36 protein-coding genes (1 of these 36 running past the window's edge) are annotated in these 51,709 nt (G+C 48.6%); 32 read left to right on the forward strand and 4 right to left on the reverse strand.

What is annotated here, in order from left to right; genetic code table 11:
• On the forward strand, nt 1-436 hold the 3' end of the coding sequence (locus EYB31_RS33915) for a Gfo/Idh/MocA family protein (protein WP_131018021.1). 602 nt of this gene lie to the left of the window's left edge; only the last 436 of its 1,038 coding nucleotides appear in the window; its start codon lies beyond the left edge, outside the window; it ends in the stop codon at nt 434-436.
• A 38-nt stretch (nt 437-474) separates the two neighbouring features.
• On the forward strand, nt 475-1,506 hold the full coding sequence (locus tag EYB31_RS33920; protein ID WP_131018022.1) for a zinc-binding alcohol dehydrogenase family protein: 1,032 nt from the start codon (nt 475-477) through the stop codon (nt 1,504-1,506).
• A 75-nt stretch (nt 1,507-1,581) separates the two neighbouring features.
• Here the strand turns inward: EYB31_RS33920 and EYB31_RS33925 are convergent, their stop codons facing one another.
• The gene (locus EYB31_RS33925) at nt 1,582-3,786 is read right to left on the reverse strand and encodes a helix-turn-helix domain-containing protein (protein WP_131018023.1); all 2,205 of its coding nucleotides are present in this window, start codon (nt 3,784-3,786) and stop codon (nt 1,582-1,584) included.
• A 246-nt stretch (nt 3,787-4,032) separates the two neighbouring features.
• Here EYB31_RS33925 and EYB31_RS33930 point away from each other — a divergent pair, with 246 nt between their 5' ends.
• The 6 genes from EYB31_RS33930 (at nt 4,033) to EYB31_RS33955 (ending at nt 12,141) form a co-directional block, all read left to right on the forward strand.
• Nucleotides 4,033-4,935 (forward strand): ABC transporter permease, encoded by a 903-nt coding sequence (locus EYB31_RS33930; RefSeq protein WP_240763150.1) that lies wholly within the window; start codon nt 4,033-4,035, stop codon nt 4,933-4,935.
• Between the two features lie 11 nt (nt 4,936-4,946).
• Nucleotides 4,947-5,819, forward strand: coding sequence for a carbohydrate ABC transporter permease (locus tag EYB31_RS33935; RefSeq protein ID WP_131018024.1), 873 nt, complete (start codon nt 4,947-4,949; stop codon nt 5,817-5,819).
• Nucleotides 5,820-5,882: 63 nt separating this feature from the next.
• The gene (locus tag EYB31_RS33940) at nt 5,883-7,433 is read left to right on the forward strand and encodes an extracellular solute-binding protein (RefSeq protein WP_131018025.1); all 1,551 of its coding nucleotides are present in this window, start codon (nt 5,883-5,885) and stop codon (nt 7,431-7,433) included.
• Between the two features lie 72 nt (nt 7,434-7,505).
• Nucleotides 7,506-9,161 (forward strand): apiosidase-like domain-containing protein, encoded by a 1,656-nt coding sequence (locus EYB31_RS33945; protein WP_131018026.1) that lies wholly within the window; start codon nt 7,506-7,508, stop codon nt 9,159-9,161.
• Nucleotides 9,162-9,176: 15 nt separating this feature from the next.
• A complete protein-coding gene (locus EYB31_RS33950) occupies nt 9,177-10,184 on the forward strand; it encodes a serine hydrolase domain-containing protein (protein WP_131018027.1) in 1,008 nt (335 codons plus the stop codon).
• Nucleotides 10,185-10,221: 37 nt separating this feature from the next.
• Nucleotides 10,222-12,141 carry a D-apionate lactonase family protein gene (locus EYB31_RS33955; protein ID WP_131018028.1) on the forward strand — a complete coding sequence of 640 codons (1,920 nt, stop codon included), beginning with the start codon at nt 10,222-10,224 and terminating at the stop codon, nt 12,139-12,141.
• Nucleotides 12,142-12,191: 50 nt separating this feature from the next.
• Here EYB31_RS33955 and EYB31_RS33960 read toward each other — a convergent pair whose 3' ends face one another.
• Nucleotides 12,192-13,052: a helix-turn-helix domain-containing protein gene (locus tag EYB31_RS33960; protein WP_131018029.1), complete on the reverse strand. Its 861-nt coding sequence runs from the start codon at nt 13,050-13,052 to the stop codon at nt 12,192-12,194.
• 154 nt (nt 13,053-13,206) lie between these two features.
• Here EYB31_RS33960 and EYB31_RS33965 point away from each other — a divergent pair, with 154 nt between their 5' ends.
• Both EYB31_RS33965 and EYB31_RS33970 read left to right on the forward strand, forming a co-directional pair.
• Entirely contained in the window at nt 13,207-13,944 is a 738-nt protein-coding gene (locus tag EYB31_RS33965; RefSeq protein WP_131018030.1) for a phytanoyl-CoA dioxygenase family protein, read from the forward strand.
• A gap of 33 nt (nt 13,945-13,977) precedes the next feature.
• Entirely contained in the window at nt 13,978-14,991 is a 1,014-nt protein-coding gene (locus EYB31_RS33970) for a glycoside hydrolase family 130 protein (protein ID WP_131018031.1), read from the forward strand.
• Between the two features lie 147 nt (nt 14,992-15,138).
• Here EYB31_RS33970 and EYB31_RS33975 read toward each other — a convergent pair whose 3' ends face one another.
• Nucleotides 15,139-15,714 carry a beta-class carbonic anhydrase gene (locus EYB31_RS33975; RefSeq protein ID WP_131018032.1) on the reverse strand — a complete coding sequence of 192 codons (576 nt, stop codon included), beginning with the start codon at nt 15,712-15,714 and terminating at the stop codon, nt 15,139-15,141.
• A gap of 346 nt (nt 15,715-16,060) precedes the next feature.
• On the opposite strand from EYB31_RS33975, the gene EYB31_RS33980 reads away from it, so the two are divergent.
• The 16 genes from EYB31_RS33980 (at nt 16,061) to EYB31_RS34055 (ending at nt 39,604) form a co-directional block, all read left to right on the forward strand.
• A complete protein-coding gene (locus EYB31_RS33980) occupies nt 16,061-17,062 on the forward strand; it encodes an NAD-dependent epimerase/dehydratase family protein (protein ID WP_165452760.1) in 1,002 nt (333 codons plus the stop codon).
• A gap of 36 nt (nt 17,063-17,098) precedes the next feature.
• Nucleotides 17,099-18,862, forward strand: a complete 1,764-nt coding sequence (locus EYB31_RS33985) for a cache domain-containing sensor histidine kinase (protein WP_131018034.1) — start codon at nt 17,099-17,101, stop codon at nt 18,860-18,862.
• Nucleotides 18,863-18,894: 32 nt separating this feature from the next.
• Nucleotides 18,895-20,151 (forward strand): response regulator, encoded by a 1,257-nt coding sequence (locus EYB31_RS33990; protein ID WP_131018035.1) that lies wholly within the window; start codon nt 18,895-18,897, stop codon nt 20,149-20,151.
• A gap of 134 nt (nt 20,152-20,285) precedes the next feature.
• On the forward strand, nt 20,286-21,563 hold the full coding sequence (locus EYB31_RS33995; RefSeq protein ID WP_165452761.1) for an ABC transporter substrate-binding protein: 1,278 nt from the start codon (nt 20,286-20,288) through the stop codon (nt 21,561-21,563).
• A 70-nt stretch (nt 21,564-21,633) separates the two neighbouring features.
• The gene (locus EYB31_RS34000; protein WP_131018037.1) at nt 21,634-22,503 is read left to right on the forward strand and encodes a carbohydrate ABC transporter permease; all 870 of its coding nucleotides are present in this window, start codon (nt 21,634-21,636) and stop codon (nt 22,501-22,503) included.
• Between the two features lie 28 nt (nt 22,504-22,531).
• Nucleotides 22,532-23,368 (forward strand): carbohydrate ABC transporter permease, encoded by an 837-nt coding sequence (locus EYB31_RS34005; RefSeq protein WP_240763151.1) that lies wholly within the window; start codon nt 22,532-22,534, stop codon nt 23,366-23,368.
• A gap of 18 nt (nt 23,369-23,386) precedes the next feature.
• Nucleotides 23,387-25,030: a glycoside hydrolase family 140 protein gene (locus tag EYB31_RS34010; protein ID WP_131018039.1), complete on the forward strand. Its 1,644-nt coding sequence runs from the start codon at nt 23,387-23,389 to the stop codon at nt 25,028-25,030.
• The gene (locus EYB31_RS34015) at nt 25,027-26,310 is read left to right on the forward strand and encodes a glycoside hydrolase family 140 protein (RefSeq protein WP_131018040.1); all 1,284 of its coding nucleotides are present in this window, start codon (nt 25,027-25,029) and stop codon (nt 26,308-26,310) included. The genes EYB31_RS34010 and EYB31_RS34015 overlap by 4 nt, the downstream gene beginning before the upstream one ends.
• Nucleotides 26,311-26,617: 307 nt before the next feature.
• Nucleotides 26,618-27,472: an SDR family oxidoreductase gene (locus tag EYB31_RS34020; RefSeq protein ID WP_131018060.1), complete on the forward strand. Its 855-nt coding sequence runs from the start codon at nt 26,618-26,620 to the stop codon at nt 27,470-27,472.
• A gap of 125 nt (nt 27,473-27,597) precedes the next feature.
• On the forward strand, nt 27,598-29,139 hold the full coding sequence (locus tag EYB31_RS34025; RefSeq protein WP_165452762.1) for a response regulator transcription factor: 1,542 nt from the start codon (nt 27,598-27,600) through the stop codon (nt 29,137-29,139).
• 136 nt (nt 29,140-29,275) lie between these two features.
• Nucleotides 29,276-30,940, forward strand: a complete 1,665-nt coding sequence (locus tag EYB31_RS34030; RefSeq protein ID WP_420819495.1) for a cache domain-containing sensor histidine kinase — start codon at nt 29,276-29,278, stop codon at nt 30,938-30,940.
• 191 nt (nt 30,941-31,131) lie between these two features.
• A complete protein-coding gene (locus tag EYB31_RS34035; protein ID WP_131018043.1) occupies nt 31,132-32,439 on the forward strand; it encodes an ABC transporter substrate-binding protein in 1,308 nt (435 codons plus the stop codon).
• A 109-nt stretch (nt 32,440-32,548) separates the two neighbouring features.
• Nucleotides 32,549-33,415 carry a carbohydrate ABC transporter permease gene (locus EYB31_RS34040; RefSeq protein WP_131018044.1) on the forward strand — a complete coding sequence of 289 codons (867 nt, stop codon included), beginning with the start codon at nt 32,549-32,551 and terminating at the stop codon, nt 33,413-33,415.
• Complete coding sequence (locus EYB31_RS34045; RefSeq protein ID WP_131018045.1) at nt 33,415-34,239, forward strand: carbohydrate ABC transporter permease; 825 nt, start codon at nt 33,415-33,417, stop codon at nt 34,237-34,239. Before EYB31_RS34040 ends, EYB31_RS34045 begins: the two co-directional genes overlap by 1 nt.
• Nucleotides 34,240-34,278: 39 nt before the next feature.
• On the forward strand, nt 34,279-37,329 hold the full coding sequence (gene lacZ, locus EYB31_RS34050) for a beta-galactosidase, LacZ type (RefSeq protein ID WP_131018046.1): 3,051 nt from the start codon (nt 34,279-34,281) through the stop codon (nt 37,327-37,329).
• An 82-nt stretch (nt 37,330-37,411) separates the two neighbouring features.
• Nucleotides 37,412-39,604, forward strand: coding sequence for an alpha-galactosidase (locus EYB31_RS34055; protein WP_131018047.1), 2,193 nt, complete (start codon nt 37,412-37,414; stop codon nt 39,602-39,604).
• 383 nt (nt 39,605-39,987) lie between these two features.
• Here EYB31_RS34055 and EYB31_RS34060 read toward each other — a convergent pair whose 3' ends face one another.
• Complete coding sequence (locus tag EYB31_RS34060) at nt 39,988-40,866, reverse strand: AraC family transcriptional regulator (protein WP_165452763.1); 879 nt, start codon at nt 40,864-40,866, stop codon at nt 39,988-39,990.
• A gap of 126 nt (nt 40,867-40,992) precedes the next feature.
• On the opposite strand from EYB31_RS34060, the gene yicI reads away from it, so the two are divergent.
• The 6 genes from yicI to EYB31_RS34090 all read left to right on the forward strand — a co-directional run bounded on the left by yicI (nt 40,993) and on the right by EYB31_RS34090 (nt 51,499).
• Nucleotides 40,993-43,326, forward strand: coding sequence for an alpha-xylosidase (gene yicI / locus EYB31_RS34065; RefSeq protein ID WP_131018049.1), 2,334 nt, complete (start codon nt 40,993-40,995; stop codon nt 43,324-43,326).
• Between the two features lie 418 nt (nt 43,327-43,744).
• On the forward strand, nt 43,745-44,719 hold the full coding sequence (locus tag EYB31_RS34070) for an ABC transporter permease (RefSeq protein ID WP_240763152.1): 975 nt from the start codon (nt 43,745-43,747) through the stop codon (nt 44,717-44,719).
• Between the two features lie 37 nt (nt 44,720-44,756).
• On the forward strand, nt 44,757-45,605 hold the full coding sequence (locus EYB31_RS34075) for a carbohydrate ABC transporter permease (protein ID WP_240763153.1): 849 nt from the start codon (nt 44,757-44,759) through the stop codon (nt 45,603-45,605).
• A gap of 41 nt (nt 45,606-45,646) precedes the next feature.
• The gene (locus tag EYB31_RS34080; protein ID WP_165452764.1) at nt 45,647-47,203 is read left to right on the forward strand and encodes an extracellular solute-binding protein; all 1,557 of its coding nucleotides are present in this window, start codon (nt 45,647-45,649) and stop codon (nt 47,201-47,203) included.
• Between the two features lie 239 nt (nt 47,204-47,442).
• A complete protein-coding gene (locus EYB31_RS34085) occupies nt 47,443-49,776 on the forward strand; it encodes an AraC family transcriptional regulator (RefSeq protein ID WP_131018053.1) in 2,334 nt (777 codons plus the stop codon).
• Nucleotides 49,777-49,789: 13 nt separating this feature from the next.
• Nucleotides 49,790-51,499: a glycoside hydrolase family 2 protein gene (locus EYB31_RS34090; protein ID WP_131018054.1), complete on the forward strand. Its 1,710-nt coding sequence runs from the start codon at nt 49,790-49,792 to the stop codon at nt 51,497-51,499.
• The last annotated feature ends 210 nt before the right edge of the window (nt 51,500-51,709 follow it).

Genomic DNA, 51,709 nt, shown 5'->3' on the forward strand with positions numbered 1-51,709 from the left:
TTATGCAGAACTAAAAACAAGCAGTCCTTATATCGTAGGGGAAGACACAGGGATTGTTACCCTGGGGTACGACGATTTTTTTGGATTTTTGGATATGAGTTGGGCCACGCGCAGGGAGCTTACGGGGCCATTGGAGCAAGACACTGTGCTGGCTCACCATAAAGAGTCGTTTGTGATCGATGGAACGTTAGCCACGTTAAAATGGACCGCCGACGGGCAAATTATCGTGATTGATAATCAAGGCCAGCACAAAATGATTGCCGAGACGACAGAACTGGACCATGAGGAAAGTCATTATCGTCTGCAAAGCCATTTTATCGAGTGTCTTCATACAGGCAAGCCATTCCAGACAAGCGGGGCAGATAACTTGAAGACGCTGCGCCTGGCATTTGCAACTTATCAAAGTTCGAAAGAGCAAAGAGCGATACAATTTTAATACATACCGGTACTAAGATGGAAAGCGGGGAGTGTTTAATGAAGGCAGCTGTGATGACGGCACCATACAAAATCGGTATTCAGGAAGTGGAAAAGCCTGTTCCTAAGGGAAACGAGGTTTTGGTTCGAATGAAAGCCGCCGGCATATGCGGAGGCGATATTCATTTCTACGACGGAAGTCATCCTTATGCGCAGTATCCGCAAATTTTCGGTCATGAGTTATGCGGCATTATTGAAGCTGTCGGTGCTGAGGTGACACGATGGGCTGTTGGGGACCGGGTTGTTATTGAGCCGGCGATACCATGTGGAACCTGTTATTCATGCCGCATTGGCAAATATAATTGTTGTCCCCGCATCGATATGATCGGCGGCTGGCGTCCGGGCGGCTTCGCGGAATATGTGACAGCGCCTGAAGCCTACGTGCACGGGATCCCGAATGATATGCCCTTTGAAATTGGCGCATTATGCGAGCCGTTCAGTATCGGCGCTCAAGTTGTAAGCCGCGCGGAAGTTCAGGATGGCGCAACCGTTGCTATTCTCGGGATGGGACCGATCGGATTAACCATCTTACTCTTATTGAAGAAAATGTACAATGTCAAAGTATTTGTCGTAGATGTCATTGCCGATCGACTGGAGCAAGCACGTCTGTTTGGAGCCGATGTGCTGATCAATCCTAAGGAAACGGATACCATCAAGTCAATTGAAGAGCTCACGGATGGCGAGGGAGCTAACATTGTCATCGAAAGCGCAGGCTTAAGATTAACGATGGAGCAAACCATCGAATTGGTTAGTCCAGGCGGCCGCATTGTCATTGTTGGACTTACGGGGGACCAAGTGACATTTCCAGGTGTCCTTTTTACGAAAAAAGAGGTGGAAATTTACGGCAGCCGCAACAATGTAAACAAGTTCCCGGACGTCATTCGTTTTCTGCATGAACATCAAGATATCGCAAGGCAATATATAACCCGCACTATGCCTTTCTCTGATATTGCCGAGGCGCTGCATCTTGCTAAAAGCAACCCGCATGAAATCAACAAAATTGTTTTGAATTATGATGAAGAGAAACGCTGAGTAAACCAAAAAGAGCTGCCGGTTCGATCGATACATGATCTGGCAGCTCTTTTATATATGGTAAACAAACTATTTTTACCGCAAGTCGGCCCTTTTTTGCTCACGGTATTGGGCTGGAGAAATGCCGTAACGCTTTTTGAATAAGGTATAAAAATAATTCGTGTTGAGCATGCCGATGCTTTCGCTGATTACAGCCATCGACTCATCGGTTTCTATGAGCAGAGCACACGCTTTGTCCAGACGCAAATTTTTAAGCATGTCGTGAAACGATACGGCATAGTAGGTTTTGAACTGCTTACGCAAATAGCCAGGCGAAATATGGATTGCTTCAGCTGCAAGCTCAAGCGATAAGTTAGGATCATGATAATGTTCCTCCAGGTAATCCTTTACCTTCTCGAGGTTGTCCGACATACGCAGGTTTTGCTTCTGTTCCAGTAAATCGCAAATTCTATCGCAATAATCAAGCAGCTCTTTCTCAATGGCATCCAGAGTTTCCAGCTTGGACAAATAAGCAAGCCTTTCATAATAATACGACGAGTCCGAACTTACATGAATCACGGTGCCTTCAAATTCCTTCAATATCGATAAGAGCAGCTGATGGGAGTAGGTTAGCGCATGGAAATATTCCGTTGACTCGATCGATTTCATAAACTTTCGAATTTGCCCGTGTACGGAAGAGCGATCTTCCAGTTTGATGAATTCAATTAAATTCTTCTCAATGATCGCCGGATATTTAAAAGAATGCTGCGTAGCACGTTGGGTAATCATCTTACCATCAATAATGCTGTTATGCCCATAAAAAAAGCGGTATTCACTTCTCTTCAGAGCCGAATGATAAGATGAAGCAATGTGATCCGCCTTCTGCACCGAATCACCGATGGCTACGGTAATTGTAATTTTGAAATATTGCTGAATGACTTCCTGGATTTCCTTCAGCGTCAGGATCACTGTGTCCGGCATGGCTGCGGAAGCGGTTCCCGCCAGGATACCCACCTCGTCATTTTCAATGACTACAGGGTTAGGAGCCGCATAATGACGCTCTAACAATTCGGCGGCAATGTTGCAGATCGCAAAGCGGATCAGAGCTTGATCTTTCGGCGGATGCACCTGTTCGAACCGCTGAACATCATCGATATGAAGCAAAAAAATGAGATAATACGGGCTGTCCAGTTGTAAAGAGTTATCGCTTAGCATGTTGTCCGACAGCTGCATGTCGTTCCATGGCTCCTTCATGAGCTGCCTCAGCACGTTATGCTTTAAGAAAGGCTGGGTGCTTTGCATCTGGTGTCTTAATTTCCACATCAGACTGCGGATCGGAGTGTAGATGTTGGACGTAATCCAGAACGAAAGCGCAAAGCCAAGCATAATCATCGTTGCCGCAATGACAAGGGTTACATTTTTAAGCGTATTGGTTTGAGGAATAACTTCAATGTAAGGACGGATGCTGACAAAATACCATCCCAGCTGGGCCGATTTGACATAAGCAACCAGCTGTTTCTCACGATGAACCGTTTGCGTAAAATACCCGCTATTGTCTGAGGATTGCAAAATATGCTGCACATAAGGTTCGTTCGCCAGGCTTTGGTTGAACAAATCAGGATTCGAATGAGAAATGACACTCCCTTGCGAATTCATTACGAATATTTGACCTTTAGGCGAGTTCATATATTGCTGCAGCACATTGCGGAAATATTGCTCATCCAAATTAATAATCAGCGCGCTTGTCGTAGATTTGGCAAACGTTGCATTCGGATAAAACACAAAGGTAAGAACCCGGTACAATTCATTGCCGTTTTTTACTTCCCGGGAGAACATTTGGAATTTCCTATCGACCTGTCCGTTTTTTAAAGCTTGAAGTATGTCTTTATCACTATCGTAAGGAAGGCCTAATGTATTGATGTAGTGGTCGATCTTACCATTATAAACACCAATATATTTCAGAAACGGATAAACGGAATTTATATTTTTTAACGTCAAATAGGCTTTGTAATCTCGAATCGGATCGTCTTGCTCCGTGGATAACAGCATATTGTTAACGTTGTTATCATTCAAAAGCTGATTGCTTACATAATACACCTGGTTGTTCGTATTGTCCGCTGTCGTACTGGTCTGCGTCAGCATGGACTGCATCATTTCGCTGATCTCTTTGGTGGTGCTGGACGAGAAATAGAAATAAAGTACGCTGCCGATCAGGAACACCATGATGGAAACGAGCAGCAAATACGAAATTAGCAATCTGCGGTATACGGGATAGTTTTTAATATCTTTTACGATGCTCATGACAGCGGGTATCCCCTTTCTTCTATTACATTAAAGCAAAAAACAGTGCCACTCTACAATAGAAAAGCACAAAAATAAAGCTTTTGACACATTTTAAACAAAACGAAGCCCTTACTTTAATGGATGGGAGAGGATCAACATATTCGATTTTCTCTCAATAGCTGAGAGATATCCCGTTTTTAAACTTTTCAAAAAAAGCCTTCCGTGGTCCAATAAGCTTATCGACACGAAAGGGGCTGCACAAATGTGTGGAAAGACATCAGGCTTAATCCATTATCTTATCTTTTGATTTTGCCGGCAGCGTTGTATACGTTCATTTATGGTTACATGACGTTGCCGTATATGCTCATCGCTTTTCAAAAATTTAATTATTCCAAAGGATTGTTCAGCAGCGATTGGATCGGATTTAAAAACTTTGATTTCTTCTTTCAATCCTCAAGAGCGGGTATGGTCACTTGGAATACAATCAAGCTGAACTTTTTGTTCGTCTTGTTTGGCACGTTAATGGCGATCGTCATGGCCATTCTGCTGAATGAAGCCCGTAAAATGATTTTCAAGCGGTTGGCTCAATCGGTGTTTTTGTTCCCGCATTTTTTATCGTGGGTTATTGTCAGCTATATGTTATACGGCATGTTCTCGGCAGACTATGGAATAGTTAACAAAATCATCGCCGCATTCGGCGGAGATCCGGTGAATTGGTATTCCAGTCCAGGGCCTTGGACATGGATTCTCGTTATGATGAGCGTATGGAAGGAAACGGGCATGACAACGGTCATTTATTTAGCGGCGATCTCCGCTATGGACGAGAGTTTATACGAAGCGGCAAGAATGGATGGAGCCAATCGGTGGCAGCAAATACGCAGCATTACGATTCCACTGTTGATCCCGACGGTTTCCATTCTGACACTGCTGGCGATAGGTAAAATATTTTATGCGGATTTTGGAATGATTTACGCCATTATCGGTGATAACGGACTTCTATATCCAACGACGGACGTAATTGACACGTTTGTATTCCGCACGATGCGCAACATTGACCCGTCTCAAGCCATGGCCGTCGGTTTATACCAATCCGTTGTAGGTTTTGTCTTGGTTTTAGCTTTTAACTGGATCGCCAAGAAAATCAATCCCGAAAATGCTGTTTTCTAGGAGACATGATCATGAAGAGTAAAATAAAGTGGTTTGACGTTGCCAACTATACGTTTCTTACATTATTCAGTCTGTTCTGCTTCTTGCCTATACTGTTGGTGCTCATCGTATCGATCACGGATGAAGGCTCGATCGCAAAGCACGGCTACAGCCTTTTTCCGGAGAAGTTTTCTCTCGAAGCTTACAGATTAGCTTTCGACGGCAATGGCCAACTGCTGAACAGCTATTTTATTTCCATTCTTGTTACAGTCGTAGGCACGGTGCTCGCTGTCATCATTACAGGGATGGCCGCGTTTACGCTTGCCAACCGACAGGTGAAGTACCGCAACCAATTATCGCTCTTCTTCTTTATTACGATGGTGTTCAACACGGGGCTTGTCCCATGGTACTTGGTCAGTCATTCGCTGGGTTTGACGAATAATCTGTTTGCTCTCATTATTCCGTCGCTTATTTTTAATCCGTTTAACCTGTTCCTGGTGCGTAATTTCATGAACGGTATTCCGGAAGCATTAATGGAGTCTGCCAAAATCGACGGTGCCGGCGAGTTTCTTATCGCTTTCCGGATTTATTTTCCATTATCCGTGCCGGTGCTTGCTACGGTTGCGCTGTTCTACGGGCTGGCTTATTGGAACAACTGGTTTAATGCCATCATGCTGGTGGATAAAGAGAATTTATACCCGCTTCAATATTTGTTGTTTAAGCTCAACTCGGAGCTTAACATGCTGAACCAAATGACGGGGATGTACGGCGGGACAACCAAACCGCCAACGGAATCGTTTAAGATGGCTATAGCTATCATTACGATCGGACCTATCGTATTTTTGTATCCGTTCCTGCAGCGTTTTTTTATCAAAGGATTAATCGTAGGATCAGTTAAAGGTTAATTATTTTCCTTTGTAATTTGAAGGATTTTAATAAATAATAAAAGGGTAACAGGAGGGGTTCACATGAAGCAATTAAAAATGAAAGGCGCCGTTGTATTAACGGCAGCCATGATAGCCAGCACAGCTTTGACGGCATGTACAAGCCAGGATAAAGCTGCGCCTTCCGGCAGCGGTAAGGCGGCAAGCGCTCAAGAGGGTGCCGGTGCGGCGGAGGCCGTTCCCGTTCGTTACGTCATCCCCGGTAATTTAACTCCGGACCACCAGAAGGTGCAGGATGCAGTGAATGCCAAGCTGAAGGCAGATGGCGTTAATGTTCGACTCGATGTGAAGGCTATCCCATGGGATGCTTGGAACCAGAAGACGAATATTATGCTTTCGACAGGCGAGGAGTTCGAGCTGCTTGCCGCCATGGAAGATATGAAATCGGTTACGCAGTTGGCGGGAAGCGGGGCTTTAGCGCCGTTAAACGAGTTAATAGATAAATACGGGCCGAATCTGAAGAAGGCGATTCCCGATTATTTGTGGGATGCCGCTACTGTCAAAGGGAAAATCTATGCAATTCCGAACAAATGGATTGATTTCGCCAATGGCTGGTATTGGGTAACGGGCCGGGAAGACTTGATGAAGAAATACAATTTGAAAACGCCAACCACCAGAGCCGAGCTAATTGATGCAGCGGAGCAATTGCAGAAGAAAGTAGAGCAGGATACAGGCGAGAAATATTACATCCAGCTAAGAGCCAAAGATAATTTGCATGCGATCTATAGGGACATGGAAGGGTTTCCTTTCACAACCGACTTAAAGCAGCTGTTCTTGGTTGATAAAGACGGCAATGCGGAGTCTTATGTGGAAAGCAAATTATTCAAAGAAGAAAGCGCATTTATGCGTACGCTTTATCAGAAGGGGCTTATCAGTAAAGATGTGCTGAGTATTCCGCAAGATCAGATGCTGAAAGGGCTTGAGCAGGGCAAATTCTTGTTCTACCTGGAGCGGGGAAGCAATCTCGATCCGCTGATGCAAGCGAATAATCCGAATGCCAAGGTGTCTTTGTTCCGGTTACAGCCAGATAAACCGACGTTCCGTCCATTAGCCTTCGGGAACTCCAATGTCGTACCGGTGAATACGAAACATCCGGAAGCGGGAATTCAATTCCTCAACTGGCTGTATGCCAACCAAGACAATTATGACTTGTTCATGTATGGTATTCAGGGCGAACAATGGACGAAGACGGATAACAACCGTTATGATTCCAAAAAAACAGACAAGAATCAGCCGAAGTACTTGTTCCAGAACTGGCAGATCGGCAATTTGGATTTCGCCCGTTTCAGTAAAGAAGCTTCCGATCTGCAGGTGAAGGTTGAAGGTACGATGGATGATAAGGCCGTCAACTCACCGGTAATGGGTTTTGTATTTGATTCCAATCAAGTCAGTACCGAATATGCGAACGTTTTGGCGGAAATTCAAGCCAGCATCGTGCCGATTAAGAATGGTGTCGTAGAGTATGATAAGTATTACCCTGAAGCTTTGAAAAAGTTAAAAGCCGCGGGTCTGGATAAAGTAATGGAAGAATACAAAAAGCAGCTTGCCGAATGGAAGGCGCAGCACAAAAAATAAGTTCACATCAAGGAAGAAGGCAGAGGATGAAACTAATGCCTTCTTTCTTATAAACGGAGGAGTCAGCTCAAGATGCAAATTACTTTTGTACCCGTTGCCCATCAAGCAGTAGCTACGTATGAAATGTTTGAAGTTGCCATACATGTAGATCAGCCGAACTTCCGGAATCCGTTCACAGAAGTAGAAATTATCGGCCAATTCGGTGAAGACAAGGAGCCGTTTACCTTTACACACGGCTTGCCGGATAATCAGTTGGGAACGGCCGTTAACAGCGACTACTTGATTCCAGTGGACGGGTTCTGCGATTCGGCGGACGGGAGTCTCTTCCGGATCCGCTTTATGCCAAGAACGGCAGGCCGCTATCAATATACAATCGCTTTTCAACACGATGGAGTAACCACTACTTATGCAGGCCAATTTGAGGCCGAATCCTCAACAAACCGTGGATTGCTTCGCGTCGATGAAGCGCATCCGTTTCATTTTGTATGGGAAGGCACCGGTGAGCATTACTTCTATAACACCATGACGGCTTATCATATGCCGGGTATTCGGAGCGACAGGGAAATCGAGCGGGTGATTGACCGGTTTCACCGGCACAAAGTGAATCGGCTGCGGGTAGCTCTCAGCTCCAGCCGTGTCCGTAATGCGACAGCTTGGTTTGAGCCGGTATATGAATCGGAGGAATTTACTTTTAATTACGGTCCATGGGCAGCCGAGCGACCGGATGATGCGGAGAATCCAGGCTGGGATGCCACAAGGTTCGATACTGCATATTGGCAGAAATTGGAGCGTCTTGTTGATTACGCGCGCCGCAAGGATGTCGTAATCTCCATCATTATGTATGTAGATGCGTATCGTGCGGGGGCAGATCCATATGGCAAGCTGCTGATGGGTGGACTGGACGAGCAGCGTTACTATCGCTACACAGCTGCGCGTCTGGCTGCGTTCCCTAATATTATGTGGGATATAACCAATGAATACCGGTTGATACGTCCCCATGAATGGGTGGAACGGATGGGTTACTTTTTAAAATCATGTGATCCTTATCATCATTTAATGACGTGTCATGGTCACGGCACGTTTGAATTTCGTACATCCGGCTGGGCTGATTTCGCCGTGTATCAATGCTGGGATGAGAATGGCGGAAACTCCTATATGCTAAACAACAGGAAGCAGCAGCTCAAGACAGGCCGCGTCATTCCCCAGGTGAATGAAGAGTTTGGTTATGAGGATCATTACCCGACGGCTTGGGGGGAGGGAAAGGTGTATCCGATGCGCAGTGCGGATACGCTTCGCCGCAGAGCTTGGGAAATTTATATGGCGGGCTGCTATCAAGCCAGTGGAGAATACGCAGGCAACGGGCTGGGAGGCTGGCTGAACGGTCGTGCCGATGATTCCATGAAGCTTTGCGAAGGCTTCTCCCATATCGTGACGTTTTTTGAATCGTGCGAGTGGTGGACGGCGAACCCGGACAACTCACTGTTGAGCAACGAGACGGGATATTGTCTGGCCAATCCGGGACATCTCTATATTGTATACACGCCGGCTCCCCATGACGTTCATCTGAGACTGGAGACAGGCAAATATCATGCGGTATGGTTTGATCCACGCAGCGGCCGTTTCGACAAACCATTTATTATTGAAGCAAGCGAACCATGGACAACGGTTCAAGCTCCTGCCGGAATGAATGCAGCGGACGATTTTGCGCTTCAAATTACACAGGCTTAATATGAGGTGGCAAGTATGAATGCCGATACTTATTTTGACCGGTTACTAGAGCGGAAGATCACACCTTGCCTTGCCGTCCGGGTGCTTAAGAAGGGCGAATGTATTTATGAATATACGCAAGGTTCTTCCAGTCTTGATTCCGTGAACCGGACGCCTGTAACAAAACAGACTCAGTTTAATGTAGGTTCCATCACCAAAGTAATTACCGGGGCATTGCTGATGAAATTGGTGGAATACGGAGAAGTGACCTTGGATGATACCGTACAGCATTTCTTGCCCGATTATCCCGATGAGCGAGTTAGATTAAAGCACCTTCTGACACATACCGCCGGTTACGAAGAGTTTCCTGCCATTCCATGGCCGGTAGAAAACACCAAGCATGATTACTTGCAGCAAGTGTTATCCTGGAAGCCCAAGCATGCACCAGGCGTACGGATGAATTATTTTACGTACGGATACTCCATCTTAATGAACATCATGGAGCTTGTAGCCGATCAGCCGCTGGAGTTGTGGGCTCAAGAGCAGTTGTTTGTTCAACTGGGCATGAACAAGACGACCTTTGATACAACGATCTTGCGCTCAGGAGATTACATATTGCCTTGCAGCAAAGACAATCTGACAGCCGACCAGCAGTATGACAGACTAGCCGTGACCGCAGATAGCGGTCTCTATACTACGGCAGACGATCTTATGTTATTTTGCCGGATGATGCAACATGGTGGTGAAGCCAACGGCAGGGTGATTTTCTCCGAAGCGGCCGTTCAGCGGATGCTTACGGAATCAACCCATGGCGCGTTCGCCAAAACTCCTGTTTTTTGGATGAAAACAGCGGAGGATCCGTATGGCTGCTTCGGCGACCTGAATTCGCCGGCTGCTGTAGGTCATCCGGGCTTTAGCGGCTGCATGCTGTTTCTTGATCCCATATTGGACATGGCGGGGGTTATATTGACGAACAGTACGATGCTCCACGCCAACTGGGTTCATTATCGCAAAATGGCGAATGTCATGATGAGTATGAGATAATGCAGATATCAATCAAATTTTTGGAAGGAGTTAGTGCATGCAGCCCATTCCGGCATCTTTACATCGTATCCGTTATGGCAGCGATGAACCCTTGGCGGAGCAAAAGTTACTACGTGCGGGTCAACTGACAGCTCTATTTGAGGAAGGGGGATTAAAAAATATCCGTTTCGGCCAGTCAGAATTGGTCCTCGGGTTATATTCCGCTGTCAGAGATCATAATTGGGGTACAATCGCCCCTCAATTTACCGAAATGTCGTTCACTGAACAGCCGGATGTATTCGAGGTTGCTTTTACCGCGGTGCATCAGAATGCTGATGTTCATTTTGAATGGAAAGGGTATATAAGAGGCGAGGCTTCCGGCAGGCTTGAATTTACAATGGACGGAATCGTCCGGCGGCAGTTCGCTAAAAATCGGATTGGATTCTGTATTCTGCACCCCATGGCGTTAGCCGGAACGCCTCTCCAAGTAAAGACACCGGAAGGGGTAATCTCAGGCAAATTCCCGGAGGCGATCTCGCCGCACCAGCCATTTTTCCAAATGGAAGGAATGCAGTATACAACGCAAGGCGAGGTATCGGTCGAGCTGGATTTTGAGGGCGACGTATTCGAGATGGAGGATCAACGCAACTGGACGGACGCTTCCTATAAGACGTATTGCACACCGCTCTCCCAGCCCTATCCGGTGGAAGTTCAGCCGGGTGATCAAATACGCCAAAAAATTACGCTGCAAGCAACAGCTCATCATTCACCGGATGCGGCGGAGTCTTCAAGTTCCATCCCATCGGCCTCTATTGTTGTGCAGGCCGGCCAGCTTCATCCCGTCCCATCTATAGGGACTTTATTACCGAAGCATGCACTTACAACCGAGGAAATCGAATGTATTCGTAAACTGCAATTAGGTCATGTGCGGGTAGAGTTGAATTTGACCTCCGGTCTGGAATGGAAGCACAGGTTACGCGAGGCGTTGAGTACAGCGGATGGGTTAAAAATTGAACTGGAGATCGATGTGGTTTCCAGCGAGCACGGAGAAGGGTTGTCTGAGTTCGTTCATGCTTTGGATTTGGATTCCGTGAACGCAAGCGGCATAACAACAATTACACGGCTGTTTGTATACAACAACAGAACACATACCAGCTCTGAACGACTGCTTAACAGTCTCAGAAACCTTCTGAGCGACGTCGGATTATCGCTTGCTGTCGGCGGTGGAAGCCGTGCTTATTTTGCTCAGTTCAATCGCGCATCTTTACCTCTGGATTCCATGGAGTGGGCAACATACAGCATCAATCCGCAAGTACATGCCTTTGACCAAACTTCTCTAGTTGAGACATTAACGGCCCAAGCTGCAACCGTTGATTCGGCAAATCGAATGACCGGAAATATGCCACTCTCCATAGGGCCGGTGACATTAAAGAAAAGATACAACCCTGATGCGACAAGCATCTCAGAGATGGAAAATGAAGATGACAGTTCAGATCCGCGCCAAACATCGTTATTTTGCGCAGGCTGGACGCTCGGGAGCTTGAGGAACTTGCTCCAGTCCGCTTCTGTGAAGGCTGTTACCTATTATGAAACATTAGGTGATAAAGGTTTTGCAGAACACGCAGAGCATGTTTATCCGGTATACCATATCATGGCGGATATTGGGGAGCTCAAGGGGGGCTATGTATGTCCGCTTCATGTATCCCATCCGCTTAAGGTTGAGGCGCTAGCAATATGTAACAATGGCAGGAGCCGTTTATGGATTGCGAATATGACCAATGAATGCCAGGTTGTTTCCGTAGAGCTTGCTGGCAGCACCAAGAATAAAGTAAGAAAACTCGATGAGAACACGTTTATAGAAGCAGTTTATGATGCCAAGAGCTACAGAAGTGCCGTACATGACATCATGGAAGGAACGACAGACCAGCTCGTATTACAACCTTATGGTGTAATACGGATAGACTCCGAGATCACTTGATGTTCAGCGCCTGCTGATGCGGAGCTGCGTAAGGTGTCGCTTTAAAGTTGTCATTGATACTCAGGAATAACCGGTTTTTTCATTAATTTCCGGTACTTAGCCGGGGCGCACTGAAACTGATTCTTGAACAAATGGTAGAAATGGCTGAGGTTCTCGAAACCGCAATCTAAGGCGATTTGGGTTATTTCCTCATCAGTGAACTGGATCAAATTCGAGGCATATTCGAGTTTGATCCGATTGAGCCATTGGGTTGGGGTTAAGCCGAAATGTTTGCGGAAGCTGCGTGATACGTATTCACGGTTTTTGCCGCTTAATTCAAACAATCTTTCGATACCGGCAGAGAAATGCTCCTTGTGCTGAAGTGTCTCTTCCAGAGCTTTGAGCCACTGGGGCAGCGGTGATTTGACTTGTAGTCGATGCCGTTGATATTTGGTCCATATTTCCAGCAAAATGAGTTTAAATTGCAGCATGGATTCACCGTCTATCGTTACAGGTGATAAGGCTAACTTCTCTAACCTGAGCTTCAGGTGTTGTCTGTCTAGTTCATGCATATGAACAACCTGGGGCAGATCGTTAGAATGAAATTGCTGTATCGTTTCCCGGGTACTGGCATATAAAGTGAGTGCTTCAAACATTTCGCTGGAAAAGGCGACATTGAGGATTTGGCACTCTGTATGGATTCTTTCGTAGTAATGCGCGTCATGCGGTCGAATCCATACAAAAGAGCCTTCCTCGAGCCGTTGGCTCTGCCCATTCACATAATGAATTACAGCTCCGCCAAAGGTGATGAAAAATTCATAAAAATCGTGGGTGTGCAGCTCCGAAGTCAGTTTTGTGGAACGAATAAATGCATAATGAAATCCGATGGACGGATCAATGATTTGATCGGCATAAAGCTTCTTGGTATCCATAGTCCACTCCTTTCGTGAAGTCAGTTCAGCACAATAAATAAAATTTTCTCATCCGAATTATAACAAGAAATCATCCGAATTTATACGTTAAGATATAAATGTAAGATTTCTTGTATGTGCATTACAGCACAATGAATATGTGGAGGGGAACAATATGGCTTCAAGCAAACTGACGCAAGCTGAAGTGGACTTTTATCACGAGAACGGATACCTGCTTCATAACAAACAGCTCTTTAGTCCGGAGAAACTTTCGGAGTTAAAGGAAATCTTTGAGGAGCAGTGGAGAAAGGTCGGCAAGAAGCTGAACAGCGAGCTGGATACACCTCATTTCCGGGACGAACGTTTGCTTACATTTTTGCTCGCAGATGAAGTGCTTGATCTTGTCGAACCTCTAATCGGTCCTCATATCGGTTTGTGGTCGAGCCACTTTATTTGTAAAGAACCTTTAGTAGGAAAAGCTACTCCATGGCATGAAGATTCTGCTTATTGGAACGGCCGGTTAACCCGTTTTGATAAAATAGTAACGATCTGGCTTGCCATCGACCACAGCTGGAAGGAAAACGGCTGTATGCGTGTTATACCGGGAACGCACCGCAACGGATTTTCGGAATATGAACGTGTTGATACGGCCGATCATATTTTTGAATCGCAAATCAAGCGTGTTGATGATGCCGAAGCGGTATACTTTGAGCTGCAACCGGGAGAATGCTCTCTGCATGACTCTCGAATTATTCATGGAGCGGCTCCAAATAAAAGTGAATACCGCCGTTGCGGATACACGATGCGTTATTTTGCGACGGATGCGCTTGTCACTGCGGAGAGGAACAAAAATCATAAGGTTTGGCTTGCCCGTGGCAGAGACCTGGCAGGCAGCGCTTTTGTGAATGCATAATAGTCATTGAATAGAAAAAAAGGGAGATTCAGCATGAATATCGTCAGACATCCCTCCAATCCCATCGTCTTTCCAGGGGAGCAGGAATGGAGAAAAATTACTGTGTTTAACCCGGCAGTTATTATCGATAACGGCAAATTTTATATGCTGGAGCGAACCGCCGGCACTTTGCGTCCTTTTCAGTGTTATCTGGGACTTCTGGAGAGCGAAGATGGTGTGCATTTCCGGCATGTGTCCGATAAACCGGTGCTTACTCCAGAGCAATTAGGTTTTCCATACGGAAGCGTTCAAGATCCCCGTGTAGTGAAAATAGACGGCACTTATTATTTGAATTATGCGCTTCGCCCTTGCTCTATGAGTTATTATCCGACAGGCCTAGGGGTGCCGGACAGCTCCAAACCCGATTACCCGGACGGATGGGGAGACGAGGCTGTTCATTGGATGACTCGCTCCAGCATTGCTACCTCCAAAGATTTAGTTAACTGGGAATTTTTGTGCGATACAACTCCTTTGGACATCAACGATCGCGACAACATTCTTTTTCCTGAAAAAATTAACGGGAAATATGCGCTGCTGCGCAGACCTGAAGAATATATCGGGGAAACGTATGGAACGGAAAAAGCTGCGATGTGGATTACTTTCTCCGATGACCTGATCCATTGGGAGGAGCCTAGTCTTCTGGCCAAACCGGAGTTTGACTGGGAATTTAAGAAAATTGGCGGGGCAACGCCGCCTGTGCGGACGGACTACGGATGGCTGACGCTTTACCATGGCGTAGATAAAGACAACATATACCGAGTCGGTGCCATGATGCTTGATTTGGAGCACCCCGAACGTGTGATAGCGAGAATGAAGACACCCGTTATGGAGCCGGAAGCTTATTATGAAAAATTCGGGTTGTTCATCCCTAACGTCGTGTTTCCGACAGCTAATGTTGTAAAAGACGGAGTGTTGTATATTTATTACGGATGTGCAGATACGTCAATTGGACTTGCGACAGTTTCTTTGCAAGAATTGGCGGAATGTGTGATGCAGCACAAGGTTTGACAGTTATTAATCAGCCACCGTGGAATGGGCAATTGAAAAGCGGAAAACCTGAATAACTGACCGATGCAGCTTGTTTTAAGGCTCCATCGGTCAGTTTTTTCTTTCTACGATTGTCTACTGCCGAAGGCAAGAATACCATCTGTGGAATTAGCTCGTTATTGAACCTGTATAGCCATTTTCAATAACGTCTAACTCTCCGGTTTCCGGATCGATCACCAGGCCATGTACAGGAATTTCCTGGGGAATTAACGGATGGCGCCGGATCACCCCGACACTTTGCCGAACGTTTTCCGCAACAGAATCAAATCCGCGCAGCCAATCGTTTAGATTTATTCCGGCATAATCTAAAGTCGAAATCGTCTGTTCGGAAATCCCCCTACTGATCATCTTACGAGTGGTTTCATCCGGATTGATATGAACCATGCCGCAATCGTGATGACCCACAACGCAAACTTCATGGGCATTGAGTTCATAAATGGCAACAATAATGCTTCTCATAATACTTCCGAAAGGATGGGAAACTACGGCACCCGCCGTTTTAAGAATTTTTGCATCCCCATTCCGTAAATTCATCGCTTTAGGCAGTAATTCCGTTAATCTTGTATCCATGCAGGACACAACGACTAATTTTTTGTTTGGAAGCTTTGATGTGCGATATTTCTCATATTCCTTGTTTTCAACAAACTTTTTGTTGTATTCAATCATTTCATCTAACAGCAGCATTTTAGCCACTCCCTTCTATTAATTTGAGGCTCTGAAGCAATAACGAGGTTTCTCTATAGATTACCATATTATATAGAGTCCCGATAAGGGGCTTTTTTAGTCGTTCCGGGAGAAAGAATTTGCGCGCATGTCGATCCAGTGTGAATTTAAAAGTATATGAATTGTATACAAAGTGTGTTTGTGATATGCTCAACTGTGTGGCGTGTGCCATGATCCATTTGCCGCGGCCGCGCACATTCATTTGTTTCACAATGAATGAGGGGCAAAGATGGCGGAGCATTTCTATCGGTTGCAGTCTCGCCGCCTGCCCATCTGGTCATCGTTTATTAAAAGAGAGAGGTGTTCCATGAGCAAAGTGTTTCTGATCGGGGGACCGGGTAATATCTCGCGTGGCACAATCGATTATTTGCTGGAACGCAATAGTGATATCGCCGTATTTACGAGAAATACGGCCGAGAAGCATGTCCGGCAGCCCAACATTCATTACTATGAAGGTTCGAGAAACGATGCTGATTCGCTTGGCAGGGCGCTGCGCGATTTCGGCGCACAGCTCGTAATCGATACGATCTGCTTCACGCTTCGCGAGGCGGAACAGCTGTACGAGATCACAAGGGGGCGTATTGCCCATCTGTTGTTCATCAGCACTGTGGATATTTACGGTTATCCGCTCTCCCGATTGCCTTATCGCGAATCCGATGACCGCCGGCCTCCGCATGGAGAATATGCAAATAACAAATGGCAGGTCGAACAATTTTACATGGATAAGTATACGACAGAAGTGTTCCCGGTCACGATCGGCAGGCCGTCATTGTCCATCGGCCCCCATTTCTGCCCGATGCTGTTTCGCGATTGGGGGAAGTTTGCCGTGCCGCGCATGAAAGCGAACCGTCCCATCCTCGTACCCGGCGATGGCAATGGATTGATGCATGTAGGCTGGGGCTACGATGTCGGCCGCATGGCCGGCAGAATCATCGGAGACCGGGCAGCCATCGGCAAGGATTATACGTTAAGCACGCCGCAATGTATAGCGAGGGACGATTACATTTCCTTGTTCACCCGTGAGCTGAAGGTAGACCCGGAGCGGGTTTATATCCCTTCGCATTATATCGAGACGTTCGCCGGGGTGAACGCTTTGTCCCCGATTCCTCATTTATACCGGCATCATATGGCGTTCTCGCTGGATAAATTTAAGCACGATTTCCCGGATTACGAGTGGCTGCCGCTACTTCATGGCGTAAAGGAATTTATTGTGGAAAATGAAGCAAGAAGCGCATTCCCTGATTTGCAAATCGAAATTATAGAGGACCGCATCATTGCCGAATGGAAGAAACGTCTCGCCGGATGGTGAAGGGGGACAAATCGGGATCACTTCGGAGGAGTTAACTTGAGTAAAAGATCATCAATCCTTGCGCAAATGATTGCAGGTTTCGGTATGATTCTAGTGGTTGTTGTTACCGCGATCAGTTATTTTTCCTATCGCTACTCTTCGAATGTGCTCTTGGACAAGTCGACCAAGTATATATTGGAGTCGGTCATCCAGATGAGCGGCAAGCTTGATGGCATGCTGGGGGAATACGACCGGTTGGCGCTGCGAATTGCCTATAATCCGATTACCCAAATGAATTTGAAAAATATGAGCGAAGGAGCCCCGCTTACCGTTTTCAGTGTTTCCGAAATGCAGAAAGCGATTACTCACGAACAAGGCTATCTCCCTAACGATCTGGTGGTTATGGTGTTGGACAACGGAGCCGACTCACAAACCAACCGCCTTCAAGCCGATGAAAAAAACTGGCTGTCGCAGCTTGAAACGGAAGGAGGCAGTATGATGTGGACCTCGAACGACCGTATCCCGTTAACGAATCAGACGGTCCAAACGCAGATGGAGCATGGTGTGGTGGGCATAAGGCCGGTATGGGATTATTATTCGACCAAAACCATAGGATATATCGCGCTTGTCATTCCTGTAGCGGCCACCGAACGAATCATCGGCAGCTCTTCGGTCAAACCCTCCAATAAAATTCAAGTGATCGATCAGTTTGGGTATGTGGCTTATTCCACGGATCGCAAAGAATTCGGGAACAAAATAGAAAGCGCTTTCCTCCCGGACATTCGTCAGCGCGACAGCAGCGGCGGCAATATCATCCAGCGTCAAATTGACGGGAAATCGGTATACATATCTTCTTATACATCGCCTTATAGTCAATGGACCGTCGTCACTTACATGAATATTGCGGAAGTCGTCGAAGATCTGAATAAGATGCAAAGCAGCATCTTGTTCATTGGTGCTCTAGGTATCGCAGCTTCGTTTTGCCTGATTTACTTTTTTTCATGGTCGCTTTGCTTGCCGATCCGTAACTTGGCTTTCCGGTTGACCGGAATCAAGAGGGGGAAGCTGACCCCTTATGTGGGCCGGATGAACAACAGGGAGGTTGCCGTGCTTTACGAAAGCTTCAACGAAATGATTCGCGATCTGGAGGAGACCATCACCAAGCTTTCTTACAAGCAGGTGCGTGAAAATCAAGCCCGGCTCATTGCTTTGAAGGCGCAGTTTCGCCCCCATTTTTTGTACAATTCGTTGAATATTATTTACTTCTACGCGATGAACGAGAAGCAGCACAATGTGGCCAAAATGATTATTACACTAAGCGAGCTGCTTCGTTACAGCATTCAGCCCGGCAACGAGTTTGTAGCGCTGAAGGAGGATCTTGCCCAGCTTGACAGGTTCGTCGAGCTGCAGCGTTACCGGTACGAGGAAAAGCTGCATATGGAGATGAAGGTGCAGGATGAGGTATTAAACGTGCCGGTCATGAAGCTGCTGCTTCAGCCTATTGTGGAAAATGCGTTCACGCATGGGCTGGAATCGGTGAAAGGAAGACCTTGGATCATTCAGATCCATATTGCCCGGGAAGGCAGCATGCTTCATTTCGTGATCGAAGACAACGGCAGCGGCATGAGCAAGGAACAAATGGAGCAAGCTTTAGAATTTCGAGTGCCTTTGGAGGTGGACAATACGATGCATTCGGGAGTCGGCCTTCCGAACCTTCAGCACCGTATAAAACTGATTTATGGCGAAACCTACGGCCTTCAATTATGCCGAAGTCATCTCGGCGGGCTAAAGGTTGAGCTGCTTATTCCTGTTTTCGCATAATATCGCAACATGGAAGGGAGACCGCGGTTCTGATGAACATTTTGCTTGTCGACGACGAACCTTATATTTTGCGAAGTCTTCGTGAAATGATTGAAGGAGCCAGGGCGGATTGGCATATCGTTGGCGCTGTAGAGGACGGAGAGGAGGCCATAAGCGTATTGAAGCGGGAGGAGGTCGATTTAGTCATTTCGGATATCAAGATGCCGGCGCTGGATGGGATACAGCTCATACAGTTCATGCAAAAGCATTTTCCAACAACGAAAGTGATTTTATTGTCCGGTTACCAGGATTTCGAGTATGCCCAACAGGCCATCCGGCATGGGGTGACAGAATATATTCTAAAACCGAGCTCCCTCGAAACGATCGTCCAATCGATAGAGCGCATAGATCTTTTCATCAAAGGGCAGCAAAACAAGCTCAAGCTTCAACGAAGCAGGGAGAAAGAGATATTGGAGAAAAGATTGGACGATTTGCTGTTTGATCTCCCTTCCCCTTATTACGACCGGGATTTGTATCCTGCATACGAAAACATCTCCGTATTCACATGCAGTTTGAGAAATTCGGTTCTTCCTCACGGGTGGCAGGAACCTACGGCTTATTCCGCAATTAAGAACGTCGCCGAAGAATGGTTAGCTTCGTTCGGACAGTGCTTTGCCATTATTCAAGATCAGCACATCTGCGTCATCGTGTTTCTAAACAAGGCCGAGCCGTTAGGGGAAGAACCCGCCTTGGCTATGATCGCGGAATTCCGGCAGACGGTTTCTAAGCTGCTGAAGATCGAGCTTACCGTCGGAGTCGGGCTGGTATGCACCAAGCTGGAAACCCTGAGCAAACATTATAAAGAAAGCATCCGCGCCCTGGAAGAGGCGAGGCTGAATGGAGCTCATATCGCAAATTCTGGCGAGCTCCAAGAGGAAATGCTGGTGCCGGGCCATCTGGAGCAAACGTATGAGGTCAAAAAAAACCGCCGGGTTATCGAAATTGTGCTGGCTCAAATGGAAAACAGGCTGAAAGAAGATTTATCGCTAAAAACGCTGGCGGAGATTGTGTATTTAAATCCGACGTACCTCGGCAGAATTTTTAAGGAAGAGACCGGCGAGAACTTTTCCAATTACTTGATCCAGCTCCGTATGAATAAAGCGAAGCAACTGCTGGGCAACCCTTGCCTGAAAGTGTATGAGGTGTGCGAAGAGATCGGGTACAGCGATCCGGCCCATTTCACGCACGTATTCAAAAGAACCGTAGGCGTGACCCCGCATGAGTATAAAACAAGAGCACAGATCAATTAGTTACAAATGCACAAGATTTATCATTTCTACCCCCTACATTTCATTTGCACGAAATTGGATAATAAATTCGAAGAACATAATCCAAGGGGTGAATTATTTTGAAAAAATGGAACGTTTCTTTAATGTCCATGCTCATGTTAACAAGTATTGTTTCCGGATGCAGCGGCGGTTCGCCGAATGCCGGGGCGAATGATGCCGGCAAACCGCAGGAGAGTGCGCCCAAACCGTCAGGCGCCAGCAAGGTGACCATTGACTTTTGGGTGGCGACAGGAAATCAGGAGACGGCGGTCAAGAACGCGGCCGAAGACTTTAAAAAACTGAATCCGAATATCGAAGTGAAAATCACAAGCCATGCAACGGATCCGCATAAGGAGGCGCTTAAGGTTGCCGCCGCTTCCGGAACGCTTCCGGACGGTTGGTTTAACTGGGGCGGCTCTCTGGGTTCGTATTTCCCTGAGAACGGTTTCAGCCTGGATTTGACGGAATACGCCAAGCAAAACAACTGGAGCCAGAAATATGTGAAATCGGCCATGGATTTGGCTACGTTTAAAAACCAATTATCGGGTGTCCCTTTTCACATTTACGGAATGGGCGTATTTTACCGCAAAGACGTATTCGAAAAACTCGGCCTGAAGCCGCCGGCGACGTTCCAGGAATTTGAGGATCTTATGGCCAAATTAAAGGCGGGAGGAATTACGCCCATTTCCTCAGGAGGCAAGGGCGGATGGATGCCGATGCGGTTTATGGAAGGGGTCATTGAGCATTTTGCGGGCCCTGACTTGCACGATAAGCTTGGCAAAATGGAAGCGTCATGGAATGATCCGGCGGTCGTCAAAGCGTATCAAAAATGGAAAGAATGGTCGGACAAAGGGTATTTCCCAAAAGGTTTCTTAACACTGGAACCGTCGGAGGCCAAAATCGCGCTGTACAAAGGAACGGCGGCCATGATGCTGGAGGGACCGTGGTTTGACGGCAACGTAATCGCCGACCAGCAGAACCCGGAATCGTTCGGATATTTTAGTTTGCCGACGGATCAAAACCCGAACCGAGTTTCCAGTTTTGTCGAGATGTTTCAAATCAACAAAAAATCGCCGAAGGAAAAGCAGGAGGCAGCGATCAAATTCGCGGAATATATCACCTCCATAGACAATGTGAAGAAGAACGGGGAAGTGCTTGGAGCCCCTATGGCGACCATCGACGCTCCGTTATCCGATAAGCTGATCCATGTGCCGCAAATCGTCGAAGGCCTTAAAAAAGGCGTCTATCTTGTAACAGACCAGGCGCTGCCGCAGGAAATTGTGCAGAAATTTTTCCAGGCTCAGGACTCTATCGTAACCGGTGAGATGACGCCGGAGGCGGCCGCCAAATTTATGCAGGATGAAGTGGTTAAATACCAAGCCAAAGCGAAGTAAAACCGGCGGTTGACGGACGGAGCGGCATGTTTAGAATAGCCGCTCCGTCCCGCGGGAAAGGAGGCACCGTTTGAAGTCAAAGCATGCGCAGCCTGTATTGTTTTTATTGCCCGCTTTGCTCATTTATTTGACCGTTATCGTATCCACGTCGATCTATTCTTTGTATTTAAGCGTATTTCGCTGGAACGGGGTCAATTCGCAGAAAGCATTTGTCGGCATTCAGAATTATGCAGATCTCTTTACGAAAGACGCCATTTTTATATCGGCCTTAAAAAATAATTTTTTGTGGGTGGCCGGCTCCTTGTTATTTACGATGACTTTCAGCTTATTAATTGCCGTCGTGTTGAACCGCCAATTTCGCGGCAGAGTGTTTTTTCGCAGCGTATTTTATTTTCCGTACATTTTATCCGGCATCGTCGTTTCGTTAATGTGGTCTTGGCTGTACCATCCGACAATGGGATTTTTTAACGATCTGCTGACCCGTCTCGGGTTTGAAACGTTGGATTGGCTGGCCGATCCCAAGCTGGCATTAGGCTCCGTATTTGTCGCTTCCCTCTGGCATTCCCTGGGAGCGCCGATGGTGCTGTTTATGGCGGGGCTGCAAAGCATCCCGCAGGATCCTTATGAATGCGCCAAAGTGGAAGGAGCTAACGCGCTCCAATCGTTTTTTTACATTACGATCCCGCTGCTGAAGGAAACGTTCGTGATTGTGTTTGCGACAACGTTGATCGGTGCGATGAAGGTGTTTGATACGATCTATGCGATGACAGGAGGAGGGCCTGCGCAGAAAACGCAAGTTCTGGCTTCATGGATGTATTTTCAAACGTTCCAGTTCAATAACCTGGGGATGGGGACGGCGATCTCGTGGGTGCTTGTCATCATCGTTATGCTCATTACGATCCCGTATGTGCTTCACATGTCGAAAAACTCGCACGTATAAGAAAGAAGGTTGGAAAGGATTCATGCCTATGATTCTCGCTAAACGAAAGCTGTCCAGGCTGCTGCTTTACGCTCTATTGATTGCCTTGGGCTGCGTATGGATTCTCCCTGTTGTGTTCATGCTGTTTACGGCCATGAAAAGTCCTGCGGATTTGTTCGGCAGCAGCTCTTTATTTTCCATCCCGAAAAAAATCGAATGGGCTAATTTCGTCAATGCTTGGAGCCAGGGCAAAATGAGCCTATATATGGGAAACAGTTTGATTATATCGGCAGTCAAGGTGCCGCTCGGGATATTTATTGCTTCTCTGGCCGCGTTTGCGTTAACGAAGATGAATTTTAAGTGGAGCAATTCGGCGTTTATTTTCTTTTTGCTTGGGATGATGATTCCGGTACAAGTGACTTTGGTGCCGCTCAACATCATGCTGACGAAATCGGGTCTGATCAATACCCGGACCGGACTGATTATCGTCTACATCGGATTTGGCTTATCATTTGCAATCCTGATCTTGCGTGGTTTCTTCAGAACGATACCCAAAGAACTGGACGATGCGGCCAAAATAGACGGATGCAGCAACTGGGGGTTGTTTTGGCGAATTATTATGCCGATCGCCATGCCGGCGGTGGCCACATTGGTCATTCTCGATTTTTTATCGACGTGGAACGAATTTTTGCTGGCGCAAATCTTTATCACCTCGGATCAGCTTCGGACTGTGCCGACCGGCCTGATGAGCTTTAAAGGCCAGTTCAGCACGAATTACGGACTGATGAACGCGGGAGTGCTGATTTCCGTTATTCCTATTTTTGCGGTTTATCTGCTGTTTCAGAAATATTTTGTTCAGGGTTTAGCCGGATCGGTTAAAGGGTAATAAGGAGGAGTAGCGAAGATGCACGCAGCCAAATGGAAGATGGTCGAGTTCACACTTACGACGAAGGATAATTTCGATAACCCGTTCTGGGATGTGCAGCTGCAAGCGCAATTTGTACATCAAAGCTCGGGTACGGCGCAGACGGTTCACGGGTATTACGACGGTTTAAGCGAAGACGGAGCACATGTATGGAAGGTGCGGTGGACGCCTGTGCAGGAAGGAGAGTGGTCCTGCGCAACAAGCGTATATCCGTCCGTGCCTGATTTAACGCGGTCGTACGAGATTCAGGTTGGAGCGGCGCCGGAACAAAGCAGAGGTTATCTGCGTGCCAACCCTGATCTGAATTATGGATTTCAATTCGATAACGGGGAACCGTTCTTCTTGTTCGGGGATACGCAATATAACTTGTTTGCCGCCCATTATTGTGGGGTGGACGTTGAAAGCATCCTGCATCAGCGCAGAAAGCAAGGAATCAATTATATCCGGGCCCGTCTGCAGGTGAGTCCTTATCATCCGGATACTCCGAATCAGTGGCAAACGAAGGATTGTTGGCCATGGGGCGGGAGCGCGCAAATGCCGAACTTTATGAAGGTGAACCTGGCTTATTTTCGCGCTGTGGATGAAGTAGTCGCTCAATGTGAAGAGCTGGGCATCGGTCTGGAGATGATTTTGCAGGCGTGGCTATTCGAATTTCCGTTTAACGACCGCGGTAAATTTGTGGCGGAATACGAGCTGTTTTGGAACAGGTACGTGATCGCGCGTTATGCGGCCAGCACCGCCGTATATATTTGGTGTCCGGCTAATGAATACGAATTTTATCCTACGGGCACCCCGGGAAAATACCATAAGGAATCCAATCGCTGGATGAAACGGCTTTCCGACCAAATCAGGCAGGATGATGCTTTCGCTCATCCGATCGGCGCGCACAACTGGGAGAAAACGATCCCCATGCCGCAAAGGCTGGGAGATTGCGGCAATATCGAGGTTTATTTGGTGCAAACAAGTTGGGGAGTTGAAACGAAGGGATTTACCCGCGACGCCTCGTTATGCAAGGGTTTGGAGAAAGATATGAGAGTCCATTCCGGAAACAAAAACGTTGTTTCCGTATGCGCCGAGTTCGGTTACGAAAGGGCGAGCGGGCTTCTGACGGCACGCAGCCATCAATCGATGGATCATCATCATACCCGAAGGGGGCAATGGAGAGCAGGCTTTAGCGGTTATACGGTAGTTCACGGGTTCGACAATACGTGGGGCGCTCATATGACGCTGGACTCGGAACCCCAGGGAACCGCTTATTTGTCAAGTTATTACCGGTTCATGACGGAAACTTTGAGCTTCCAAAACATGAAGCCGGCGCCGGAGTTGGTCGAATTGGCGATTGGGTCCGAAGAGGAAGGGACGCTGCCGATCTGCTTATCGGACAGGCAAGATCAGGTCATCAGCGTCTATTTCCCAACGCCTGGTGAATGCACGCTTAAGCTGAATCCCGGACAACAATACAGTTATCGCTGGTTTAACCCGCGTACAGGAATTTTTGCTGATGGGGGTATCGTCTCGTCTGAACGATTTGTCACGCCCGAGCAGGAGGAGAATGTTCCCGGCGGAGCCGATTCGGTATTATATATTACAGCTGCAGAGAAGATGGAGGAGCGGGAGCTATGAGCAGAGTCACTGTAAACGCAAGCAGAGACGGATTCGTGCGGAACAACAAGCCGTTTTTTTATTTTGCCGATACGGTATGGAGCGTGTTCTCCAATGCCAGTCTGGAAGAATGGGAGGAATACTTGACGTACCGCAGTCTGCAAAATTTCAACGTGGTGCAGATTAGCGTGCTGCCCGTACTGCATGACGCCAGCGATACATATACGGGCTCGTACCCGTTTGAGCTGCGTCAAGACGGAAGTTGGGATTTCTACAATGTGAATCCCAGCTTCTTCGATAAAGCGGAAAAGATGGTGCAGATGGCATACGAAAAAGGATTTGTCCCGGCGCTTGTCGTGCTCTGGAACAATTTCGTGCCGGGCACTTGGGCTAATGTCAGGGTTCCGGAATATACCATGCCTTTGGATGCGGTGAAACCATACACCGAATATGTCGCCAAGCGTTTCGGTAAATATGATCCGATTTATTTCATAAGCGGAGATACTCGATTTGAAAATGACGAAATAATCGAATACTTTCAGGTTTGCTTACATGCGCTGAAAGCGGCGGCGCCGGAAGCTCTCACTGCGCTGCATGTTACGAGCCACTTCCATAACCTACCGGAATCATTTGTTCATTCTGATGAGCTGGACTTGTATATTTATCAATCGGGCCATCATTTAGAGACGCAATACGACACTTACCGCACGGCCGAGCAATTTTTGCGCAAACCGGTCCGCCGCCCGATTATTAATACCGAGCCGCCCTATGAGGGGCATGGTCACGGCAACCTGTACGGCCGGTTCAATGCGTTTGATATCCGCAAAGCATTCTGGCAGAGTGTGCTTGCGGGTGCCAAGGCCGGTTTCACTTACGGCGCTCATGGCGTATGGTCGTGGCATAAGCTGGGAGCGGAATTTACGAGCGAGAACTGGTCGAAGGTTCCATTTGTATGGCGCAACGCGCTAAAGCTTCCCGGAGCCTGGGATGCGTCGTATTCAAGATGGCTGTTTGAAAAGTATGAGCTGTATGACATCGAGCCGGCGAACGAACTTCTTGTAACGGGTTATGAGGATATCCGCATGGCGACTTCTTCCGCAAGCAACAGGTTTGTCATTTACGCTTCTTACAGCAACGACATCAAGGTGAAATGGGATGGGGCCGATTATGAGGTTACGATGATCGACCTGGCGAGCCGCAATGTGCTCAAGCCGCAAATCCGCTGCTCGGACGAATTTTTGGTTATCCCTATGAATGAATGCAACTCCGATTCGCTGATTATTGCAGAACGAAGAAGCTGATGGCGGAAGCCGTATAAGCGCTATGAAATCAATCCTCCTGCATGTGACAGGAACTAGGAACTGAAGTGAATCTAGTTCTGTATAGCGTAAAACAATAGATGGCGCTTGCTGCACTTATTGGGCAAGCGTTTTCTATTGCTCAACAGGTCAAAGATTGCAACGGAGCGACAGTCGGCTCCATTATGGGGTAACGGTCAATGAGAAATCTTTGATCGACGGTATAAACCGGACAACTTCTTCCACCCGTTTGTATCCATCGGGCAGAAATGATAAATTATAACCAATATGGGATGGGAAGGTGGTAGAGATGGAACCCAAACTTTTGATTATCGGGGTTACCGGCAATGTCGGTAAGGAGGTTGCCTCGCTGCTTAGCAAGAGAGCGGTTCCTTTCAAAGCGGCTGTTCGCAAGTTGTCATCGGCTGCTCCCCAACCCTACCGCACTGACGTCTATCTGGACATTACGAAACCCGAGTCGTTTGCATTGGCGCTGCAGGGCGTGGAGCGCATCTTTCTTATTCGACCCCCGGCAATTTCTGATCCACGGTATTTTGAACCTTTTTTGCAAGAAGCTTCGCTCGCCAAGGTGAAGCATATCGTGTTTCTTAGTTTGTTGGGAGCTCAAACTTTATTTTTCGTTCCTCACCGCAAAATAGAGAAGAGAATTTTAAAAACAAATATGAAATATACTTTTCTTCGTCCAAGCTTCTTTATGCAGAATCTAAACACCACACATCTCGAAGAAATTCGCGATGACCATCGAATTTTTGTTCCCGCGGGTCAAGGGCGCACCAGCTTTATCGATGTCCGTGATATCGCCGAAGTGGCCGTGCGGGTTTTAACCGAGGAGGGTCACGAGAATCGGGCTTATGACCTGACGGGAAGCGAAGCATTGACGTACGGGGAGGTTGCTGCGAGAATGACTGAGGCATGGGGAATCCCGATAACATATGCCAACCCGTCTATTGCCGATTTCAAGGCTTATTGGAAGAAGAAAGGGTTCCCTGCCGATATGATCAATGTGATGACCGGTATATACTTTACTGCAAAAATCGGCGCAGCTAAGAAGGTGACCCGCGACCTTGAACGGCTCATCGGCCGGCCTCCGATTACAATCGGTCAATATGTAAAGGATTATCGGAGCATTTTTGGCTGGATGTGATGAAATGCATCATTTTGTACGATAGACTGTCGGATCTCTCGACAGTCTTCTGTTTGTTGAAATACATATCTATATAAATGGATGTCATTGCGAGAATAATTATATTTGGATTGAAGGAGCGGAACATGGAGGTTAAGGGCAGAATCCTCGTGGTTGACGATGAAATGCTGGTGCGTCAAGGAATTATCCATCTCTTGAACTGGGAAAGCGAAGGATTTCAAATCGTCGGCGAAGCCGCCAACGGCAAGGAGGCGCTGGAGCTGGTTCATTTGCACCGGCCGCATATTATTTTGACCGACATTGTGATGCCGGTGATGGACGGCACAGAGCTGGCGAAAGTCGTAAAAGGGATGTATCCGGACATTGAAATCGTAGTGCTGAGCAGCTTCGGCGAATATGAATATGTACGCTCGACGTTTCAGAGCGGCGTTGCCGATTACATGCTGAAGCCGAAGCTTGATGCCGCTTCTTTGTTGGAAGTGCTGCACAAAACGGCTCAGCGTATCCCCGAGCTGCGGGGTATGGAGCTGACCGTCGGCGGTAAGCATTCTCTGGATTATATTCTGGATAAACTGATATCCGGCTATTCCATCCCGTACGACCGTCAGGAGCTGAAAAGCGTTTTTCCTTACACTGACTTTGCGTTATTAATCGCGGATGCACAGCAGGGTTCTGCAACATTGCAGCGCAGCGAAGAATGGACCGAGGCCGTCATCGGAGCTTGTGTGCAGCAGATGCAAAGTCCAATGACTGTGCGGCTGCTGTCTCATCAAGACGGGCAAATCCGCTTTTTGCTGAACCTGAATGCGGAGACCAAAGCGAACGCCGCCCGTTTGGTTAGGGAGCTTGCGGAAACCGGGGCCAGCTCGGGCATAGGCTTGTTTTTCGCGCTTAGCCGATTTTTCACAGACATTGAAGCCATTCACGAGGTTTATTCCAATGAAATTATGCAAATCGTTAACCAGCGCTTCTTTTTGTCGAACCGGCAGTATTTGATTTTGGATGAGCTGAAGGAGCCAGGGGAGAACGCCAGTTTTGATATGGAAGCCTTTAACGCCGGGCTGAATCGCCAAGAGTATCCTCCGGCGTTTGAGCGGCTGCGCAGTTATGTGCATTCGCTGCCCGGGAGGATGGACATGGACATGTTCGCGTTGAAATCGTCTTTAGGCCACAGTCTTTTCAACATTATCGTTTCTCTGCAGCATTTTCATTATGATGCGGCTTCCTTGGATGAAGGCAAGTATGAATATTTTCGTTCGATTCATGAGGCGGATCATATTACGGATGTAATTGCGCTGGTAGAACAATTTTTGAACGAGGCGATGGAATGCGTCAGCGGCAAAAAAGCCGGCTCGCCAGCCTTTCAAAAAATTTTACAGTATATCGACGGGCATCTTTCGGAACCGCTGACATTAACGGAAGTGGCGAAGCTGTTTCATTTTAACGCCTCGTATTTGTCCAATTATTTTGCCGTTCATAATAAAGAAGGCTTTAATGAATACTTAAACCGTATTCGCATCGACAAGGCATGCGAACTGCTGCGGGATAACCCGGCGCTTTCGATCGCCGAAATAAGCGGCCTGGTCGGCTACTCCGACCACAGCTATTTTACTAAAGTGTTTCGCAAGCTGAAGGGGATTTCGCCTAGCCTATATCGTAAAAATTAATGGAGGGGACAAGCGGCTGCCCATGGGAACCCGTCTACGGAAAATCGCAGAACAAAGCTTATTCAGCAAAATCTTTTTCGTCATGGTCATCAGTATTATCTCCATCACGATCTTAACCTCATGGGTGACTGTACACATGTCTAAAAAGCTGTTTGTGCAAACGTTCAGTATCACAAATTCGAAGATTATCGACCAGATCAAAAGCGGTTTGGAATCGTTCCATTACTCCAATGTAAACATAGCCATCAATACAGCGCAAAGCGCTGCAATCAAAAATTATTTGACCGCGCCGGATGTGGACTCTTTGACGGATAACAGGACCGTTTACAGCATGCAGGAGCAGATGAACCGGATCCAATCGCGCATCGGCACCAAAAGTATCGGAATCCTGCTGCTAGGCGTAAACGGCAAAAGTTATATCAGCGACCGTGCCTATTGGTCCGGTTCCCCGCAAAAGCTGCAGCAAAATCCGATTACACAAAGGACGCTCAGTCAACCTGGAAAGCTGCTATACAGCTTTATGAATGCAGAGGCGGCGGGTTCCGGCGAGTCTTGTCTGGTAGCTTCGAAAGCGCTGTACATACCGGGAAACGAGCAAATTTACGGCACGCTGTACATGATGATCAGGGAAAGCGAATTTAACGGCACTTACAACAGTTTTACGAGCAGCGGCAACGATGTGATGATCCTTAATCAATCCGGAGTCATCGTCTCCAGTAATCGGACGGAGCTTGTCGGGACGGCGTCGGACCAGCTGTTAGACAATGCCAAGACGCTGCAGCAAACGGGCGGGGCCAATCTGGAGCTGAAAATGAGCGGCAAAGACGTCATCGTGCTTGCCGATTATTTGCCGTTGTTTGATTTTTACATCGTGAATGTGATCGATAAAAATCTGGCGCTTGGCCATATGCTCAACACGCAGGCAATTGTGCTTATTTGTACGAGTATCGTGGCGGCTGCAGTGCTGATCGTTTATTTTATTACGCGTAAGCTGACCCAATCGCTGCGAACGCTGGTCAAGAAGATGTCGAACGTAACCAAAAACAATTTTAACAACTATATGACGGTCTCGGGGACCTACGAAACGAGGGAGCTAAGCAATTCCTTCAACTATATGCTCGACGAGCTTAACGACTATATCAGCAGGTTGGTTGAAACCCAGAAGGAGCGGCGAAAGGCGGAGCTGGCCGCGCTGCAGCAGCAAATCAATCCTCATTTTCTGTACAATACGCTGGCTTCCGTGAACATATTAGTTCAGCGGGGCAGCAATGAGCAGGCTACAGAGACGATTCATGCGCTCATCTCGCTGCTGCAAAATACGATCAGCAATGTCAAAGAAACGATTACTGTCGAGCAGGAGCTGCAGAGCCTGAAGCATTATGTGTTTATTAACCAGGTGCGCTATGGCCGCGGCATTAAGGTTGATTATTTCGTCTCACCGGATTGCCTGGTGGCGCAGGTGCCCAAGCTCATGCTCCAGCCTTTTATCGAAAATGCCTTTTTTCATGCTTTTCATAAAAAACATGAAGGTTATATTTACGTCATCATCACCAGAGACCGGGAAACGCTTGTCTGTGAAGTCGTCGACAATGGCGATGGAATGGAACACGCGCCTTCGGAGGAGACAACCACGAATCCGGCCCAGGCGAAGCAGCCGTTCACAGGCATCGGCATCCGCAACGTTCACGACCGCTTATTGCTGCTGTACGGTAAAGAGTATGGCGTTTCGATAGAGAGCGGATTAGGTAAGGGCACCAAAATTACCGTTAAGATTCCGTGGATGACCGATCAGCCGGTATAAGCACCTGCAATTCTAAAAATAGTACAAATGCTAAAAAAAGTACAAGTTCTAAAAAAAATGAGAATAAGAACGGTTGCAACTTCAAAGAATAACACTAATTGATGAAAAGTAATTCATAACAGGCCGTTTTTGAACGATGTTATGATTACTTTGTAATCATTTTCATAATTCCAACAAACAGGGGGAGCAACATGAAAAAGAAACTTTCAGCAGTTCTGCTGTCGAGTTTTTTACTGCTATCGGCATGCTCGAGCAACTCCGGCAACACATCGAATTCAGCGAAACCTGCGGATCAAGCGCCGGCCAGCGCCAAGGAAATTACAGTTTGGGCATGGGACAAAAACTTCAATATCGCAGCGATGAAGCTAGCGGAAGAGGCGTACGTAAAGGATCATCCTGATGTGAAAATCAACATCGTGGAATACGCCCAGGACGACATCATCCAGAAGCTAAACACCGGACTTAATTCCGGCACGACCTCGGGTTTGCCTAACGTCGTATTGATCGAAGATTACCGCGCGCAAAGCTTTTTGAAAGCGTATCCCGATTCTTTTCAAGATCTGTCGTCTTCCATTAAAGCGTCTGATTTTGCCGATTACAAAATCGGATCAACCAGTCTAAACGGTAAACAGTACGGTCTTCCATTCGATTCCGGCGTAACGGGATTGTATGTCCGCACCGACTACTTGCAGCAAGCCGGCTATAAAGCCGACGATCTGAAGAACCTCGATTGGGACAAATTTATTGAGATCGGTAAAGTGGTAAAAGCAAAAACCGGCAAAGATATGCTGACACAGGATCCGAACGACCTGGGTTTAATTCGCATGATGATTCAGTCGGCAGGCTCCTGGTATTTGAAAAGCGACGGCGCTACGCCGGATTTGAAAGACAATGCAGCGCTGAAGGACGCTTTCCAAACTTACAAATCGTTAATGTCCGCCAATATCGTGAAGATTACTTCCGACTGGAACTCTTTCCTGGCCGGCTTTAACAGCGGCGCTGTCGCAACCGTGCCGACAGGCAACTGGATCACGCCTTCAGTTAAAGCGCAAGCTGATCAATCCGGCAAATGGGCCGTCGTTCCGTTCCCTAAACTGAAAAACACAGCCGGCTCGGTCAACGCTTCGAACCTTGGCGGAAGCTCCTGGTATGTGCTGAATAGCCCCGGTAAAGAGCTTGCCGCGGATTTCCTCGGAAAAACGCTTGGCTCTAATGTAGATTTGTATCAAAAAATGCTGACCAATGTCGGAGTGATCGGCACCTATAAGCCTGCAGCTTCGGGCGACGCGTATACGAAAGCGGACGATTTCTTCGGTGGCCAAAAGATCAGCTCTGATTTTGCAACCTGGACCACGCAAATTCCAAAGGTCAACTATGGCATGCACACGTATGAGATCGAAGATATTCTCAAAGTCGGAGCGCAGAGCTATTTGAAGGGTACGGATTTGGATAAAGTGTTGGGTGACGCGCAGTCTCAAGCGGAGTCGCAAATTAAGTAACCCGTTACATTTCCGATCGACGCTGACCTCCGTTTTGCCGAATTGCGCATGGCGGAGGTCGGCGTTTCCATTTTTCTACAAGGAAGGTTTGGTAGCCTTGAACTACACAATGAAAAACAGAGCAAAGTTGACGGGATGGCTGTTTATTGCGCTTGCCGTAATCTTGATCTGTATCTTTTATTTTTATCCGATGATTCAAGCCTTGCTGCTCTCCTTTAAGACCGGAGCCGGAGCAAACCTGCACTACAATGGAGTCGACAATTACAAACGGCTGTTTAGCGATAAGACGTTTTTTACCGCGGTTAAAAATACGTTTATCTACTTGATCATTCAAGTGCCTATCATGATTCTGCTGGCGATGATCATCTCTGTGCTGCTTAACGACAGCAATCTGCGGTTCAAAGGGTTTTTCCGCACGGCGATTTTTTTGCCCTGCATCACCTCGCTTGTCGCTTATTCAGTTGTGTTTAAATATTTGTTTGGCAATGACGGTCTGATCAATCTGGCGCTGCTGAAGCTGCATATTCTCGCGCAACCGATTCAATGGATTTCCGATCCGTTCTGGGCAAAGGTAACCATCATTATTGCGATTACTTGGCGCTGGACCGGTTATAATATGATTTTTTATTTGTCGTCGCTGCAAAACATCGACAGCTCGATCTATGAAGCTGCTCGCCTCGACGGCGCTTCCGCGGTCCGGCAATTTTTCAGCATTACGGTGCCATTATTGAAGCCGATCATTTTGTTTACTTCGATTACTTCGACAATCGGAACGCTGCAGCTGTTTGACGAAATCGTTAATATTACAAAAGGCGGACCAGGCAATGCAACCCTTTCGATTTCACAATACATCTATAATCTTTCGTTCAAATACTCTCCCGACTTTGGTTATGCCGCTACCGTCTCCTATTCGATTGTGGTCATGATCATCGTGCTGTCCGTCCTTCAAATTAAACTGGCAGGTGAGAATAAATAATGGGCAAGTTAAAAAAGATTTCCATCTATGTGTTTTTGACCTTTGTGGCGATCATTTCCATATTCCCGTTTATTTGGATGATCATCAGCTCGACGAATCTTTCCGTGGACGTCACCCAGGGGAGAATGCTGCCAGGCAGCCATTTTGTGCAAAACTTCAACAAGCTGGTGGACTCGGTCAACCTGTTCCAAGCTTTCGGCAATTCACTCAAAATCGCTTTATCGACAACAGTGCTGGCGCTGCTGATAGCTTCGCTGGCCGGTTACGGATTCGAAGTTTTCCGCAGCAAAGCGAAAGATATGGTGTTCAACATTTTGCTGCTGTCGATGATGATTCCATTTGCGGCGCTGATGGTGCCGCTTTATCAAATGTTTTCCAAGCTGTCGCGAACGGCTCCCGTGTTTGGCGTCAATACGATCGTGGCGGTCGTGCTCCCAACCTTTACGACTGCGTTTCTCATTTTCTTTTTCCGCCAAAGCACGAAAATGTTCCCGAAGGAGCTGCTGGAGGCCGGACGCATGGACGGCTTAACCGAGCTTGGCTTGTTTTTCCGCATCTACGTGCCAACGATGAAAACAACTTTCGCCGCCGGGGCGATTATTACATTTATGTCCAGCTGGAACAACTACTTGTGGCCGCTGATTGTACTGCAGACACCGGATAAAAGAACAATTCCGCTATTAGTTTCGAACTTGGGTTCCAGTTATTCGCCGGATTTCGGTGTGATTATGACAGCTATCGTTATTTCCACGCTGCCGACTGCACTGGTTTTCTTCCTCATGCAAAAACAATTTGTCGCGGGTATGGTCGGATCTGTAAAATAGAGTAAGATGCAAAATATGGATGTTGAGGAGACGAATCAAATGGGTCATACGAAACCAAATCTGGATTGGCTTCAAGATGTCAGCGTTTTTAGAGTGAACAGGCTGGATGCTCACTCAGACCACCGTTATTATAGCTCGTTGGCGTCGGCCACGGCCGGATTGCCGATGGACATGCGCCACAGCTTGAACGGCAGCTGGCAGTTCAGCTATGCGGTTAATCCGGCAAGCCGGATTGCCGCGTTTTACGAGATGGATTACAATTGTGCCGCTTGGGAGCATATTCAAGTTCCGGGCCATATTCAGCTTCAAGGCTGGGGCCAGGCACAGTATGTAAACACGATGTATCCATGGGACGGGCTGGCCGATCTTCGTCCTCCGCACATTTCCCAGGAGCATAATCCGGTGGGCAGTTATGTGAAGCATTTTGATCTGCCAGCCCATATGCAGGGCAAGCCTGTTTATATTTCTTTTCAAGGCGTCGAATCGGCTTTTTACGTTTGGCTGAACGGTGAATTTGTAGGCTACAGCGAGGACAGCTTCACGCCTTCCGAATTCGATTTGACACCGTATATCCGCGACGGAGTGAACAAGCTGGCTGTCGAGGTTTATCAGCGCAGCACCGGGAGCTGGCTGGAGGATCAAGATTTTTGGCGCTTCTCCGGCATTTTCCGCGATGTGTATTTATTTACGGTTCCGAAGCACCATGTTTGGGATTTACACGTCAAAGCCGAACTGGATGACCGCTATGAAAACGGCACCTTGAAGGTGGATTTGGCGCTGTGGGCCAATCCGTCCGCTCCCGTTCATGCGCTGCTGGAATTAAAAGACGCCGCGGGCAGGACGTGCCTTACGGGAAAGAGCGAATTCCAAAACGGCAGGCTGGAAGTGATGGCTGAAGCAGGCCGTGTGCAGCTGTGGAGCGCCGAAAGCCCGTATTTGTATTCGTTATGTATTTCGATTGTGGATGAGCATGGGGAACTGGTCGAAGCGATCGTGCAAAAGGTCGGCTTCCGCCGTTTTGAGATGAAGGACAAGCTGATGTGCTTAAACGGCAAACGGATCTTGTTTAAGGGCGTTAACCGCCACGAGTTCAACTGCCGCAGCGGGAGAGCGATCACAAAGCAGGACATGCTGTGGGATATTCAGACGCTGAAGCGCAGTAACATCAACGCCGTCCGCACCTCGCATTATCCGAACCAAACGTTGTGGTACGAGTTGTGCGACAAATATGGGGTCTACGTCATCGATGAGATGAATTTGGAAACGCACGGATCCTGGCAAAAAATGGGCGCCGTCGAGCCTTCCTGGAATATCCCGGGCAACGACCCGCAGTGGCAGGACATCGTGCTTGACCGTGCGCGTTCGATGTTGGAGCGGGATAAGAACCATCCTTCGATCTTGATCTGGTCGTGCGGCAACGAGTCTTATGCGGGACAGGTCATTTTGAACGTGTCCAACTATTTCCGCGAAACCGACCCGAGCCGGCTTGTCCATTACGAAGGCGTATTCCATAACCGCAAATATGATGCGACCAGCGACATGGAGAGCAGAATGTATGCAAAGCCCGCGGATATAGAAGCTTATCTCCAAAGCCAGCCGGCAAAACCGTATATCAGTTGTGAATACATGCATGCCATGGGCAACTCAGTCGGCGGCCTGCATAAATATACGGAACTGGAAAACAAGTACCCGATGTATCAAGGCGGCTTTATTTGGGACTATATCGACCAAGCGTTGGTGAAAAAAGACCGTTTCGGCCGCGAATATTTAGCTTACGGCGGCGATTTCCAGGATCGCCCGTCCGATTATAGCTTCTGCGGCAATGGCCTTGTCTATGCGGATCGGCAAGTCACGCCGAAAATGCAGGAAGTTAAATTCCTCTATCAGAATTATAAGCTGGAGCCGGCCCGTACGCATATCAACATCGTCAATGAAAGCCTGTTTACAGGATCGGGCCATCTTGTACTGGAGTACAGCCTGTATCGTGATGGCAAGCAGATCGGGTTATGGCAAACAAATGTCGACGTAGAAGCGCAAAACCGTATTAGCGTCCCGATCGAACTGCCTCCTATGGAAGAGGTGCCCGGTGAGTATTGTCTGCAAGCTTCGCTGAAGCTTAAAGAGGCGCTTCCGTGGGCCGAGGCTGGATTTGAGATCGCTTTTGGCCAAAAAATTGTGGCAATCCAGGCTTTAGCCGGCCGCACTTTGCCATCCGGAGCTCTTAAAGTGGTCGAAGGCGATGTGAATATCGGCGTTATGGGCAAGGACTTTTCCATTCTATTTTCCAAGCAGGTCGGATCGCTGGTATCCATCCAATACAGCGGTCGCGAAATGATCGCCGTACCACCGGCACCGTTATTTTGGAGAGCCACCACCGATAATGATAAAGGGACGTCGTTTGGTTTCACCGCAGGCGCTTGGTACGCTGCGAGTTTAGCGAGAAAATGTGCCAAAGTCGAACTACAGCAAACGCCGGAAACGGCAACCGTCTCCTTTGAGTACACGTTCAGCATCCATTCCGAGCTACGTGTTAGAACGGCTTACACGGTGTATGCGGATGGATCCGTTCGTGTACATACCACCTACAAAGGAGCCGAGGGGCTTCCGAATCTGCCTATCGTTGCTTTATCTTTCAAGATGGCGTCTGAATATAACCAATCCGAATGGTATGCGATGGGGCCTGAAGAAAACTATATCGACCGCGCTTACGGGGCGCGCTTAGGTATTTTCAGCAGCCCGGTTGAGCAATTGCCGTCGCGTTATCTCGTTCCGCAGGAATCGGGCAACCGCACCGGCGTCCGAAGCGTGAAAATAACCGATGCGAATGGACTAGGGCTGATGATCAAAGCAGATCCGCTTGCTCCGGTGGAGTGCAATGTATCTCCTTATTCCGCTTTTGAGCTGGAGCAGGCTAATCATCATTGGGAGCTGCCGGAGGTGCGTTATACGGTTATAACCGTGGCGGGCAGACAAATGGGAGTAGGCGGAGACGACAGCTGGGGCGCGCCTGTGCATGATGAATATTTGATCCCGTCACATCAGGATTTGGAATTTGAATTTTACATTTCCGAAATTGCTGTGAAGGAATGACAGGTGTCGGAACTATTCGCTTCAGTAAATAAGGCGCATTTCCCAATCGGAGTCCGGCGTCAATTATGGGGGGAGAAGCACTATGAATATCTATTACAACGAAAATAAGCAGCTATTCCACCTGCAGTCTAAGGATATGAGTTACATCATTCAACTGGTGAACGGATATCCGTCCCATGCATATTGGGGAAAGAGACTGGACCAGGATGGGAACTTAGACGATATGGTGATGCTGCAGGAGCGCTGCTCGTTCAGCCCTAATCCGGTGCCGGACGACAGGAGGATCTCGCTTGATACATTGCCGCAGGAATATCCGCAGTATGGAACTAGCGATTTCCGCCATCCGGCTTATCAGGTACAACTGCAGGATGGGAGCCGGATTACGGAGCTGTTATATAGAACGCACCGAATCGTCAGGGGCAAGCCTGCTCTGGATGGGCTGCCGGCTGTGTATGCCGAGTCGGAACAGGAAGCGATGACACTGGAGCTGGAGCTAACCGACGCATATTCCGGCTTGCTGGTCATGATCAGCTACACGGTTTTTGAAGCGTTCAGTGCCATTACACGATCCGTACGTTTTGTCAATAAAGGGCAGCAAGCGCTGAATCTGCGCAGCGCCTTGAGTGCAAGCGTCGACTTTGCCGATGCCGAGTACGACAGTTTGGTTTTAACAGGCGCTTGGGTGAGGGAAAGGCACGTGCAAAGAAGCCCTCTCACTAGGGGGGGCACTACAAAAATCGAGAGCCGCCGCGGCTCCAGCAGCCATCAGGCCAATCCGTTCATCGCTTTGCTCCGGCCGGACGCAGGCGAAGAGCAGGGGGATGTGTTTGGTTTCAGTCTCGTATATAGCGGGAATTTCGCTGCACAAGCCGAAGTGGATCAGTTCGCTACCGTGCGGGTGTCGATCGGCATCAATCCGTTTGATTTCGCTTGGCTGCTGGGGCCGGGAGAGTCATTCCAAACGCCGGAAGCGGTGCTTGTTTATTCGTCCGAAGGTTTGGGAGGCATGTCGAGAACGTACCATAAGCTGTACCGTACAAGGCTGTGCCGCGGGGGTCATCGCGATAAGGAACGGCCGATTCTGGTGAATAACTGGGAAGCGACATATTTTGATTTCAACGCTGACAAAATTGAAGCGATCGCAGGCGAAGCCGCTGAGCTTGGGATTGAGCTGTTTGTGCTTGATGACGGCTGGTTCGGCAAACGCGATAACGATACGACTTCTCTTGGAGATTGGACGGTCGACCGCAACAAGCTGCCGAACGGCCTGGAAGATTTGGCTGCGCGTGTAAATAAGCTGGGGCTTCAGTTCGGTTTATGGTTTGAGCCGGAGATGATATCACCTGAGAGCGAACTGTACCGCCTTCACCCGGATTGGTGTCTGCACGTGCCGGAACGGCGCAGAACGGAAGGACGGTGCCAGCTCATTCTCGACTATTCCAGACAAGATGTCAGGGAGTATATTTTTGACGCGCTTAGCGACATCTTTCGAACCGTCCCCGTCACCTATGTCAAATGGGATATGAACCGTAATATGACAGAGATTGGTTCCGCGGCGCTGCCGGCGGAACGCCAATCCGAAGTAGCGCACCGGTATATGTTGGGACTGTACGAACTGTTGGAGAAGCTGGGCGGATCATTTCCGCATATCCTTTTCGAGAGCTGCTCCGGCGGCGGCGGCCGGTTCGATCCAGGCATGCTCTACTATATGCCGCAGACGTGGACAAGCGACGATACGGACGCAGTCGAAAGGCTCAAAATCCAATACGGAACCAGTATCGTCTACCCGGTCAGCGCGATGGGGTCGCATGTTTCCGCCGTACCGAATCATCAGGTGGGCCGCGTCACGCCGCTGACGACCAGGGGCGACGTGGCGATGTCCGGCAACTTCGGATACGAGCTGGACCTGACAAAGCTATCTGAGGAAGAGAAAGCGGTCATGAAACAGCAAGTGAGCGATTATAAAGAGCTTCGCGGACTTATTCAGAGCGGCGATTTGTACCGGTTAAAAAGTCCGTTTATCGGAAATGAAACGGCTTGGATGTTTGTTTCGGACGATAAGAAGCAAGCGGTTGTGTTCTATTTCCGGGTGATGGCGGAGCCTAACGCTCCGCTGCGGAGGTTGCAGCTCCGCGGTCTGAATGAGGGCTTCGATTATCGCGTCAGCCAGCTTGGCACCAGCTACCGCGGAGACAGGCTTATGCACCTCGGGTTGAATCTGCCGCAGATCGACGGCGATTATGCTAGTAGCTGGTTTAAACTGGACGCTGAGTGACGGTATATCTACGTCCGAATACACAGCCGATCAATGATTTTTGCTGGTGGTGTAAGCAGTAAAAAGAGGGAATTGCTCAGGGTGAGCAATTCCCTCTTTTCAGTGCGCCCAGCCAAGTTAGGCAAAACCAGCCGATGGGAGAAGAACTGTTCCGTTACATTGACCCGATGAAGCGGACAAATCGCAGAGACAAAAGAATGGTAGAGCTGAACATCGTGGGTGCGGATAATCAACAACTGCCGAGCAATTGAACTGCCCCCTTAAAGATATATTTGGAAATAAATGGGTTTTATCTCATCGGGATTTCTGAATGCGCCAGCCGAACATATCGCGTGTTTCAAAATATTCAGCATGAACAGTTTTGACAGCATCTTTACAATGGCCTACCTTGCATGCTTCCGATATTGGGCCGGCGTACAGCCGTAACGATCCCGGAACTTTTTGATAAAATAGCTGAGATGCTCGAAACCGGCCTCTGCGGCGATCTCCACAATGGAAGCGGTGGTGTGCTGCAGAAGAGAAGCGGCTCTCTGAATACGGTAATGGTTGAGGTATTCCACGGGGGTCTGGCGCATCTGTACCTTGAATGCTCGACAGAAATGACCTTCGCTCATATTGGCGATTGCGGCGAGCTCATATACTTTTATTTTTTTCATATAATGGTTCTCAATATGGACGAGAACAGGTTTGAAGCGTTCCATGCTCCGCGAGTGCGAGCTTCCGTCCGAGACACATTTGGTAAAATGTCCATCCGAAATAAATTCGGCCAGGATCAAATAGAGTTCGGCCTTCACTCTCCAAGCTCTGGCGGCGTCCTGTGTATGTCGACCGAGCCGATACAAGCGGCGGAGCCGAGCTAAGATGCGCCTTCCGAATCGATTATGGGACGAGAGAGGCATTTGGAGAATAAGCTCCTGCTTATGCAAGGGAGTCAGGATTCGTTGCGTTATCTCGTCATTTGCGCTCGCCAGCCACGCCAGATCGAAGACGGCGGCTTGGTAGGTGCAGGTCGAGTCGTTCAAGGAAAAGCCGCCGTGAAGTTCGCCTGGAGGAATGTACACACAGTCCCCTTCCGCCAGATCGTACAAAGAGCCGTCCACCATGAACGTCGCACTCCCTTCTTCCACCCAGAGGAATTCTGCTTCATCATGCCAGTGCACGTCCAGCACCGTAGGGCTCGTTATCCCTTCCATTCGGTAGAAGCCGACTGGAAGCTCGGCGGTGCCGTGGACATGTTTCTCTCTCAAGCTGAATTTGTTCATAGGCACACCTCTATATATCAGAATTGTGCTAAAAAAAAGCGATATCATGCAAGAATTGAATTCGATCATGCTGATATTATGATAATGTTGATACACATTTGTTGCAATACGAGGGAGGAAATGACTTTGAAATTTACAGACGGTTATTGGATGACCCGCCCAGGTTATACGCTAATGAGCCCTTATGAGGTTCATGGTGTCGATGTGCACCCGGATAAAGTGGTGGTGTACGCCGCACTGAAGCATATTGATCACCGCGGACAGACTTTGAACGATCCCTTGCTTACGTTAGAGTTTTCTTCGCCGCTGCCCGATGTGATCAGGGCTGTTTATTATCATCACAAAGGATCGCTTCGCAAGGGACCTTCTTCCTTTCCGCTCAGGGTGAGCGGCAGTGCTGCAATCTCCATCGAGGATTCTGAGGAGAAAGTCATCCTGACGAGCGGAGAGACCTCCGTGACGATTACGAAGCAGCAAGGCTTGTCGATTCTATACGCCTATAAAGGAAGAAAGCTGACCGGCAGCGGTCATCGGGCGACCTCTTATGTGAAGGGCGCCAATGGCGTGCATCATTTCCGCGAGCAGCTCGATCTCGGGATCGGCGAGACGGTATACGGACTCGGCGAGCGGTTTACCCCGTTCGTAAAGAACGGCCAGGTCGTCGATATCTGGAATCAGGACGGCGGCACCGCCTCGGAGCAAGCCTATAAAAATATCCCGTTTTATGTGACAAACCGGGGCTACGGGGTCTTCGTCAACCATCCGGAGCTCGTGTCGTTCGAGATCGCCTCGGAGAAAGTGTCGAAGGTTCAGTTCAGCGTCGAAGGAGAGAGACTGGACTATTTTGTAATCGGCGGGGAATCTCTTAAAGAGGTGCTTGGGAATTACACCTCGCTCACCGGCAAGCCGTCGCTTCCCCCGCAATGGTCGTTTGGATTATGGCTGACCACTTCGTTTACGACCAATTACGATGAAGCGACCGTCTCCGGCTTTGTGGACGGTATGGCAGAACGTAACCTACCGCTCTCGGTGTTCCACTTCGATTGCTTCTGGATGAAAGCGTACCATTGGTGTGACTTCATATGGGATGAGAAAGTGTTCCCGGACCCGGCCGGCATGCTGGCCCGTCTCAAGGCGAAAGGGCTGCGCATCTGCGTCTGGATCAACCCGTATATCGCGCAGCGATCCGACCTGTTCGATGAAGGGGTAGCGAACGGATATTTTTTGAAGCGGCCGGATGGAAGTGTTTGGCAGTGGGACCTGTGGCAATACGGCATGGGCATCCTCGACTTTACGAACCCCGAAGCGACCAAGTGGTTCGGAGACAAGCTGCGCGCGCTGCTCGATATGGGCGTCGATTGCTTCAAGACCGATTTCGGCGAACGGATCCCGACGGATGTAGTTTACCATGACGGTTCCGATCCGTATCAGATGCACAACTACTATACTCAGCTTTATAACAAGGCAGTCTTCGATGTGTTGGTGGAAAAACGCGGCGTAAGCGAAGCTGTGCTGTTCGCGCGCTCAGCTACGGCCGGCGGTCAACAGTTTCCGGTGCACTGGGGCGGCGATTGTGAAGCGACGTACGAGTCGATGGCGGAGAGCCTGCGCGGCGGGTTGTCGCTCGGCCTGTCCGGCTTCAGCTTCTGGAGCCACGACATCGGCGGTTTCGAGAACACGTCTCCGGCCGATTTGTACAAGCGCTGGGTCGCTTTCGGCCTGCTGTCCAGCCATAGCCGTCTGCACGGCAGCTCTTCGTATCGGGTGCCGTGGATGTATGATGAAGAGGCAGTTGACGTGGTTCGCTTCTTTACGAATCTCAAATGCCGTTTGATGCCGTATTTATACGGTCAATCATCGGCCTCAGCCGAGCAGGGCATTCCGATGATGCGGGCCATGGTGCTCGAATTCGGCAGCGACCCGGCCTGTGATTATCTCGACCGCCAGTACATGCTAGGTGAATCGCTGCTCGTAGCGCCCGTGTTGAACGATGCCGGTGAATCGCATTTTTACCTGCCGGAGGGTACGTGGACGAACTTCCTATCGGGGGAGAAAGTCAGAGGCGGCCGTTGGTGCAAAGAAAGGCACGATTACTTCAGCTTGCCGCTTTATGTTCGCCCAGGCAGCCTGATCGCTGTCGGATCGCATAAGGATCGCCCCGACTACGACTATACATCGGGTGTAACGTTCCATCTGTTTGAATTGGCAAGCGGGTCCGTTACAGCGAAAGTACCCGGGGCGGACGGTCGGACGGTATTCTCGCTGACCGTATCGAGGGAAGCAGAAGGCTACTCGGTTTCAGCCGAGGGCCTTGTCGGTGAATGGTTGTTGCTTCTGCGCGGCGTGACTACGGTTGGTGTGGTTAATGGCGGATGGGTAGAGGTTGCGGCAGAGGGCGTTCTGGTGAAGCCCGACAGAAGCAAAAGTTGGTTGTTTGTAGGCCTGCCTATAGAGCAATGATCCTGATCTTGAAGCCTAACGATATGTAGCTACACACGTATTATTGCGGCGGTTTATGGCAAGAAGTGTTCGAGGAAAAGCAGTTGTTTAATGAAGGTCGCCTCAGGGGCATAAATGCTCGGGGGCGGCCTTATTGTTGCCTATGTAAGGTTAGCTTAAGCTCTGCGGCACTGCCGGAAGCGGACTTCGCCTCTGAAAACATACTTGAGCTAGGATCCTGCCCTGTTCCAGCAAGCGAGGCTTTCCGCAAGCAATAATTTGCAAGCCGTTTCAAGTCTTACGCAAAATTTTTTTAATGCATTCAAGAAAAGGCAGGGCTATATTTAGCTTATTGCAGCCGGCCGGGCAAACGGTTACATGTTTTATTAGCGTATTTCAAACCCAGCAAGATATCAGCCGAGGAAGGAGCAACAATGAAGTGAAACGCACATTATCCAGTCGCCAAGAACCTGCCAACGAATGGGCCGACATCAGTTCGAGATCCCGGATCCGCCGTTTCAAACAAAATGTGAGCCGGGACTTCTTTCTATATCTTCTCATCCTGCCCGGTATCCTCTATTTTCTCATCTTTAAGTACGTTCCGATGTGGGGGGTACTGATTGCTTTTCAAGATTATTCGGCATATCTCGGATTTTTCCAAAGCAAATGGGTCGGCTTCGAGCATTTCGAGCGACTTTTCGCGAATCCAGATTTCTATCTGCTTCTGCGAAATACGATGATGATCAACGTGCTCAATCTGCTCTTCTTTTTCCCGCTTCCGATCGTCCTGTCGCTTCTGATGAACGAAATCCGGCTGGAATGGTTTAAGAAAACGATTCAGTCGATCGTTTATTTGCCTCACTTTTTGTCATGGGTCATTATTGTTGGGATTAGCTTTCTGATGCTGTCCAAAACTGAAGGCGTCGTCAACCATTTGATCGAGTACGCCGGTTTGCAGAGGATCGATTTTTTGACAGATGCAAGGTACTTCTGGATTTTGCTAACCTTGCAATCGATTTGGAAGGAAGTGGGCTGGGGGACAGTCATCTTTCTCGCCGCCATTGCCGGAGTAGATGTGCAGCTCTACGAGGCGGCCCGCATGGATGGAGCCGGACGCCTGCGCCAAATGTGGCATATTACGCTGCCGGCCATCCGTAACGTAATCATGATTTTACTTATACTGCGAATCGGTCACATTATGGATGTCGGCTTCGAGCAGGTGTATTTGATGATGAACGGAGCGGTGGCCGAGGTAGCGGAAGTGTTTGATACGTACGTGTACCGCACGGGCATTTTACAAGGGCAATTCAGCTTTAGCACGGCAGTCGGCTTGTTTAAATCGGTGATTGGTCTCGTTCTGGTCGTCGTCTCCAATCAACTGGCTAAAAAATTCGGAGAGGAGGGTGTTTATTAAGATGCCTCGTGTTCTTGGAGATTCCACAACGAACCGAATGTTTCAGACAGCAAACGTCTTCGTGCTGATCCTGGTCGGATTCATATGCATCTTTCCGTTTTATTACGTGTTTGTCGTTTCGTTTGCAACACCGGAGCAGTTTCGGCAAGGGGGGCTCCTGCTTTTTCCAAAGCAGTGGACTCTGGCCTCTTACGAATATATATTGGCGACAAAAGCATTTCTACGCGCTGCGGGAATCAGCGGATTTCTAGCCGTGGTCGGTACGGCAGCCAGCCTTCTGGTCACATCAACGTTATCCTACGGCTTATCCCGCAAACGACTGCAGGGCCGCAAAGTGATGCTCGTGCTGATCTTGCTTTCCACCTTGTTTAACCCCGGCATCATTCCCGGATATTTGGTTGTCAAGGAGCTTGGCATGATCAACAACATCGGCTCCCTGATCATTCCGGTTTTGACGAACGGCTGGTACGTGCTGCTGATGAAGGGTTTTTTTGACTCGATTTCCCCGAGTTTGGATGAGGCCGCGCGGATTGACGGGTGTAACGAAATCAGCGTCTGGTTTCGTATTATCTTGCCGCTGTCGCTGCCTTCGCTCGCTGCATTTGGTCTTTTTTATGCCGTCGGCTATTGGAATACGTTTTTTAACGCCGTGCTGTTCATAAACGATCACAACAAGTGGCCGCTGCAAATATTGCTGCAAAATATATTGATTGACTCGTCAACTGCGATGGGGGGCAACGTCATGGAGCAAAGCATGCAAAACCTGCCGACCGAAACGAAAAAAATGGCGGCGGTTGTGATTTCCACGATTCCTATATTACTGGTGTATCCATTCCTTCAAAAGCATTTTGCCAAAGGAGCCATGATCGGTTCCGTGAAGGAATGAATCATAATATGTTACATTTCAATAGGGAGGCATTTACGATCATGAATAGGAAGGAAAGCGGGAAAAAAGCGGTGGCGCTCAGTGCCATGCTGTTATCAGCCACCCTAGTGGTAACCGCCTGTGGCGGAGGGGGAGCGGTTAAAGAAGAGCCGTCTGTTAGAGGCGCGGCGCCGGCCGCAAATGACGTTAAACCCACGGAAATCAGCATTCTGTCCATTTTTTATCAGAAGGAACCGCCGGCCGCAGACAATATCATTTTGAAGGAAGTAGAGAAACGGACGAATACCAAGCTGAATATTACTTGGGTTACTCCGAATAATTTTAGCGAAAAGGTAAACGTGACATTGGCGTCTGGGGATATGCCCGATCTTATGCTCGTGACCGACACCGGAAATGCGGCTTTCCGCAACATGGCGAAGCAGGGCGCCTTCTGGGATTTGACGGAAATGATCAAGCCATATCCGAATTTAATGAAATTTCCCAAAATCACTTACGACAACTTGAATATCGATGGCAAGCTGTACGGCATCCCGCGGGTACGGCCTACGGAGGGGAATGCACAGCCGTTGTTACGTGCCGATTGGCTGACAAAGCTTAACCTGACAATGCCCGAGACGACCGATGATTTATACAAAGTGATGAAAGCGTTCAAAGAGAACGCCCCGGATGGGCAAAAGGATACGGTCGGCATGTCGGGGTACGTGAACGCAAACGATATGGGACAATTCAGCTTCATAGAAAGCGTGTTTACAGGCGCGAACGGCAAGTATCGGGTGAAGGACGGCAAGTTGACCGACGTTACTTTGGAGCCGGAGATGAAGGCGATGCTGGAGTGGTTCCGCAAGGCTTACTCGGAGGGTTTGATTCCGCAGGATTTTGCGCTGCTCAAGCATAATCAGGCCAAAGACCTGGTTGCGGCAGGCAAGGCGGGCATATTCGCAGACAAGCCGAACCAGGAGCCTAACTTCAATAAAGACATCAAAAGCATGAATCCGGGGACGAATCCCGACATGCAGTGGGTTCCGTTCATGAGCGGCACGCTTGGCAAGATGGCCGCTACGGGGACCGGTCATTTCGGAATGTTCGTCATACCGAAGAAGGTGCCTGAAGCCAAGGTGAAAAAACTGTTGGAATTTATGAATTACGGCGACTCCGATGAAGGTCATGAGTTGGCTAATTACGGGCTGGAAAACGAACACTTCAAATTGGAAAACGGCAACTACGTATTGACGGAAAAAGCCGCTAACGATCCCAGCTTCCAATTCATGCAAAACATTTTCATGAAATTTGATAAATATGCGAATGTCGCTACGGTTGGATTGTCTCCGGAGCAAATATCCCGCGACAAGAAATTGATTGATAAGGCATCGGAAGTTGGGGTGCCAAGTCCCGTATCCAGTCTAGTTTCTGAGACGAACAATAAACTCGGTGCCGATTATGCGAAAAAAATTCAGGATCTGAAAACGAAGGTGATCATGAATAAAGCTTCGATGGAAGACTGGGACAAATTTGTCGGGGAGCTGAAAGTCGATAAAAATTACATGAAAATACTGGACGAATTTAATGAGGCATACCGCGCGAAAATCGGAATGAAGTAATCCCGCCCCAAAAGCCGAAGGCCCTTACGGAGCAATCCGTGAGGGCGCTTCTGGTGCGGAAAAAGATTTGGCTTGGGTAGAGGGGGATTTTGTTGTATGATATGGCGATATAGATGCAGACATACATGAAAAGCATTGCGCGGCAGAGCTGCTTCTAACGAGAAGAGGTGCTCCGCATATTTTGCTTATTTATCCCTACTGCGTGCGGTGCTGTATCATCTTGCTTAGGGGGCAATTACATGATCCATTGGCGGCTATTATTCGAACGGCGACAGGCAAAGGGGCACACGGGAGATTATTTTCGCCAAAGTTTGCTCCTTATTCTGCTCATTGCATTCATCCCCTCGGTTTTTATTTCCATAACAAATTATTGGATTGGGGTCCACCAGCTTGAAAAGCAGGTGTTGCAATCGCACCGTCTGAAATTCGAACAATTTTCCGAAACGATGAATAAGCAGTTCGATCAAATTGCGCTTGTCATGAGCCGCTGGTCGACGAATCCGTTGTTCAGTGAAACGTTGGATGGGCTGAAATTCATCGATCATATCGACCGGATGCAGGAACTGATGCAGTCGCTTTTGGTTGTGAGCGGTTCCAATATGTTTATACAAGAGGCGCAGTTGTTTCTGAACGGGCAGAAAGCAATCATTGCTTCCGATGGGATCCGTTACTTAAACGAAGATGTACTTCAATCGTATACTTCTGTTTTGCATGAGAAGCAAGGGCTGTTCCTTACATATCGGCTACCGGTTGTCGGCAGCCAAGACAAGACGGCCTCGCAGGTCTCCATCATATTTAAGCTGCCGTGGCACTCGGAAAAACCGTTCGGCGCCTTTGTGCTGAATATGAACAAAAAAGAAATACAGCAGGCGATCAGCCATATTCGGGAAGATGAATCTGACATTTCATTTTTGATTCAAAATACGGGAGATTGGGTAGTTCCCCCCGATTCTCCGGAAAAGGAACTGACGCAGCGGCTGGGAGAGGTAGTGCTTGGACGCAATACTGCCAATGGGGCATTCACCTATCAATGGAATGGCGAGAGCTACTTGGTTTCTTACGGGAAAGTGACGAAACCCGATTGGCTGTTCGTCGACGCTTCGCCGTTATCTAAGCTGACAAAGCCGGTTCTGCAGACGTCGCGGCTTATTATGGTATGCAGCTTGATCGGCATTCTGGCGGCATTGCTATTTGCCTGGGTCGTTTCCAGAAAGTTATACAGACCGATCGGTCGTCTCGTGCAACTGCTACGGACTGACAAACCTGATGAAACAGATAATGTAAGGCATGAGCTCGAGTTCGTTGAACGCAGGTGGAGTTCGCTCAACCGTGAAAGCCGTACACTGCGGGAGCGCTTGAAAATGTCTCTGCCTTCCCTCAGGGATGGGTTCCTGCTTCAACTTGTACAGGGCCATTTGTATGCCTGGGATGAGCAGGATCTCAAGGGGCGGATGGAGCAGTTGGGGTGGAATGCGGGGGAACAGCTGTTTTCCATGCTGTTTATTCAACTGTCCGGTCTTGACGATCAAAACGGTCGATTTAAGGAAGACGATCGGCAGCTTATCAGCTTTGCGGCGGCTAATATTGTCGAGGAAATAGGCTTGGGGAAAAATTCGCTTGCACATGCCGTCAATTTTCAGGATCTCTCGGTAGGTTTATTGTATATGCTGCCGCAAACCATGAAGCGGGATTCCATGCGTAAAGAGCTGCACACGCTTGCCCAGGAACTTAGCGGTACTTTGGGAAAGGTGCTTGGTCTACATGTGACTGTCATTGTTTGTCGCATAACGGACCACATATCTGAAATTCCCGATTTGCTGGAGCAGGCAAAGCAGGCGGTCAGATACCGGGATTTACAGGAGAGCTACCAAATTATTGACTTAGAAGAGTATGTAAACCTTTCGCAAACAGCCGTGCAGTATCCGTTCGCATTGGAAAAAGATTTTCTGCATGCCATGAGGCTTGGGCTTGCGCAGGAAGCTCATTTTGCTTTTCGGGAGTTTATGCGCGACGTTCGGGAACACTCAGATAAAGAGCTTATGATACACCAGGCGGTATTCCAACTGCTCGGCAGCGTTCGGCATATACTCATCGAATTAGGCTTTACAGAGCATCCGTTATTCATGGAAGGACAGCATTTCGAGGAATTAATAGCACTTCGTGAGCCTGCCGCCGCGGAAAAATGGTTTAAGCAGCGCATCCTGGATCCGTATTTCGAGCAGTATCTGAAATCCCAAAAACAGCAGTCTCACCGGCTGATGGAGCGGGCCACCTCGCTGTTGCAGGAGCACTATATGGAGGATTTGTCACTGGAAGAATGCGCTGAAAGGTTATCGGCATCGCCGTATACGCTAAGCCGGACCTTTAAGCAAATTACCGGGGTGAACTTTGTTGATTTTTTGATGACTTTGCGTATTGAAAAGGCGAAGGAGCTGCTTATCGGTACCCAGCTTAAAATCAGTGAGGTCGCAAGGCAGGTTGGGTACCAGCATTCCTATTTTAATAAAATTTTTAAAGGCACTGTCGGGTTGACCCCGACGCAGTATCGGGAACAATACCGCAATTTGGATTAAAAGGAGTCGACCTATGATCCGTTTATTCGAGACGCATCGGATACGAAAAACGAAGGAATTGGACGGCATGTGGGATTTTGCAGTGCTGTCTGAGCAGTCTGAACCGCTTGAATCAGTGAACTATATGTATCGTCTGGCCGTACCGGGCTGCTGGGAGATGCATCCCGATTTGGCGACATTTCGGGGAATCGGGATGTACCGAAAGAGGCTGGAAACGGCTGAAAGAACAACATACCGATTCGAGTTCAAGGGAGTCAGCCATTCGGCCAAAGTATGTTTTGACGGAAAGCCGGTCGCTGAGCATTACAACGCATACACCTCATTTTCGGTAATCGTACAGGACGTGGAGCCTGGCAGTCACGAGCTGACGGTTCTGGTCGATAACGGATTTCACGAGCGTTCCAGCCTGCATATTCCGAATGATTATTACACCTATGGAGGATTGATCCGGCCCGTCGTCTTGGAAGAGATCGGGAAAGCTTATATTGAACGTATTGCGTTTGAACCGCTGTGGGAGAACGGTGTGTGGAGCGCACATGTGCGAGCTGTGATCCGCAATGTCACAGAGGGGAAGCTATCCATCCAACTTCATGGGGAGCTGGCAGGGCAGCAGCTTAATTTTGCGCCTGCCGAGCTTCCGTCCGGATGCGATGCCGGGCTGGAATTGTCAGGAACGTTTTCGATGCCCGGGGTCATTCCATGGTCCGGAGCTAATCCGCAGCTCTACGAGCTGAGCCTCCAGTTGTCTGCCGGAGAGGAACGGGACGAGAATAGCCGTCGTATCGTGGATGACCTGATAGAACGGGTGGGCTTTCGTATCGTAACGACGAGTGGCGGGAAAATTCAGATTAACGGTGAAGATATCGTGCTAAGGGGCTTTAACCGGCATGAGGATCATCCCATGGTCGGTGCGGCGTTTCCGCTGCAGCTAATGGTTAAGGATTTGGACTTGATGGCGGATATGGGAGCGAACAGTGTACGTACGAGCCATTACCCAAACGACGAAAGATTTCTGGATTTGTGCGACGAAAGGGGGATTTTTGTTTGGGAGGAAAATCACGCCCGAGGACTAAGCTTGGAGCAGATGCGCAACCCGTATTTTGCATCTCAATGCGAGCAGGTCAATCGTGAAATGGTAGATCAGCACTGCAACCATCCGTCGATCGTTATCTGGGGTATCCTAAACGAATGCGCCAGTGATACAGATGAGGGGCGAACGCATTATAAGACGCAGATCGAGCAAATTAAGGCGCTTGATTCCACAAGGCCGATTACGTTTGCTTCCCATCACAGGGACAAGGAGCTTTGCTTCGATCTGGCGGACATCGTTTCGTTTAATCTGTACCCCGGGTGGTATGGCGACGAAGATCCGGGCGAGCTGTGCGATCTTGCCCGGGCTTGGGCGGATGCGGCGGGCGGCGCTGGCAAGCCGATGATCATGAGCGAGTTTGGCGGCGACGGATATTACTGCTATCGCGATCCGAGTCGGGTCAAGGGCACGGAGGAGAGGCAGGCTGACATTATCGAGGCTAATTTGGCGGCTTATACAACCAGATCATTTATTTCCGGTATGTTTATCTGGCAATTCTGCGACTGCCGGGTCACCGAAGGTACTGGTTGGCTGCTAAGCAGGGCGGGTACTAAAAACAGCAAAGGCATTGTCGACGCTTATCGGCGTCCGAAGCTGTCTTACGCGGTGGTGAAGAAATTTTTCACAGATTAACGGAGGAATGCTCCTCCATGTTGGAAATCTGCTCGGCATATAAAATGGACCATGTTTCCTGCGCGCTTCAGCGCGCCTTTTTTTTCTACGGCTGACCAATTAACTCACTGACTTTATTTTCGATGTTTTTCAGGTAACCGTGAGGGTTCTTTCGAAATCTTCGCCGCTTTGTTCCTTCCAGCAGACGTTCAGTCCATCTCTTTCTTTCTT

The organism is Paenibacillus thalictri (genome assembly GCF_004307995.1).
GTDB lineage: Bacteria > Bacillota > Bacilli > Paenibacillales > NBRC-103111 > Paenibacillus_AF > Paenibacillus_AF thalictri.

Excerpts from the sequence above, each read along its gene's own strand:
- EYB31_RS33990 (WP_131018035.1), top strand. The coding sequence starts at position 18,895 with ATGAACATTTTGCTTGTCGACGACGAACCTTATATTTTGCGAAGTCTT.
- EYB31_RS34010 (WP_131018039.1), top strand. The coding sequence starts at position 23,387 with ATGCACGCAGCCAAATGGAAGATGGTCGAGTTCACACTTACGACGAAG.
- EYB31_RS33945 (WP_131018026.1), top strand. The coding sequence starts at position 7,506 with ATGCAAATTACTTTTGTACCCGTTGCCCATCAAGCAGTAGCTACGTAT.
- EYB31_RS33980 (WP_165452760.1), top strand. The coding sequence starts at position 16,061 with ATGAGCAAAGTGTTTCTGATCGGGGGACCGGGTAATATCTCGCGTGGC.
- EYB31_RS34060 (WP_165452763.1), bottom strand. The coding sequence starts at position 40,866 with ATGAACAAATTCAGCTTGAGAGAGAAACATGTCCACGGCACCGCCGAG.
- EYB31_RS33960 (WP_131018029.1), bottom strand. The coding sequence starts at position 13,052 with ATGGATACCAAGAAGCTTTATGCCGATCAAATCATTGATCCGTCCATC.
- EYB31_RS34085 (WP_131018053.1), top strand. The coding sequence starts at position 47,443 with ATGATCCATTGGCGGCTATTATTCGAACGGCGACAGGCAAAGGGGCAC.
- EYB31_RS33995 (WP_165452761.1), top strand. The coding sequence starts at position 20,286 with ATGTTAACAAGTATTGTTTCCGGATGCAGCGGCGGTTCGCCGAATGCC.
- EYB31_RS34005 (WP_240763151.1), top strand. The coding sequence starts at position 22,532 with ATGATTCTCGCTAAACGAAAGCTGTCCAGGCTGCTGCTTTACGCTCTA.
- EYB31_RS34035 (WP_131018043.1), top strand. The coding sequence starts at position 31,132 with ATGAAAAAGAAACTTTCAGCAGTTCTGCTGTCGAGTTTTTTACTGCTA.
- EYB31_RS34045 (WP_131018045.1), top strand. The coding sequence starts at position 33,415 with ATGGGCAAGTTAAAAAAGATTTCCATCTATGTGTTTTTGACCTTTGTG.
- EYB31_RS33925 (WP_131018023.1), bottom strand. The coding sequence starts at position 3,786 with ATGAGCATCGTAAAAGATATTAAAAACTATCCCGTATACCGCAGATTG.
- EYB31_RS33940 (WP_131018025.1), top strand. The coding sequence starts at position 5,883 with ATGAAGCAATTAAAAATGAAAGGCGCCGTTGTATTAACGGCAGCCATG.
- EYB31_RS34015 (WP_131018040.1), top strand. The coding sequence starts at position 25,027 with ATGAGCAGAGTCACTGTAAACGCAAGCAGAGACGGATTCGTGCGGAAC.
- EYB31_RS33950 (WP_131018027.1), top strand. The coding sequence starts at position 9,177 with ATGAATGCCGATACTTATTTTGACCGGTTACTAGAGCGGAAGATCACA.
- EYB31_RS34075 (WP_240763153.1), top strand. The coding sequence starts at position 44,757 with ATGTTTCAGACAGCAAACGTCTTCGTGCTGATCCTGGTCGGATTCATA.
- EYB31_RS33965 (WP_131018030.1), top strand. The coding sequence starts at position 13,207 with ATGGCTTCAAGCAAACTGACGCAAGCTGAAGTGGACTTTTATCACGAG.
- EYB31_RS33935 (WP_131018024.1), top strand. The coding sequence starts at position 4,947 with ATGAAGAGTAAAATAAAGTGGTTTGACGTTGCCAACTATACGTTTCTT.
- EYB31_RS33920 (WP_131018022.1), top strand. The coding sequence starts at position 475 with ATGAAGGCAGCTGTGATGACGGCACCATACAAAATCGGTATTCAGGAA.
- lacZ (WP_131018046.1), top strand. The coding sequence starts at position 34,279 with ATGGGTCATACGAAACCAAATCTGGATTGGCTTCAAGATGTCAGCGTT.
- EYB31_RS33970 (WP_131018031.1), top strand. The coding sequence starts at position 13,978 with ATGAATATCGTCAGACATCCCTCCAATCCCATCGTCTTTCCAGGGGAG.
- EYB31_RS34090 (WP_131018054.1), top strand. The coding sequence starts at position 49,790 with ATGATCCGTTTATTCGAGACGCATCGGATACGAAAAACGAAGGAATTG.
- EYB31_RS33975 (WP_131018032.1), bottom strand. The coding sequence starts at position 15,714 with ATGCTGCTGTTAGATGAAATGATTGAATACAACAAAAAGTTTGTTGAA.
- EYB31_RS34030 (WP_420819495.1), top strand. The coding sequence starts at position 29,276 with ATGTCTAAAAAGCTGTTTGTGCAAACGTTCAGTATCACAAATTCGAAG.
- EYB31_RS34040 (WP_131018044.1), top strand. The coding sequence starts at position 32,549 with ATGAAAAACAGAGCAAAGTTGACGGGATGGCTGTTTATTGCGCTTGCC.
- EYB31_RS34055 (WP_131018047.1), top strand. The coding sequence starts at position 37,412 with ATGAATATCTATTACAACGAAAATAAGCAGCTATTCCACCTGCAGTCT.
- EYB31_RS34020 (WP_131018060.1), top strand. The coding sequence starts at position 26,618 with ATGGAACCCAAACTTTTGATTATCGGGGTTACCGGCAATGTCGGTAAG.
- EYB31_RS33955 (WP_131018028.1), top strand. The coding sequence starts at position 10,222 with ATGCAGCCCATTCCGGCATCTTTACATCGTATCCGTTATGGCAGCGAT.
- EYB31_RS34080 (WP_165452764.1), top strand. The coding sequence starts at position 45,647 with ATGAATAGGAAGGAAAGCGGGAAAAAAGCGGTGGCGCTCAGTGCCATG.
- EYB31_RS34025 (WP_165452762.1), top strand. The coding sequence starts at position 27,598 with ATGGAGGTTAAGGGCAGAATCCTCGTGGTTGACGATGAAATGCTGGTG.